The 57,671-nt window shown below is 60.8% G+C and carries 46 protein-coding genes and 1 tRNA gene (2 of these 47 cut by a window edge); 37 read left to right on the top strand and 10 right to left on the bottom strand.

The window, feature by feature from the left end; genetic code table 11:
* The 4 genes from DXC18_RS02330 to carB all read left to right on the top strand — a co-directional run.
* Positions 1–760: the 3' portion of an ABC transporter ATP-binding protein gene (locus tag DXC18_RS02330; protein WP_117716203.1), read on the top strand. The gene continues 1,013 nt to the left of window position 1, outside the view; 760 of the gene's 1,773 nt are visible here — the last part of the coding sequence; its start codon lies beyond the left edge, outside the window; it ends in the stop codon at positions 758–760.
* A 19-nt stretch (positions 761–779) separates the two neighbouring features.
* Positions 780–1,745, top strand: a complete 966-nt coding sequence (locus DXC18_RS02325; RefSeq protein ID WP_117716202.1) for a hypothetical protein — start codon at positions 780–782, stop codon at positions 1,743–1,745.
* Positions 1,746–1,968: 223 nt separating this feature from the next.
* On the top strand, positions 1,969–3,408 hold the full coding sequence (carA, locus tag DXC18_RS02315; RefSeq protein WP_117716201.1) for a glutamine-hydrolyzing carbamoyl-phosphate synthase small subunit: 1,440 nt from the start codon (positions 1,969–1,971) through the stop codon (positions 3,406–3,408).
* Between the two features lies 1 nt (position 3,409).
* Positions 3,410–6,724 (top strand): carbamoyl-phosphate synthase large subunit, encoded by a 3,315-nt coding sequence (carB, locus tag DXC18_RS02310; RefSeq protein WP_117716200.1) that lies wholly within the window; start codon positions 3,410–3,412, stop codon positions 6,722–6,724.
* Positions 6,725–6,940: 216 nt separating this feature from the next.
* On the opposite strand, the gene DXC18_RS02305 is transcribed toward carB, so the two are convergent.
* Entirely contained in the window at positions 6,941–7,723 is a 783-nt protein-coding gene (locus DXC18_RS02305) for a GntR family transcriptional regulator (protein ID WP_158551948.1), read from the bottom strand.
* A gap of 308 nt (positions 7,724–8,031) precedes the next feature.
* Here DXC18_RS02305 and DXC18_RS02300 point away from each other — a divergent pair, with 308 nt between their 5' ends.
* The 9 genes from DXC18_RS02300 (at position 8,032) to DXC18_RS02260 (ending at position 14,132) form a co-directional block, all read left to right on the top strand.
* Positions 8,032–8,466: a PTS sugar transporter subunit IIA gene (locus DXC18_RS02300; RefSeq protein WP_089572603.1), complete on the top strand. Its 435-nt coding sequence runs from the start codon at positions 8,032–8,034 to the stop codon at positions 8,464–8,466.
* Between the two features lie 83 nt (positions 8,467–8,549).
* Positions 8,550–9,038: a PTS sugar transporter subunit IIB gene (locus DXC18_RS02295; RefSeq protein ID WP_117716198.1), complete on the top strand. Its 489-nt coding sequence runs from the start codon at positions 8,550–8,552 to the stop codon at positions 9,036–9,038.
* 72 nt (positions 9,039–9,110) lie between these two features.
* Positions 9,111–9,968, top strand: a complete 858-nt coding sequence (locus DXC18_RS02290) for a PTS sugar transporter subunit IIC (RefSeq protein WP_089572605.1) — start codon at positions 9,111–9,113, stop codon at positions 9,966–9,968.
* On the top strand, positions 9,968–10,795 hold the full coding sequence (locus tag DXC18_RS02285) for a PTS system mannose/fructose/sorbose family transporter subunit IID (RefSeq protein WP_117716197.1): 828 nt from the start codon (positions 9,968–9,970) through the stop codon (positions 10,793–10,795). The genes DXC18_RS02290 and DXC18_RS02285 overlap by 1 nt, the downstream gene beginning before the upstream one ends.
* Positions 10,796–10,990: 195 nt before the next feature.
* Complete coding sequence (locus DXC18_RS02280; RefSeq protein ID WP_117646153.1) at positions 10,991–11,317, top strand: hypothetical protein; 327 nt, start codon at positions 10,991–10,993, stop codon at positions 11,315–11,317.
* Between the two features lie 104 nt (positions 11,318–11,421).
* Positions 11,422–11,862, top strand: a complete 441-nt coding sequence (locus tag DXC18_RS02275; protein ID WP_158550938.1) for a MarR family winged helix-turn-helix transcriptional regulator — start codon at positions 11,422–11,424, stop codon at positions 11,860–11,862.
* Positions 11,863–12,174: 312 nt separating this feature from the next.
* Positions 12,175–12,639, top strand: coding sequence for a 5-(carboxyamino)imidazole ribonucleotide mutase (gene purE / locus DXC18_RS02270; protein ID WP_006235810.1), 465 nt, complete (start codon positions 12,175–12,177; stop codon positions 12,637–12,639).
* A 36-nt stretch (positions 12,640–12,675) separates the two neighbouring features.
* A complete protein-coding gene (locus DXC18_RS02265; protein WP_117716196.1) occupies positions 12,676–13,674 on the top strand; it encodes a class B sortase in 999 nt (332 codons plus the stop codon).
* 41 nt (positions 13,675–13,715) lie between these two features.
* The gene (locus DXC18_RS02260; protein ID WP_233508977.1) at positions 13,716–14,132 is read left to right on the top strand and encodes a molybdenum cofactor biosynthesis protein MoaE; all 417 of its coding nucleotides are present in this window, start codon (positions 13,716–13,718) and stop codon (positions 14,130–14,132) included.
* Between the two features lie 90 nt (positions 14,133–14,222).
* Here the strand turns inward: DXC18_RS02260 and DXC18_RS02255 are convergent, their stop codons facing one another.
* A complete protein-coding gene (locus tag DXC18_RS02255; protein ID WP_117716194.1) occupies positions 14,223–15,452 on the bottom strand; it encodes a putative ABC transporter permease in 1,230 nt (409 codons plus the stop codon).
* Positions 15,453–15,726: 274 nt separating this feature from the next.
* Here DXC18_RS02255 and purF point away from each other — a divergent pair, with 274 nt between their 5' ends.
* The 11 genes from purF (at position 15,727) to DXC18_RS02200 (ending at position 25,933) form a co-directional block, all read left to right on the top strand.
* A complete protein-coding gene (purF, locus tag DXC18_RS02250) occupies positions 15,727–17,397 on the top strand; it encodes an amidophosphoribosyltransferase (protein WP_117716193.1) in 1,671 nt (556 codons plus the stop codon).
* A gap of 156 nt (positions 17,398–17,553) precedes the next feature.
* Positions 17,554–18,657: a phosphoribosylformylglycinamidine cyclo-ligase gene (gene purM, locus DXC18_RS02245; protein ID WP_117716192.1), complete on the top strand. Its 1,104-nt coding sequence runs from the start codon at positions 17,554–17,556 to the stop codon at positions 18,655–18,657.
* Positions 18,647–19,348, top strand: a complete 702-nt coding sequence (gene purN / locus DXC18_RS02240; protein ID WP_117716191.1) for a phosphoribosylglycinamide formyltransferase — start codon at positions 18,647–18,649, stop codon at positions 19,346–19,348. The genes purM and purN overlap by 11 nt, the downstream gene beginning before the upstream one ends.
* A gap of 152 nt (positions 19,349–19,500) precedes the next feature.
* Positions 19,501–19,965, top strand: coding sequence for a PTS sugar transporter subunit IIA (locus tag DXC18_RS02235; protein ID WP_117716190.1), 465 nt, complete (start codon positions 19,501–19,503; stop codon positions 19,963–19,965).
* A gap of 187 nt (positions 19,966–20,152) precedes the next feature.
* Entirely contained in the window at positions 20,153–21,373 is a 1,221-nt protein-coding gene (locus tag DXC18_RS02230; protein ID WP_117716189.1) for a peptidylprolyl isomerase, read from the top strand.
* A gap of 54 nt (positions 21,374–21,427) precedes the next feature.
* Complete coding sequence (locus tag DXC18_RS02225; RefSeq protein ID WP_117716188.1) at positions 21,428–21,871, top strand: GatB/YqeY domain-containing protein; 444 nt, start codon at positions 21,428–21,430, stop codon at positions 21,869–21,871.
* A 360-nt stretch (positions 21,872–22,231) separates the two neighbouring features.
* The gene (locus DXC18_RS02220; RefSeq protein WP_022094215.1) at positions 22,232–22,963 is read left to right on the top strand and encodes an amino acid ABC transporter ATP-binding protein; all 732 of its coding nucleotides are present in this window, start codon (positions 22,232–22,234) and stop codon (positions 22,961–22,963) included.
* An 8-nt stretch (positions 22,964–22,971) separates the two neighbouring features.
* A complete protein-coding gene (locus DXC18_RS02215) occupies positions 22,972–23,847 on the top strand; it encodes a transporter substrate-binding domain-containing protein (protein WP_117716187.1) in 876 nt (291 codons plus the stop codon).
* A gap of 25 nt (positions 23,848–23,872) precedes the next feature.
* Positions 23,873–24,619, top strand: a complete 747-nt coding sequence (locus DXC18_RS02210; protein WP_117716186.1) for an amino acid ABC transporter permease — start codon at positions 23,873–23,875, stop codon at positions 24,617–24,619.
* Positions 24,620–24,622: 3 nt separating this feature from the next.
* Positions 24,623–25,261 (top strand): amino acid ABC transporter permease, encoded by a 639-nt coding sequence (locus DXC18_RS02205; protein ID WP_006235796.1) that lies wholly within the window; start codon positions 24,623–24,625, stop codon positions 25,259–25,261.
* A gap of 48 nt (positions 25,262–25,309) precedes the next feature.
* Positions 25,310–25,933 carry an AAA family ATPase gene (locus DXC18_RS02200; RefSeq protein ID WP_117716185.1) on the top strand — a complete coding sequence of 208 codons (624 nt, stop codon included), beginning with the start codon at positions 25,310–25,312 and terminating at the stop codon, positions 25,931–25,933.
* 51 nt (positions 25,934–25,984) lie between these two features.
* On the opposite strand, the gene DXC18_RS02195 is transcribed toward DXC18_RS02200, so the two are convergent.
* Entirely contained in the window at positions 25,985–27,388 is a 1,404-nt protein-coding gene (locus tag DXC18_RS02195; protein WP_158551946.1) for a LuxR C-terminal-related transcriptional regulator, read from the bottom strand.
* Positions 27,389–27,598: 210 nt separating this feature from the next.
* Here DXC18_RS02195 and DXC18_RS10545 point away from each other — a divergent pair, with 210 nt between their 5' ends.
* From DXC18_RS10545 to DXC18_RS02175, 4 genes are all read left to right on the top strand, one after another.
* Positions 27,599–29,227 (top strand): LPXTG cell wall anchor domain-containing protein, encoded by a 1,629-nt coding sequence (locus DXC18_RS10545; RefSeq protein ID WP_199412170.1) that lies wholly within the window; start codon positions 27,599–27,601, stop codon positions 29,225–29,227.
* 205 nt (positions 29,228–29,432) lie between these two features.
* Positions 29,433–31,802: an LPXTG cell wall anchor domain-containing protein gene (locus DXC18_RS02185; protein ID WP_117716183.1), complete on the top strand. Its 2,370-nt coding sequence runs from the start codon at positions 29,433–29,435 to the stop codon at positions 31,800–31,802.
* A gap of 336 nt (positions 31,803–32,138) precedes the next feature.
* Positions 32,139–36,386, top strand: coding sequence for a leucine-rich repeat domain-containing protein (locus DXC18_RS02180; RefSeq protein ID WP_117716182.1), 4,248 nt, complete (start codon positions 32,139–32,141; stop codon positions 36,384–36,386).
* Positions 36,387–36,443: 57 nt separating this feature from the next.
* The gene (locus DXC18_RS02175; RefSeq protein WP_117716233.1) at positions 36,444–38,759 is read left to right on the top strand and encodes an FN3 associated domain-containing protein; all 2,316 of its coding nucleotides are present in this window, start codon (positions 36,444–36,446) and stop codon (positions 38,757–38,759) included.
* Between the two features lie 406 nt (positions 38,760–39,165).
* Here the strand turns inward: DXC18_RS02175 and gltA are convergent, their stop codons facing one another.
* From gltA to glmU, 5 genes are all read right to left on the bottom strand, one after another.
* On the bottom strand, positions 39,166–40,575 hold the full coding sequence (gene gltA / locus DXC18_RS02170) for an NADPH-dependent glutamate synthase (RefSeq protein WP_117583700.1): 1,410 nt from the start codon (positions 40,573–40,575) through the stop codon (positions 39,166–39,168).
* The gene (locus tag DXC18_RS02165; RefSeq protein ID WP_117716181.1) at positions 40,566–41,405 is read right to left on the bottom strand and encodes a sulfide/dihydroorotate dehydrogenase-like FAD/NAD-binding protein; all 840 of its coding nucleotides are present in this window, start codon (positions 41,403–41,405) and stop codon (positions 40,566–40,568) included. Before DXC18_RS02165 ends, gltA begins: the two co-directional genes overlap by 10 nt.
* Positions 41,406–41,772: 367 nt before the next feature.
* A complete protein-coding gene (pth, locus tag DXC18_RS02160) occupies positions 41,773–42,402 on the bottom strand; it encodes an aminoacyl-tRNA hydrolase (protein WP_195246394.1) in 630 nt (209 codons plus the stop codon).
* A 223-nt stretch (positions 42,403–42,625) separates the two neighbouring features.
* On the bottom strand, positions 42,626–43,612 hold the full coding sequence (locus tag DXC18_RS02155; protein ID WP_089573682.1) for a ribose-phosphate pyrophosphokinase: 987 nt from the start codon (positions 43,610–43,612) through the stop codon (positions 42,626–42,628).
* 192 nt (positions 43,613–43,804) lie between these two features.
* Positions 43,805–45,217: a bifunctional UDP-N-acetylglucosamine diphosphorylase/glucosamine-1-phosphate N-acetyltransferase GlmU gene (glmU, locus tag DXC18_RS02150; RefSeq protein ID WP_117583699.1), complete on the bottom strand. Its 1,413-nt coding sequence runs from the start codon at positions 45,215–45,217 to the stop codon at positions 43,805–43,807.
* A 206-nt stretch (positions 45,218–45,423) separates the two neighbouring features.
* Here glmU and DXC18_RS02145 point away from each other — a divergent pair, with 206 nt between their 5' ends.
* Genes DXC18_RS02145 through DXC18_RS02135 form a run of 3 tightly spaced genes read left to right on the top strand, consistent with a single transcriptional unit; the run spans position 45,424 to position 48,663 of the window.
* Positions 45,424–46,302 carry an energy-coupling factor transporter transmembrane component T gene (locus tag DXC18_RS02145; protein ID WP_117629815.1) on the top strand — a complete coding sequence of 293 codons (879 nt, stop codon included), beginning with the start codon at positions 45,424–45,426 and terminating at the stop codon, positions 46,300–46,302.
* Positions 46,302–47,945, top strand: coding sequence for an ABC transporter ATP-binding protein (locus DXC18_RS02140; protein ID WP_117583698.1), 1,644 nt, complete (start codon positions 46,302–46,304; stop codon positions 47,943–47,945). The genes DXC18_RS02145 and DXC18_RS02140 overlap by 1 nt, the downstream gene beginning before the upstream one ends.
* A gap of 4 nt (positions 47,946–47,949) precedes the next feature.
* Positions 47,950–48,663, top strand: coding sequence for a DUF6580 family putative transport protein (locus DXC18_RS02135; RefSeq protein WP_117583697.1), 714 nt, complete (start codon positions 47,950–47,952; stop codon positions 48,661–48,663).
* A gap of 535 nt (positions 48,664–49,198) precedes the next feature.
* On the opposite strand, the gene DXC18_RS02130 is transcribed toward DXC18_RS02135, so the two are convergent.
* The gene (locus DXC18_RS02130) at positions 49,199–50,017 is read right to left on the bottom strand and encodes an exodeoxyribonuclease III (protein ID WP_117629805.1); all 819 of its coding nucleotides are present in this window, start codon (positions 50,015–50,017) and stop codon (positions 49,199–49,201) included.
* Between the two features lie 135 nt (positions 50,018–50,152).
* Here DXC18_RS02130 and DXC18_RS02125 point away from each other — a divergent pair, with 135 nt between their 5' ends.
* The 4 genes from DXC18_RS02125 to DXC18_RS02110 all read left to right on the top strand — a co-directional run bounded on the left by DXC18_RS02125 (position 50,153) and on the right by DXC18_RS02110 (position 54,700).
* Positions 50,153–50,710, top strand: a complete 558-nt coding sequence (locus tag DXC18_RS02125; RefSeq protein WP_233503825.1) for a Sir2 family NAD-dependent protein deacetylase — start codon at positions 50,153–50,155, stop codon at positions 50,708–50,710.
* A 95-nt stretch (positions 50,711–50,805) separates the two neighbouring features.
* Positions 50,806–52,548 (top strand): 2-amino-4-hydroxy-6-hydroxymethyldihydropteridine diphosphokinase, encoded by a 1,743-nt coding sequence (folK, locus tag DXC18_RS02120; protein WP_117629806.1) that lies wholly within the window; start codon positions 50,806–50,808, stop codon positions 52,546–52,548.
* Positions 52,549–53,250: a hypothetical protein gene (locus tag DXC18_RS02115; RefSeq protein ID WP_117583694.1), complete on the top strand. Its 702-nt coding sequence runs from the start codon at positions 52,549–52,551 to the stop codon at positions 53,248–53,250.
* 253 nt (positions 53,251–53,503) lie between these two features.
* Entirely contained in the window at positions 53,504–54,700 is a 1,197-nt protein-coding gene (locus tag DXC18_RS02110; RefSeq protein ID WP_117583693.1) for an ATP-binding protein, read from the top strand.
* Positions 54,701–54,810: 110 nt separating this feature from the next.
* On the opposite strand, the gene DXC18_RS02105 is transcribed toward DXC18_RS02110, so the two are convergent.
* Positions 54,811–55,584 carry a type III pantothenate kinase gene (locus DXC18_RS02105; protein ID WP_158551682.1) on the bottom strand — a complete coding sequence of 258 codons (774 nt, stop codon included), beginning with the start codon at positions 55,582–55,584 and terminating at the stop codon, positions 54,811–54,813.
* A 196-nt stretch (positions 55,585–55,780) separates the two neighbouring features.
* On the opposite strand from DXC18_RS02105, the gene DXC18_RS02100 reads away from it, so the two are divergent.
* Together DXC18_RS02100 and bilR are read left to right on the top strand one after the other, a co-directional pair.
* Positions 55,781–55,857: transfer RNA gene (locus DXC18_RS02100), tRNA-Met, on the top strand.
* 446 nt (positions 55,858–56,303) lie between these two features.
* Positions 56,304–57,671, top strand: partial view of a bilirubin reductase, long form gene (gene bilR, locus DXC18_RS02095; RefSeq protein ID WP_233505698.1) — the 5' portion only. The gene runs 663 nt beyond the window's last position; only the first 1,368 of its 2,031 coding nucleotides appear in the window; the start codon lies at positions 56,304–56,306; its stop codon lies beyond the right edge, outside the window.

The raw sequence follows: 57,671 nt of genomic DNA, 5'->3' as shown, positions 1-57,671 counted from the left end.
CCGCGACGTGTGCTTTAGCTACGAGGATGTTGAATTGGGCGAGCGCGGCGCCGACGGACGCCCTGTTATCGACCATATGGATCTGTCCATTCGGCCCGGTCAGACCATCGCTTTGGTTGGTCCCTCGGGCGGCGGCAAATCGACGACTTGTTCGCTGTTGCCGCGCTTTTACGACGTTGCCGCCGGCTCCATTAGCATCGACGGCCAGGATGTGCGCGACGTGACGCAGCATAGTCTGCGCCGTGCCATCGGCCTGGTGCAGCAAGATGTGTACCTGTTCGATGGAACGATCGGCGAGAACATCGCCTACGGCAAGCCGGGCGCCACGGCAGAAGAGATCGCCGAGGCGGCCCGCCGCGCCAATATCGATACCTTTATCGAATCGCTTCCGCAGGGCTACGACACCGTGGTGGGCGAGCGCGGCAGCCGTCTTTCGGGTGGTCAAAAGCAGCGCGTCGCCATCGCGCGCGTTTTTCTCAAGAATCCCAAGATCCTTATTTTGGATGAGGCGACGAGTGCCCTGGATAACGAGAGCGAGGAAGCGGTGCAGGAGTCGCTCGAAGAGCTGGCACGCGGCCGTACCACGATCATCATCGCCCACCGTCTCTCGACTATTAAGCATGCTGACGAGATTGCGACCGTTGAGCATGGTCGCGTTGTGGAACGTGGCACGCACGAGGAGCTTCTCGCCCGTGGCGGCACCTATGCCCGTTACTATCGAATGCAGTTCGAAGGTGCGCGTGCGCACGAGCTCGACTGATTGATATGACAGGAAGATCATGGCTGATAAGAACCCTTTGACTCCGGAAGAAGTGACGGAGTTATTCTCCGAAATCGATGCATCCGGCGTCTTGGATCCTACGCTCGCCAAAAAGCGCACCGAGCGCATGCGCGAGAAAGAGGCCGCCGTCAAGCGCGGCGACAAGGCGACGCTGGCGCGGCTGCGCAGCGAGGATCGCGCGAGCCAGGCAAAACATATCGACCCGCTGTCCGAGGACGACCCTTCGGGCTCGCAGGTGAGCCATACCATTACGAAGACCGCCATGGCCGTGGTCATTGGTATTTTGGTGCTGATTGTTGGCATGCAGATTGGCTACGGCGTGATGCGACGTCTGAATACCGCGAACCTTTCCGAAAGTGTTTCGGTGGATACCGTTTCGACCGCGCTCAAGGGTGGACTTGAATGGGGCAATGGCTTTACGCAGTTCCCGCTCGATTTTACCGTCGACGAGGCAGATGAGCGCACGGGCACGGTTGAGGTGACGGTGCTGGACACGTCTTCTGCCAATGAACTCGAGCTGCTGTCCAACGGTCAGATTCAGGCGGCGGCGCTCGCAACCAATGCCCTGCTCAACGACAAGATCGACCGCGTGGTGTATAACGTTCACGCCTATATCGACGAGGACAGCAATATCCAGCATGATTCCTTCTTTGGCATGTTTCCTGCTCAGGGGCACCAAAGCGCCATCCTGACGTTCGTTTGGACCAAGAGCTCGTCCAACGCCACGAGTATCGACTGGAAGATGCGCATCGTTAGCATGGACGACACCATTGCCGAGCGCATTCAAAAACAGGTCAACTCGGTTTCGTCGCTTATCGAGGACCCGGCGGTAAGCCAGACCAAGATTGACGAGGAAAAGGCCGAACGTGACCTGGAGCATCGTCTGCATGGCCGCGATATTTTCCGCGGCGGCAAGCCCGATCGCACGCCGTCCGATCTGCTGGAGCAGGACAAGCAAAAGTAGTCCGCAGCCACATAGAACGATGTCATCCCGCGTGAGCCGCAAGCCCACGCGGGATGATTTTTTAATCCCCGTCCTAGAAAAATCATTATGCATAGGAAGTCATAACTATCATTTTGTAAACAATTCTATGTAATTAATGCCATGGGCGATGCTTGCGGTTAGAATACCGCGAGGCCTAACTGCACACCTTTAAGCCGGTCCTGTGAGACCGGGAAGGAGAATTATGGCGAACAACCATATTGCGGGCGCTGCCGCCCGCACCATCGCGCCCAGTGAACTGTGCCAGCGTATGCTGGCTAAAACCAGTAAGGGCGCCTGCGGTCCCTGCATCCTATATCTTGAGGATGGGACCATTTTTTATGGCCGTGCATGTGGTGCCGAGGGTACCGCAACCGGCGAGGTCTGCTTTAACACGTCGCTCGAGGGCTACTTTGAGGTCATGACCGATCCGAGCTATGCCGGCCAAATCGTAACCATGACCTATCCGCAGATCGGCAACTACGGCATTGACGAGACCGACGTCCAGTCGGCCTTCCCCGGTGACACCGCTCGCCCCGCGAGTGCTCCAGCCATGCGCGGCATGATCGTTCGCGACATGTGCGCCACGCCTTCTAACTGGCGCTCGACTGTCAGCGTGCCGGAGTACCTGCGTGCACACGGCATTGTCGCGATCGAGGGCGTCGACACCCGCGCTCTCGTGCGCCACCTGCGCGACAACGGTTCCAAGATGGGCATTATCTCGACGGAAATCTTTGACGTCGACGAGCTTGCCGAGCGTCTGTCCGCCGCGCCTACGCTGGTGGGCGAGAACCTGGTCAAGACCGTGAGCTGCCCTGAGCCCCATGCCTTTGCTGCGAGCGACCTGCCCGCCGAGCATAATTTTGCACTGGCTCCTGCCGCCCCCGCCCGCCACAGCGTGGTCGCGTACGACTGCGGTGTCAAGCGCGGCATCCTGGAGGGCCTGGTCCGTGCCGGCTGCGACCTCACCGTCGTGCCGTGGGATACGCCCGCGCGTCAGGTGCTCGACATGAATCCCGACGGCGTCTTTTTGTCCAACGGCCCCGGCGACCCCGATGCCGTGGTGGAGACCTACGAGCAGGTGCAGCAGCTGATCGGCAAGGTGCCGGTCTTTGGTATTTGCCTCGGTCACCAGATGATCAGCTTGGCATGCGGCGCCCAGATGGAAAAGCTCAAATTCGGTCACCGTGGCGGCAACCAGCCGGTTATGAATCTGGTCAGCCGCCGCGTGGAGATTACCGCGCAAAACCACGGCTTCGGACTGCTGTTCCCCAGCTTGGGCAAGCTTGTCCCCGAGCTTTCGGGCGGCGAGACCGAGCACGCGGTCGACGGCGATCTGCGCATCTGGGTACGCCGCGGTATCGCGCCGGTCGTGATGAACGAGCGCTTTGGCCGCATTCGCCTGACACACGTGAATCTCAACGACGGCACCGCCGAGGGCATCCAGCTGCTCGACGCGCCGTGCTTCTCGGTCCAGTACCACCCCGAGGCCTCGCCCGGCCCCACCGATGCCCACTATCTCTTTACCGCCTTTACGCGACTCATGGACGGCGAGGAGAACTACCTGGACATCGACACCGCGAAGGACCGCCTTGCCGGCTGGAATTTCGCCGAGTCCGAGAACGCTGCGACCGAGGAGAACTAACATGCCGAAACGTACTGACATCAAGCGTATCCTCGTCATCGGTTCGGGCCCCATCGTCATTGGCCAGGCCTGCGAATTTGACTATTCCGGCGCCCAGGCCTGCAAGGTGCTCAAGGAGGATGGCTTTGAGGTCATCCTGGTCAACTCCAACCCGGCGACCATTATGACCGACCCGGGTCTGGCCGACCGCACCTATGTTGAGCCCATCACCGCCGAGTTTATCGAGCGCGTGATCAAGAAAGAGCACCCGGACGCGCTGCTGCCCACGCTGGGCGGCCAGACCGGTCTGAACGCCGCCGTCGAGCTGGCAAAGGACGGTACGCTCGACAAGTACGGCGTCGAGATGATCGGCTGCGACCTGGCCGCTATCGAGCGCGGCGAGGACCGCAAGCTCTTTAACGAGGCCATGGCCGAGATTGGCCTGGAGGTCGCGCGCTCGGGCTATGCCTACAGCGTGGCCGACGCCGAGACTATCGCCGAGCGCGTGGGCTATCCCTGCGTACTGCGCCCGAGCTTTACCCTCGGCGGCGCCGGCGGCGGCATCGCTCACACCCACGAGGAGCTTGTCTCCATCGTGAGCCAGGGCCTGGAGCTCTCGCCTGCCCACGAGGTGCTGGTCGAGGAGTCCATCGAGGGCTGGAAAGAGTATGAGATGGAGGTCATGCGTGACCACGCCGGCAACGGCATCATCGTGTGCTCCATCGAGAATCTCGACCCCATGGGCGTGCACACCGGCGACTCCATCACCGTGGCGCCGGCGCAGACCCTCTCCGACCTGGAGTATCAGCGCATGCGTGTCGCCTCGCTCGCCATCTTGGAGAAGATCGGCGTCGAGACCGGCGGCTCCAACGTGCAGTTTGCCGTGAACCCCCAGACCGGCCGCCTGATCGTCATCGAGATGAACCCGCGCGTGAGCCGTTCGTCCGCGCTGGCCTCCAAGGCCACGGGTTTCCCCATCGCCAAGGCCGCCGCTCGCCTGGCCGTGGGCTACACGCTCGACGAGATCGTCAACGACATCACCAAGGCCACGCCCGCCTGCTTTGAGCCCACGATCGACTACTGCGTGGTCAAGGTGCCGCGCTTTGCCTTTGAGAAGTTCAAGGGCACCGACCCCACGCTCACCACGCGCATGAAGGCCGTGGGCGAGATTATGGCGATCGGCCGCACCTTTGAGGAGGCCTTTGGCAAGGCTATGCGCTCGCTGGAGGATGGACACCAGGGCATTTGCGCTGGCGGCAAGGAGGGTGCCGATAAACTGAGCGACGATGAACTCGCCCAGGCCGTGGGTACCCCGACCGAGCACCGCATCTTCTTTGTGGTCGAGGCCCTGCGCCGCGGCTGGGATGTTGCGCGCATCCACGCCATTTGCGGTATCGATCCGTGGTATCTCAATCGCATCAACGATATGGTGCAGGTCCAGGAGAGCATCCGCGGCCTGCGTGTGGAGGATATCGACGCCGACGCGATGCGCCTGCTCAAGCAGTACGGCACGAGCGACGCCGAGATCGCCGCGCTGACCGGCTCGGACGAGCGCTTTGTTCGCGCTTATCGCAAGGGCCTGGGCGTGGTTCCCAGCATGAAGACGGTCGATACCTGCGCCGCCGAGTTCTCGAGCGCCACGGAGTACCATTACAAGACGTACGAGAACATCTACCGCACGAGCCCGGATGCCAAGAAGTGCGTGGCTCCCGACGAGACCACGCCGGCGGACAAGCCCAAGGCGATGATCCTGGGCGCCGGTCCCAACCGCATTGGCCAGGGTATCGAGTTCGATTACTGTTGCGTGCACGCGAGCTACGCGCTGGCGGCCCGCGGCTTCGAGACCATCATGGTCAACTGCAATCCCGAGACCGTCTCGACCGACTATGACACGTCCGACCGCCTGTACTTTGAGCCGCTCACCTACGAGGACGTCATGGACGTTATCGATGTTGAGCGCCCCGACGGCGTCGTGGTGACGCTCGGCGGCCAGACTCCGCTTAAGCTGGCGCGCATGCTCGAGGAGAGCGGCGTGAACATCATGGGCACCAAGCCCGATGCCATCGACTTTGCCGAGGACCGCGAGCGCTTTGCCGCCCTGCTCGACAAGCTGGGCATTATGTATCCGCCGGCGGGCCAGGCAACCTCGTTTGAGGAGGCCGAGGCCGTGGCCGCGCATATTGGCTACCCGCTGCTGGTGCGTCCGAGCTACGTGCTGGGCGGCCGCGGCATGATGATCGCCTACGATGCCGAGCATCTGCGCGATTACATGGCCGAGGCTGCGCGCATTAGCCCCGACTACCCGGTGTATCTGGATCGCTTCCTGGAGGGTGCGATCGAGTCCGATGTCGACGCCCTGTGCGATGGCGAAGAGGTCTACATCGGCGGCATTCTGGAGCATATCGAGGAGGCCGGTATTCACTCCGGCGACTCTGCGACCTGCATCCCGCCGTTCAGCTTTAGCGAGAGCCTGCAGGCAAAGCTCCGCGAGACCACGCGCCGCATCGCGATGGCGCTGGGCGTACGCGGCCTGGTCAATGTGCAGTATGCCATCAAGGGCGAGACCGTCTACGTGATCGAGGCAAACCCGCGCGCGAGCCGCACCGTGCCGTTTATCTCCAAGGCCACCGGCGTGCCGCTGGCCAAGTGCGCGGCGCGCATCATGGCGGGCGATTCCATCGCCAGCCTGGGCCTGCCGAGCAACGAGCGTCAGCTCGATTGGTTCTGCATGAAGGAAGCCGTTATGCCCTGGGGCCGTTTCCCGGGAGCCGACGTTATCCTGGGACCCGAGATGAAGTCGACGGGCGAGGTCATGGGTATCGCCAAGAGCTATCCCGAGGCATACGCCAAGACGCAGCTGGCGATTGACTACAAGCTGCCCGACCCGAGCGCCGGCAAGGTGTTCATTAGCGTGTGCGACCGCGACAAGCGCCACATCCTTTCGGTCGCGCGTATCCTGCGTTACCTGGGCTTTGATATCTGCTCCACCGAGGGCACGGCGCGCGTGCTGCGCGGCGGCAACGTGACCTGCGAGGTCGTGGAGAAGATTAGCGGCCCGCACGACGGCGAGCGCCCCAACATCGGTGACCTCATCGCCGACGGCAAGATTGCGGTGATCATCAACACGCCGTATGGCCCGGGTTCGCGCGGCGACGGCTATCTGTTGCGTACCGAGGCGGTGCGCCGCGGCGTGACTTGCGTGACCGCGATGTCTGCGGCCAACACGTACGTGAGTGCCATCGAGGCCGTGCGCGAGGACCAGCAGGGTCACGGCAGCGCCAACGACATGGGCATGGACGTCATCGCCCTGCAGGACCTGCCGCAGCACACGGTGTAATGTGACCTGGTCGGTCGGGGCGGCAGCCGGACACTTTCTCTCGGAAACTGGGCTTCGCGAAGTTATCCGAGAGAAAGGACCGCCTCCCGCCCCGGCCTGCGGTGACTTGGCCGCACCGTGTGCTGCGGAAGGGGCTTTGCGCGATGACTAGGGCTGAAAAAGAAAGTGAGTGTGGGCGCCGTCGTTTGTTTGAACGACGGCGCCCACGTTTTGGATTTATTGGGCTGTGGCGGTGAAGGTTGTTTTGTCGGCGGCGATGTGCACGTGCAGCTTTGCCTGACCGTCGCAGCTGATGAGCACGCCTACCTCGAACGGGGTTCCCGTCTTGTCGTAGGTCGAACGCACGATGCGCATCGCCGCCTTACCGGTGTTCTGTCCCAAAAGGCGCGCCTCATGCTTGTCGAGGTTGACCGTCTCGTAGACGGCATCGACGCTTGCGGGCAGGATGCCGGTCTTTTCCGCGATGTAGGCGTAGAGCGAGCCATCCACGTCTTTGCGTGTGAGCTCGGGGCAAAGTGACACGGGGATATAGACGTAGTTGAGCTCCATGGGTTTGTCGTTGGCGAGACGCAGGCGGCGAATCTCCCAGACGGGTGTCCCCTCGGGCACTTTGAGCCCAGAGGCGATGCCGCGGACGGCCGGTATGCTTGAAAAGGCGAGAATCTGCGAGCTCGGAACCCGTCCCGCTTCGCGCATCCGCGCGCTGAAATTCAGGGCCAGGTCGATGCCGGGTGCTGAGGTTTGGGGTTTGATGAACGTGCCCTGCCCACGTTTGCGCACCACGCGCCCCTCGATGACGAGATCTTGGAAGCAACGGCGCACGGTCGCGCGCGATAACTCTAGCCGCTCACAGATTTCGAGCTCGCGTGGCAGCGGCGTCTTGGTGTCGAACGCCTGGCTGGCGATAAACAGGGCGATTCGATGTTTAAGTTGGACATAGAGCGGCGTATCACCGCTGCGGTCGAAGGGTTCGGAGGCGAGAAACGAGATCATATCCATGGGGTACCTCCATGTCGTGGGCGTACGTGACATGGTCTGACACTGCGGAGCAAACCGGAGATGCCAGGCCCGATTCTTGCTGGTATGTATGGTGCATAAGGAACATAAAACATTTATCAGGCAATCTACCTGCTATTTTAAAAATAATTAGAAGAAAAAATAATTTAGGCACAAAAATAGTTGCTACCGTTAACCGATGAATAGTTGCCGTTCGCAACTATTTTCTTGTACCGAACATGCCCCGGCGCAACAATAATCTCAGCAAAAAGCAAAGCCGTGCGACACACGGCAGGTCGAGAGGAGACCGCATGCGGTATCTGGTAATGGTCAGTCACGGAACGCTCGCTCCCGGACTGCACAGTGTCCTCAAGATGCTCGGCAATGACGCCCCGAACATCTTGTCGACGAGTCTCGTGGACGGCATGGGCGCTGACGAGTATGTCGAGAACGTCAAGGCGATGCTCGCTCCTGTTACCGCCGATGACGAGGTTGTCCTGCTTGGTGACATCCTGGGCGGATCGCCGCTCACCAATGCCATGAACACGCTGGCCGAGAAGGGCTTGCTCGCCCACACCATTGCCTTCGGCGGTATGAATCTGCCCATGGCTATGACCGCCATGATGGGGCTTGCCACCATGGACCTGGATTCCCTCAAGCAGATGATGCTGCAGGAGGGCAAGAACGGTATGTCCGAGCTCGTTGTCCCGACCGATGACGCCGACGACGAGGACGACGACATCTAGGCCGCACCAAGGTTTCATCTAGCTGCAAACGTTAGGAAGAAGAGGCCGCGACCGCAGGCCTCATGAAGGAAAGGGGAGAACGTATGATTTCGTTCATCCGTATTGACGACCGTATGATCCATGGACAGACCGTTACCCGTTGGGCCCTCGAGTATCCCTGCGACGGTCTTATCGCCGTCAACGACGCCGCGGCGTCCAACCCCGTGCTCAAGGAGGCCTACAAGAGTGCCTCGGGCAAGAAGACGTTCGTGTGGACCAAGGAGCACTTCAAGGAGGTCTCCGAGAAGGTTCTCAAGTCCAACACCAAGTACTTCCTGATCACCAAGAACCCGCTCGACATGAAGGAACTTCTCGTCGATTTTGGCTTTAAGCCCGGCATGGACCGCATCATCGTCGGTCCCTGCAACGATCGTCCCGGCACCACCAAGCTCGGCAACAACCAGTCGATCACGCAGGAAGAGGCCCAGGCGCTCGAGGATCTCACCAACGCCGGCTACACGGTCGAGTTCGCCCTTATCAAGGAGAAATCCATTGGTGAGTGGCCAAAGTTCCGCGGTCAGTTTGGCTTCTAGTTAGGCGCCAGCCGCATTTTGGTACCTACAGCCCTGGGGGAAAGGGGCTGAGGAATAAAGAAAGGGGAAAGCATGGCAATCAATGCATTCCAAGCCGCGCTGTTCGGCCTGTTCGCCTGCCTGGCATCACTGCCTGGCATGGGTGGCACGACGATCGGCAACTACACTCTGGGTCGTCCTCTGGTCGCCGGCCTCATCGTCGGCATCATCATGGGCGATATGCAGACGGGCATCCTCGTCGGCGCTGCCATCCAGGTTGTCTACATCGCTCTCGTGACCCCCGGCGGAACCGTCTCCGCCGACGTCCGCGCCGTGTCCTATATCGGCATCCCGCTGGCGATCCTCGCCATCAAGAACTCGGGCATCGATCCCGCCTCCGCTGAGGCTGCCGGCATGGCCGCATCCCTCGGTGCCGCCGTCGGCACGCTCGGCACTGTGCTCTTCTATGGCACCGCCACCATTAACCTGGTATGGCAGGGCATGGGCTGGAAGTGGCTCGAGAAGGGCGACCTCCACAAGCTCTACCTGGTCAACAACGTTCTGCCTTGGATCGGTCACATCGTCTGCTCGTTCCTCCCGACGTTCATCATCACCATGGGCGGCACCGCCATGGTCGACCTCATGAAGACCTACATGCCCATGGACGGCATCGCGATGAAGACGCTGTTCACCGTCGGCTCGCTGCTGCCTACCGTCGGTATCGCCATCCTGCTCAAGCAGGTCATCTCCAAGCCGACGGACTTCCTCACGTTCTTCTTCGGCTTCACCCTGTCCGCTGTCATGGGATGCAACCTGATTGCCGCCGCCGGCATCGGCTGCTTCTTCGCCCTGATCAACTATGAGATCGCTTCGCTCAAGATCGACCTCGCAAACGCTCCCAAGGCAGCTATCGCCTCGGGCTCCGATGATGAGGAAGAGGAGGACATCTAATGGCAGAGAAGAAGAAACTCTCTAAGAAAACGCTTGCCAAGTCGTTCCGCAACTGGTCCTATGGCAACCTGACTTGCTTCTCGCAGGAGCACATGCAGACCTTCGGTTACCTGTGCGCCATGCTTCCGATCGTCGAGGAGCTCTACGACACGCCCGAGGAGCAGAAGCAGGCCCTCCAGACCTACTCCGCGTTCTTCAACACCGAGCCGCAGATCGGCACCATGATTGTCGGCGTCACCGCCGGCCTCGAGGAGGCTCGCGCAAACGGCGAGGCCATCGACGACGACGCCATCAACGGCATCCGCGCCGGCCTCATGGGCCCGCTCGCCGGCCTTGGCGACTCGCTGATCGTCGGTACCCTGATCCCGATCCTGCTCGGTATCGCCCTCGGTCTCTCGACCGGCGGCTCTCCGCTCGGTGCCATCTTCTATATTGTCGTGTGGAACCTGCTCATGTTCCTTGGCATGCGCTTTGCCTACAACCAGGGCTATGAGCTCGGCGGCAAGGCGGTCGAGGCCCTCGTCGGCCCCAAGGCCAAGGCTCTGCGTGATTCCATCGTGATGGTCGGTACCATGGTCATCGGTGCAGTCGGTGCTACCTGGGTCTCCATCACCTGCAGCCCCAATCTGGTGCTGCCCGGCGGCGGTAAGTTCCAGGACACGCTCGACGGAATCTATCCGCACCTGCTGCCCATGGTCTTCATCATCTTCTGCTGGTACATGATGACCAAGAAGAAGGTCAACCCCATCGTTATGATGCTGATCCTCGTTGTGATCGCATTTGTGGGCGTTCTCATTGGCTTCTTCGACCCGGCACTGAGCTACTAGTCATCATCCCCTGGCCCCCTGTAAGGCCGTGCGGCCTCAACCGCACGGCCTTCTGATTTTGCGCCGCCCTTCAAGGGCAATATGGCCAGCGACCTCCATCGCCTACACGACACCCGCTATATTGCTCTTGAAAGATGACGTATTCGACAAACGATGCACTTGCGCATGATGCACACTTTGCACGAGGAGGACCATATGCACGAGAAACATGGACACGACCTTTCGCGCGACGACTTGATTCGCGAGGCAAAGATGCAGACCGATGCTATTCAGCGGCTCAATGTTTGGCTGCGCCTGGGCTATTCGCTCGTGGCGATTGGCTTTTTGATGGGGATGTGGGGTATGCAGGGCGGCCCCGGCTGGGGTGTCCCCGTGGGCATCGTGTGCCTGGTGGTGGGCACTCCGCTTTCGATCGTGCTTAAGGTCGGCACGACCAACGCCAAAAAGAATGTCGAGCGCATGCTCGAGGCCGCTGGTGTCGACGTTGAGGAGCTTATGCGACGCAAGAAGGACGAGCAATAGACTTCCGCGTTTGGGTATCATAAATAATTGTTGCGAATGTTAACTAATGCACGGCAAATGACGGTTTTATGGCCCTTCTAGAGTTGCAAAGGACAATATCCCCAGTGGATTACGATGACGTCGCTCGAAAACTGATTGTGTACTCACGTTCCCTTGCCAAGGGATCCTTGAGTGCTGCCGGCGGCGCCAGTGTGGGCGAGGCACCGGTTTTACAGTATCTATCGGGTATTGACGGTGATGTCATTCCATCCGAGATTGCCAAGAAGCTGAAATTCTCCCGTGCGCGCATGTCGCATATCTTGGATTCACTCGAGAGTAAGGGTTACGTTCAGCGCAGGACTGATCCAAACGATCGTCGGCGTGTGCTGGTGAGCATTACCGAGGAAGGCCGTGATTTCGCGGCGAAAAAAAATGCCGAGAGTGTGGCATCGCTCTCGAAACAACTCTCAGCGCTCGGCGAACACGATGCCCAGGAGCTCGTGCGCATCCTGAATAAAGCTTACAGCCTTACCTATGATGCCGACGACTACCTGGACAATCTATAAGGATAAAGACAGACATTTAGGTGCATCATAAAATGTATCCGGGGCAATTGTGCCCATCAGCCACCGTCAACATCTCATTCCAAACCAAATCAGCCAACGTACGTCATAGCAATCCCCGGTAGGTCCCCGGGTGCCCCGCGGCGGGCCGGGTTTATTATCGGAGCGACTTTGCGAAGCAAGGGGAGCGAAGATAAAAACCCGGCCCGCCGCGGGGCACCCGGGGACCGCAGGGACGGGAGCAGCTATACTACTCTCAGTAGTTAAGGGTCGCGGATTCGCCGCGTCACCGCTCTCAACAGGAGGTCTTTGTTTATGGCAGATCAGAAGCCGGTTGTCGGGATCATCATGGGCTCCAAGTCCGATCTGGGCGTTATGGAAGGTTGCACCGCCGAGCTCGAGGCGCTAGGCGTGCCCTATGAGCTCGTGATTGCAAGCGCGCACCGTACGCCGGCGAAGGTCCATGAGTGGGCCTCGACTGCTGCTGACCGCGGCATCAAGGTGATTATCGCTGCTGCCGGCAAGGCTGCTCACCTGGGCGGTGTCGTGGCGGCCTTTACGCCGCTGCCGGTCATCGGCGTGCCTATGAAGACGAGCGATCTGGGTGGTATGGACTCGCTGCTGTCGATGGTGCAGATGCCTTCGGGCGTGCCCGTTGCCTGTGTGGCCATCAACGGTGCCAAGAACGCTGCCATTTACGCCACGCAGATTCTGGGCGCCTGCGACCCCGAGTACCGCAAGGTTATCGAGAAGATGAAGCAGGAGATGGCTGACGCCTAAGCGCTCTGCCGGTCCATTTGCAGCATAAGGAGAGCCATGTCCGACTATCAGGGAAAGCGTTTTTCGGCTTCTCGGATTCCCGATCCAGCCAAGTCGGGAGCAGCCCGCGCGCCGCAGCAGGGTCGGACATCCTCTCCTCAGCAGCCGCGCACTCCGCGCCCCGTGACGCCGGCGAAGCATCGCCGTCAGGATACACCTGCTGCATATCGCCCTTCGTCATACAGTACGGCCAAGAAGTCACCTCGCTCTTCGGCGCATACCGCGCCATCGAGCTATACCGAGCCGCCGCGCAAAAAGCGCCGCTCCGTCATTCCCATTCTGCTCATCATCATTGGCATCGGCCTGATCGTTGCCGCTGCCGCCATCTTTATTAATGCCCAGATTGGCTACAAGCAGGCGAGCGAGTCGTATCAAAAAATCGAAAAGCAATACGTGAGCGACAAGGACGCCAGTGGCGTGCCAATTATCGACTTCAATGCGCTTGCCCAGACAAATCCCGAGGTTGTGGGTTGGATTTATGCGCCCGGCACCAACATCAACTACCCCGTGGTGCAGACCAACAACAACTCCAAGTACCTCAACACGCTGTTCGACGGTACGGCCAATGCGTCGGGCGCCATCTTCTTGGATAGCGACGACACCGCGCCGGGCATGGTGGATCAGCAGACCACGATTTACGGTCATCACATGAACGACGGTTCGATGTTCAACGTGATTTCGGGTACGACCGATCAGGCGACGTTCGACAGCATGGAATACGTGTACTACATCACGCGCGATGCGACGTATAAGTTGCGCCCGCTGGCGACCAAGGTGGTCGAGGACACGTATGCCAAGGCGCGCACGCCCAACTTTGAGGGCGATGACGGACTGAAGAATTACCTGTCCGAGATGCTCGACGGTGCCTCTGCCGTGGCGAGCGATGCCACCGACCGTGCCGCTTCGGCAACCAAGGTCGTAACGCTTGTGACCTGTCGTTCACTGTCATTTAGCAATACGCGCGCAGTCATGGTGCTCACGCCGGTCGAGGAATAGATTGTTGAGAGTAGCCCATTTGGGACGGTAAGGGAGAAATGATGTTTGAAAGTGGCAAATCGATGCCTTCGGTTGATGCTTGGCTGCGCGAAGCCAAGGCCGATGTTTCGGCGGCTGATTGTGGGATGTACCTGACACACAACGGCGTGGTGCGCGCGACGCCCAAGGCCGAGGTGCGCGGAGTCGAGACCGATGGCGTGGCGCCGGGCCACAAGGTGGGCGGCATGGTGTTTGGCTTCGATGCCGAAAAGGTGCAGGCCGCTATCGAGGCGACGCGCGCGATGCCGGGTATCGGCTATGTGCGCGTGTGGCTGGCGAGCGGCGAGCTCGCCGTAGGCGACGACATCATGCTCGTGCTCATTGGCGGGGACATTCGCCCGCATGTTGTCGATGCGCTGCAGGCGCTCGTCGGTACCATCAAAAATGAGTGCGTGAGCGAGGTCGAGCGCGAGGCGTAGGGGCTTGCGTCGATAGAAGGGTCGTTTATAAAAATGCCCGCCGGTACGTGTGATACCGGCGGGCATTTTGCGTTTTGGGCGCGGTGGGCGCTACACGCGCGTCGCATCCTTGGGGCTCATGGTCATGCTCTGGAAGCGGTTCTCCATATAGTCGTTATCGAAATACTTGCCGTAGAACTGCGCGACGGGAATATCCGGCTCCGTGCCGTTGACGCGCTGGTACCAGTAGTCGAGCGACTGCAGCGTCATGACGCCGTCGACCAGCATAATGACGGTAAAGATGACGGTAGCCGAGTAGCGACTCTTCCACGGAATCATGTTGATGAGCTTGAGTAGCCTCGGCAGCAGCAGCTTGATCCAGATAAGGCCACCCAGACCCCACAGGCAGGCAAAGCCCGTGCAGGTGCGACCGCCCGTAAGAACGGCGAGTGGGTCGGGCATGCCGAACAGCTTCATGTGCGAGTAGCTCCACGAGACCACGCCAAATGAGGTCTGCATAAACCAGCCCACGAACACCTCAAAGCTCGCGCCGAGCACAGCGCTTACCAGGAAAATGATGATGGGGTTCTTTTTATAGAAGCGGTTGAGCACCATGGTCATGAGTACGGCGCCAAAGCCATAGATGGGGCTGAAAGGACCAAACAGCATGCCGGCGCGGTCCTGGTAGACGCCTGGGTCGTCGACCGTCATGTGCCAGATGTCCTCGGCGATCAGGCCGAGCACGCAGCAGACGAGGAATACCCAGAACAGGTTGAAGTAGTTGAGCTTGATGTAGCCCTCGCCGGTTTCATCGCGGCCGAGCATGCCCTCGGCGGCGGCGTCGCGGTCGAGCATCTCCTGCAGGCGGCGCTGCAGTTCGCGCTCCTGGCGAAGCGTGGGATCGACGGTGGCTGAAAGCGCGATGAGGATACCGAGCTGAATAGCGGGACGAAGCAAGAAGAGCCCGATACCTTGGAGCATCACGTCGACCAAAAGCTCGACGACGGTGAATGCAATAAGGATGTAGGACAGGCGGGCGGCGTTGCGGCGCTGGTTTTTGATAAGGTCCAGGCCAAAGATGATCAGGATGACGGCACTTGCCGCAGAGAGCATGATGCCGGCGACGATGAGTCCAACCGAGACCAGCATATTGTCGCCGAGCTTTTCGGCGGCGTTGCCGTTGATGAGCGCGGTGATGACCTGCCACATAAAGGCGGCGACCGACGGGAGTGTGCCCACGCCGGACAGGATGCACAGGACGGCGTACACCTTAATGATGAGGGGAATCTTCTTGACCTCCGTGGCGCTGGGGACGCTAGGGTCGAGTTCGTTTCGATCCATACAGAACCTTTCTCGCTTTGTCCTAGGTTACAAGGATACGCTGCCGACCAGCCAAAAGACAGGACGAACGTCCCAATTGCAACAATGTAACCCTCAACGGTGGGCGAGGCGCTGCGCTGGCGTCCATGTCGCGTAGCCAAATAAATGTTTGGTTACAAAACGGATAATTAGCTCGGTGGGCTTTTAAAAAGCGCTGCTCATGCGCGGGGGAGCGCGTCGCGCCGTGCGTATAATAAGCGGGTAACGCCAAAATACGAGGCTCTGAGGGGATGCCATGTCTCAAGAAACCATCCGCGCGGCCGAGCGTGCCGCGGGACAGGTGAAGACCATGTCGACGTATGATCCGGACTCCGACCAGCTGCATGAGGAGTGCGGCGTTTTTGGTGTGTGGGCGCCCGATCGCTACGTGGCTCGACTGACGTACTTTGGCCTGCGTGCACTGCAGCACCGCGGCCAGGAATCGGCGGGAATCGCCGTGGGCGATGGCGGCACGGTTATGGTTCGCAAGGACCTGGGCCTGCTCGACCGCGTGTTCTCCAACGCCGACCTGTCAACGCTCTCCGGCCAGCTGGCTGTGGGCCACGTGCGCTATGGCACTGCCGGCGCCAAAAGCTGGGAAGCCTCGCAGCCGCATCTTTCCACTATCAACAGCGTCATCATCGCACTTGCGCACAACGGTACCCTCGTCAACACCGACGAGCTGCGTCGTCAGCTCATCGAGCTGGGTGTGCCGTTCCTCTCCAACTCGGATTCCGAGGTCGCGACCAAGCTCATCGGCTACTTTACCCAACGCACGGGCCATCTGCGCGAGGGCATTCGCAAGACCATGGAGCTCGTGCGCGGCGGCTACGCCATGACACTCATTAACGAGCAAGCGCTCTACGCCTTCCGCGACCCGCACGGCATTCGTCCGCTGGTGCTGGGCAAGCTCGTGGACGAGGGCCTGGACCAGGCCGACGCCGCTTCTGTTTCGCAGCTGCCCTCGCAAGACGGAGCCTCGACGGTCGACTCCGCCGTCCATGTCACGCGCGCCGGCGGCTGGGTCGTTGCCTCCGAGACGTGCGCGCTCGATATCGTGGGCGCCGAGTACGTCCGCGACGTCCGCCCCGGCGAGATTTTGCGCATCAGCGCCGAAGGCCTGGTATCCGAGCAGGGCGTGCCTGCAGCTGAAGAGCCGGCCAACTGCATCTTTGAGCAGGTCTACTTTGCCCGCCCCGACTCCATCATGAACGGCAAGAGCGTTTACGCCTGCCGTTACGACATGGGTCGTCAGCTGGCACACGAGGAGCCCGTCGAGGCAGACCTGGTCATCGGCGTGCCCGACTCCGGTCTGCCGCCTGCGGAGGGCTATTCGCACGAGAGCGGCATTCCCTTTGGCGAGGGCCTCATCAAGAACCGCTACGTGGGCCGCACGTTTATTGAACCCACGCAGGAACTGCGCGCCATGGGCGTGCGCATGAAGCTCAACCCGCTGCGTGACAACATCGAGGGCAAGCGCCTGGTCGTCATCGACGACTCCATCGTGCGCGGCACCACCATGGTGCAGCTCGTCAAGATGCTGCGCAACGCCGGCGCCAAGGAGATTCACATCCGCATCAACTCGCCCGAGGTCATCTGGCCGTGCTTCTACGGCATCGATACCGACGTGCAGTCGCAGCTCATCAGCGCCAACAAGACGGTCGAGGAGATCTGTGAGTATATCGGCGCCGATTCGCTGGCCTTCCTTTCGGTCGAGGGCCTGCTGAAGGTCATGCCCAAGGGCGGCTACTGCGATGCGTGCTTTACCGGCCGTTATCCCGTGGCGATTCCCGAGAGCTTTGGCCGCGACAAGTTTATGGAGGGCTTTAAGCCCCGCAACCTGGATAAGCCGCTGTATTTTGACGACGACGCCGTGGTCGAGAAATACGACGACCGCAGCTGGGAAGAGAAGCACGGCGAGGCCTAAAACCTGCCATTTAGGGACAGGTTTATTTTGGTAGGTTTTACCTGCTGTTTTGTTGATTGAGCGGCGCGCGTTGTCAGGATGCGCGCCGAATTGAGGGCAACTATGAGCACCGGTTGGCGTCTGTGCGTCAAACGGTAGTGGGAGAGGAAGGCTCAGATGAGCGACAGCAAGCATGTGACGTATGAGGATGCCGGCGTCGATACCGCCGAGGGCGGCCGCGCCGTCGACGCTATTAAGCAAATGGTTAAGGACACCAATCGCCCCGAGGTCATCGGCGGTATCGGTGGCTTTGGTGGCCTGTTCTCGGCTGCCGCGCTCAAGGATATGGAAGACCCGATTCTGATCAGCGGTACCGACGGCGTGGGCACCAAGCTCGTGCTCGCCCAGATCATGGACCGTCACGAGACGGTGGGCCAGGACTTGGTCGCCATGTGCGTCAACGACATTTTGGCTTCGGGTGCCGAGCCGCTGTTCTTCCTGGACTATGTTGCCATCGGCCACATCGAGGCCGAGCACATGGCAAAGATCATCAAGGGCGTGGCCAATGGCTGCAAGCTCGCGGGCTGCGCGCTTGTGGGCGGCGAGATGGCCGAGCACCCCGGTGTCATGGCTCCGGCCGACTACGATCTCGCCGGCTTTACCGTGGGCGTCGTCGACCGTCCCAAGATGCTCGATCCCGCGAACGTCCGCCCCGGCGACGTGATTCTGGGCCTGCCCTCCACCGGCGTGCACTCCAACGGCTACTCGCTCGTGCGCAAGGTCATCGGCGTCGACGGCATCAAGCCGGGCACGCCCGAGGCCGCCGCTAAGGCCGAGGAGTTAAGCCGCCCGCTCGAGGAGCTCGCCGGCGCATCGCTGGCCGACGCTCTGCTGGCCCCCACGCGCATCTACGTCAAGCCGATTCTTGAGCTGCTGCGCGGCGGCGCTCCGGTGCACGCCATCGCCCACATCACCGGCGGCGGCATCACCGAGAACCTCAACCGCGCGCTTGCCGACGACGTCGACGCCGTGGTCACCCGTAACGGTGCCGAGATGGGCTGGGATGTTCCGCCCGTCATCACTTATGTGTCGCGCCAGGCTGAGCTCGCGCCCAACGAGGCATGCAAGACCTTCAACATGGGCGTCGGCCTGTGTCTGATCGTCGCCCCCGAGGACGAGGCCGCGGTGACCGAGGCCCTGGTCGCGCTGGGCGAGAAGCCGTTCCGCGTGGGCGAGTGCGTCGAGGGCTCCGGTAAGGTCGTGTACTCCGATGAGCGCTAACGAGCAGATGACCGCCGCCGAGGGCCTGGGCTTTGTGCCCTATACCCGTCCGACCGGAACCGATACGGCTGAGCCGCTCAAGATAGGTGTGCTCATCAGCGGTTCGGGTACCAACCTGCAGGCGCTAATCGACCTGATCGCCGCGGACAAGCTCAATGCCTCGATTGAGCTTGTGGTGTCGAGCCGTCCTTCGGCCAAGGGTCTGCAGCGTGCCGAGCGTGCAGGTATCCAGACACTCACGCTGTCCAAGGATATCTATGCCGACCCCATCGCGGCTGACGAGATCATCGCGCATGAGCTGCTCGAGCGCGGCTGCGAGTACGTGGTGATGGCCGGTTACATGCGCATGGTGCACACGCCGCTGCTGGCGGCGTTCCCCAATCGCGTGGTCAACCTACACCCGGCGCTGCTGCCGAGCTTTACCGGTGCCCATGCGATTGACGATGCCTTTGCGCGCGGCGTCAAGGTGACCGGCGTGACCGTGCACTTTGCCAACGAGATCTACGACAACGGCCCTATCATCGCCCAGCGTGCGCTGGCTGTCGAGGAAGGCTGGGATGTCGACATGCTCGAGGAGCACATCCATGCGATCGAGCATGTGCTGTATCCCGAGGTCGTGCAGATGCTCGCCGACGGTCGCGTCCACGTGCTGGAGAGCGGCAAGGTCGCAATTGATGCGCCGCGCGGCTAGTGGCGCACAGTACAATTTAGCCGAGTAGTCAGGGTGGTCATTGGCGCCAAGGCGCAAGTGGCCATCCTTTGTTTTAGGTAATCACCTGCGACGCTCTTCAATGACTAGTCGTTAAAGAACGTCGCAGGTGACAAGGTGAGAGAGGTGGGCCCATGGCGGATAACGAAGCATTGTTTACGCCTGAGCTGGTGTTTTTTGATTGGGAGTGCGCGACGCCGGATGAGGTGTTTGCGCGGCTCGAGGACGAGCTTGCACCTCGCGGCTACATTGCGCCCGGTTGGCTCGATGCCGTCCGCACGCGCGAGGACGCCTATCCCACGGGTCTTGCCATGCCGGCGGCCAACATCGCCATCCCGCACACCGATCCCGGATTTGTGGCTAAGCCCTATATCGCGGTGGTAAAGCCCGCGGCGCCCGTGGTGTTCAGCGCAATGGCGGGCATGGGTGCCCCCGTGCCGGCGCAGATCATCATCAATCTGGGCATCGCCGAGCCGGGCGGCCAGGTCGAGGCCCTGCAATCGCTTATGAATATCTTTATGGATGCCGACGCCGCAGCCGATGTGCTCGGCCAGACCATATGCCAGGGCATGGTCGACGCCATCCGTCGCCACTTTTAGGGCCGGCACTTGGGGATTGTTCCTAACTGCCGGCAGAAAAGGAATGTCCCTAACTGCCGACAGCCAGAACAGCCCCCTTTGCACCAAAATGGTGCAGATTAACCTGTCCCCCATGCACCAGGTGTGTCGCGGGGGCTGCGTTGTGACACAATGGCGTTTGTTCGATTCGTGATGCGAAAGGCCAACTATGGCAAACAAGAAAAAGAACTCCGAGCCCGCACCGACGCCCGAGCAGCAGGCCCGCGCCGCGTCGAGCTCTCGTAAGAAGCAGCGCAAGACGTACGTGTCTAAGACCGTCAAGATCGTTCTGGTGGTCATCGGCGTGCTGGCGATGCTGCTTTCCGTCTCGGCCATGGCATGCTCCGGTCTCATGTCGCAGGCAGAGGATACCTCGGGCTACAAGCTTACCGGCGGTGTGGCTGCCACTATCAACGGCACCAACCTCACCGAGGACACCGTGACAAAGCAGATCATGAGCATGCGCACGTCTTACGGCTACACCAAGGACAAGGACTGGGCGCAGTATCTGGTCGACAACGACCTCACGCCCAAGAAGTACCGCAAGCAACTCATCGACTCCTACACGCAGCAGATTCTGCTTCAACAGGCACAGAAGGAGAACGGCGTGACGGTGTCGGACGAGGAGGTCGAGAAGGCTTGGAAGGACGCGTGCAAGAGCGCGGGCGGTGCCAAGGCCTTTAAGAAGACCCTCAAGACCTACGGCTACACCGAAGACACCTATAAGAGCTCGCTCAAGGAGAGCCTGGCGCAGCAAAAGCTCAAAGATGCTGTGGCGCCCACCAGCAAGCCCAAGGACAGCGAGATCGTCGATTACATCAACGAGAACCTGTCGAAGTACAACGATGCCCGCCGCTCGTCGAACATCCTGATCAAGGTTGATTCCGATGCGTCCGATGAGGACAAGGCTGCCGCCAAGGCTAAGGCGCAGGAGTGCCTGAACAAGATCAACTCCGGCGAGCTGAGCTTTGAAGACGCCGTGAAGCAGTATTCCGACGACACCGGCTCCAAGGAGAAGAAGGGTGACGTGGGCTGGGACAAGCTCACCACCTTTGTCGACAGCTACCAGACGGCGCTCGAGGGGCTCAACAAGGGCGATGTGAGCGACGTGGTCGAGTCGACGTACGGCTATCACATCATCAAGTGCACCGACTACTTCCATGTCGATAATCAGGTTGATGACATCAACCAGGTGCCCAAGGCCATCAAAAAGTACGTCTCCAACGTGGTGAAGACGCAGGCGGCCAGCACCGCGTACAGCGAGTGGCTGGAGCAGTACAAAAAGGACGCCGACATCACCGTCAACCCCATGCCCAAGGACGTACCCTATAACGTGAGCCTGAAGGGCGTCACCAAGAGTTCGACCGACAATTCGTCGACGACTGAGTAATCATGGGGCGGTGCTCGCGCGAGTGCCGCCCACGCTATTAGAGAGGATTTGCAGATGACCAATGAAGAGCTGCAGAAGGAAATGATCGCGGCCATGAAGGCCAAGGACAAGGTTCGCCTGTCCATCATTCGCCAGGTCAAGGCCGAGGTGAAGAACATCGAGGTCAATGAGCGCCGCGATGTGACCGAGGAAGACGTCAACAGCATGATCAAGCGTCTGATTAAGCAGACGAGCGAGACGCTGGAGATGTCCATTAAGGCCGGTACCGACCAGGAGCGCACCGACAACCTGACCGAGCAGGTCAAGATTCTGGAGAGCCTGCTGCCCGTGCAGGTTTCGGGCGAGGAGCTCGAGGCTCTGATCGAGCAGGTCATCGCTGAGCTGGGCGCCACGTCCAAGAAGCAGATGGGCCAGGTCATGGGAGCACTCGGCAAGGCCACCGGTGGCAATTTCGATAAGCCTGCCGCGGCAAAGATCGTCGGCGCCAAACTTGCGTAATTTGTTACGCGGTTTTACCAAACCGCGTAACGGCTCGACGCTGCAAACCCGTACACGCGGCAATCAGACGTTCAATTTCAAGGGCGCGACCATAAGGTCTGCGCCCTTTCATTTCACGTCACCTTGCTCGCGTGTACGGGTTTTCGCTGACTTATGCTCAACAAGGGCGGTTGTATTATTTTCGGCGCTCATTGGGGACAGACTTAAATGAGTACCCAATGAGCGGGTACTCATTTAAGTCTGTCCCCAATGAGTGGGTGGAAGGTTGCGGGTTCTTTACGGGAATGTAGTGTGGGCTGCGGAAACGTGGTTCTTTCCGTACAATAGTTCAACTCGTGTAAACGCAGGGAAGGGACATTCATGGCAGACATGATCGAGATCAAGCATCTCAACAAGTACTTTGGCGACCTGCATGTGCTCAAAGATATCAATCTCACCGTCAAGCGCGGCGAGAAGCTCGTAATGATCGGGCCTTCCGGTTCGGGTAAGTCGACGCTCATCCGTTGCGTCGATTATCTGGAGGAGCCCACATCGGGCGAGGTCGTCATCGACGGTACGCCGCTCACCAAAAAGAATCACCTGGAGATGGCTCGCAAGTATAGTTCCATGGTGTTCCAGCAGTTCAACCTGTATCCCAACATGACGGTGCTCGGCAACCTGACGCTCGCGCCCATCAAGCTACAAAAGAAGAGCAAGGAGGAGGCGACCGAGATCGCCATCGCCGCGCTCAAGCGCGTTGGCATGGCGCATAAGGCCGGCGAGTATCCGCAGAACCTTTCGGGTGGTCAGCAGCAGCGCATCGCCATCGCCCGTGCCCTGTGCACCAAGCAGCCCATCATCCTGTTTGATGAGCCGACCTCGGCGCTCGACCCCGAGATGGTCCAGGAAGTCCTGGACGTTATGATTGAGCTCGCGCAGGAGGATATCACCATGATCTGCGTGACGCACGAGATGGGCTTTGCGCGCCAGGTGGCCGACCGCGTCATCTTTATGGAGGACGGCCGCATCCTGGAGGAGGGCACGCCCGAGCACTTCTTCGATAACCCCGAGAACCCGCGCTGCCGCGAGTTCCTGTCCAAGATTCTGCACTAGGCGCGGTGATGGACATGACGGATATGACGAGGGCGGCCGTGTCGCGCCGTCACTTTTTGCAGCTGGCTGGCGCCGGCATGCTTGCGCTGACGGGGACCGCGCTTACCGGTTGCGGCAACTCTACCAGCGGCGAGGGCTCCGACAAGGGGTCCAAGCTTGCGGCCATCAAGTCGCGTGGCCATCTGAATGCCGGTGTTAAGAAGGACGTTCCCGGCTATGGCTATTACGACACCGCCAAGGGTCGCTTTGAGGGCATGGAAGTTGATTTGTGCTACCAGATCGCCGCTGCCGTCTTTGGCGTGAGCTATAAGGAGGCCCGCGCCCAGGAGCTTGTCGAGTTTACCGACGTAACGCCCAAGACACGCGGCCCGCTGATCGATAACGGCCAACTCGACGTGGTCGCGGCGACCTACACCATCACCGACGAGCGCAAAAAGAGCTGGGATTTCTCGACGCCGTACCGCACCGACTACGTTGGACTCATGGTCAAGAAGCGTTCGGGCTTTACCTCGATTGAGGATCTGGACGGCAGGGTCATCGGCGTGAGCCAGGGTGCTACCACGCAGGGCCTGATCGAGCAGATGATCAAGGACAATGGCTTTAGCTGCAAGCCTGAGTTTAGGGCCTTTAGCGGCTACCCCATCATCAAGAGTTCGCTCGACGCCGGCAATATCGACGTCTTTGCCATGGACCGCTCCACGCTGGCCGGTTACATGAACGAGACCGTTGAGCTGCTGCAGCCCGAGGTCAAGTTTGGCGAGCAGGGCTATGGCGTGGCGACCAAGAAGGGCTGCGACCTTTCGACCGTGGTCGATCAGGTGATTTGCGATCGCCTGGCCGATGGCTGGCTCGACCAAGAGGTCAAGACCTGGGGTCTTGTATAGGCGCATCGTCCAAGGAAGGAATCAAATGCTCGAAGGATTATTTGACGCCGACCGTTGGTCGACGACATTTCAAAACATGGGGCCCTTCTGGGAGGGCTTTGGCGTGACGCTGCAGGTGGTCGTTGCCGGTCTGCTGCTGTCGCTGGTGCTGGGCACGCTGCTGGGCGTGTTCTCTACCACTCGCTCGCGCTTGCTGCGCGCCATCAGCCGCGTGTACGTGGAGTTTTACCAGAACACCCCGTTGCCCGTGCAGGTGCTCTTTATGTACATGGCCGGCCCGCAGTTTTTGCAGGCCATAACCGGTGCCGACCAGCCGGTGCGCATCGCGCCGTTCGTGCTGGGCTTCTTGGGTGTGGGTCTGTATCACGCGGCCTACATTTCGGAGGTCATCCGCACTGGTATCGAGGCGGTTCCGCGCGGTCAGATGGAGGCGGCCCAGAGCCAGGGCTTCACACGTGCGCAGGCATACTGGTACATCGTGCTGCCCCAGACGTTCAAGATCATTCTGCCGCCGCTGTGCAACCAGGCGCTCAATCTGGTCAAGAACACGTCGGTGCTGGCGCTCGTGGCCGGCGGCGACCTTATGTACCGTTCCGACAACTTTGTGAGTCTGTACGGTTACCTGCAGGGATACATCGTCTGCTGCCTTATGTACTTCATCATCTGCTTTCCGCTCGCCATGCTGGTGCAGTGGCTCGAGCGCAGCTCCAAGGAGCGTCCGCGCGGCGTGAGCCTGGCCGAGCTGGGGCTCGACAACGTAGAGGAGGCCTAGCGCATGGAAATCTTCAACGCGACCAACCTGCTCTACATTTGGGGCGGCTTTGTTAAGACCATCGAGATCTCGGCGCTGTCGATCTTTTTCTCGCTCATCTTTGGCACGGTGCTGGCGCTCGTTAAAAGCTATGCGCCCCGCCCGTTCCGTATTTTGGTGAGCGCCTATATCGAGCTGTTCCGTTGTACGCCAAACCTGCTGTGGATCCTGTTTATCTACTTTACGGTGCAGGGTTTGGACATTGTGATTTCGACCATCGCCTTTACGCTGTTTACCAGCGCCGTTATGGCCGAGATTGTGCGCGGCGGTCTCAACTCGATTCCGCGCGGCCAGTTTGAGGCAGCGCAGAGCCAGGGCTTCGGCTTTTTTGCCACCATGCGCTACATCATTCTGCCGCAGACGTTTAAGACGATCATTCCGGCGCTGTTTAGCCAATGCACGACGGTCATCAAGGACAGCTCGTATCTTTCGGGCATTAACGTGGCCGAGCTCATGTACACGGCAAATGTCGTGATGGCCCACGCGATCGACCTGTCGCAGGTGCTTATGCTCTACGGTCTGGTGTTTGCGATGTACTTTGTGCTCAACTTTGGTATCTCGCTGCTGGTGAGAGCGTATCAGAGGCGAATGGTGGCAGCGTAGAACGTGGCAAAGGGACAGCCCCTTTGTCACATAGAGAAAGGAATCGCGATGAGCGATCTGGAGAACAAGAAGAATCCTGTGGTCATTACCATCGCGCGCGACTTTGGCGCCGAGGGCCACGAGATTGGTCGCATGCTTGCCGACGAGTTGGGGATTCCGCTGTATGACAACGAGCTGCTGGTACGTGCGTCGCTGCGCGCGGGCGAGTCGCTCGACAAGATGGCTGCCTACGACGAGCGCCTGGCCGTGGAGAACGTGGCGTTTCTGCCCGACCGCTACGATGCGCGTTCGTACTCGGATAAGTTGTTCCAAAAGATGAGCCAGGTGATTTTGGATCTGGGCGAGACCGAGAGCTGCATTATCGAAGGCCGCCTGTCCGATTATCTGCTGCGCAACAACCCCAATCACATTGCCGTGCTGGTGACCGCACCCTTTGAGGACCGCGTCGAGATCGTGCGCAAGAAGCGCGGCCTTAACAAAAAGAAGGGCGCCAAGCTGGTCAAGCAGCAGCAGAAGGCGCGCGAGGCGTTCTATAAGCGCTATAGCGCCGGAAAGTGGAAGATGACGAGCGGCAAGGATATCGTCGTCAACCGCGCCAAGTTGGGCCGCGAGGGCTGTAAAGACGTCATCGCCGCTGCCTACCGCTACAAGCTGGCGCAACTCGAAGCCTAACCGATCAAAACCACCACAAAGGGGACAGGCACCTTTGTGGTGGTTTTTGTTTTAGGCCGAGGGGAAGGCCTTGGTGAGACCGGCGCGCGTCTGCGTGTCGGTCTTTTGGTAGATGGAGCTCAGGTGGCGCTGGACCATGCGCATCGAGATACCGAGCTCATCGGCGACCTGCTTGAGCGGGCGTTCGTCCTGGGTTACGGCCATGAGCACGTCGACCTCGCGCGAGGTGAGAGCGTGATCGGTGATGAAGACTTGACGCTGCTCCTCGATACTCGGTGCTGCCAGCGCCTCCTCGGCAAGCTGTTGATGTTCGCGCTCCTGCTCGGTTTGGGGCAGGCGGAATAGGCCCGCGGCAACGAATGCCACGCAGGCGGCGACGAGAAGCACGACCGCGCCAATCATGATGAGGGCGACGTTGCCAGAGGTCACAAGCGCAAGCGAGACGCCCGACGTGGTGAACGCGCACACGTTATTGGCCGCACGGCCCATGCCGGCCCAGAAGGCGGGCACGTGCATGCGCGGTGCCAGCTGAGTAAACGTGGCGGTAAAGAACGTGACGAAAAAGCCCGAGCTCAGGTAAAAGACAATGAGGCCCAGGTTGGGATCGGCGCCGGCCTCCACGGCCAGGATGGAAATGGTCGAGAGCACGGCGATGCCGAGCATGACAAGTCCCATGTATCGGCGCTCGGCAAGATCAAAGATGATGCCGGCGGCAAGGCCGCTCGCCGCCAAAAAGAGGCGCGGCCATGTTTGCACGGCAATGGTGCCGTGGGCGTTGGAGAGCGTGACCACGTTGTCGAGGGTGGAGAACAAGCAGGCGAGAATCATGACGAGCGCGATGCTCCAACACGCCTGCTTGGCAAGGGCGTGCGATGGCTCAACAAAGGGATTGATGGCGGGGCTGGAGCTCTCGGCAGCTTTTTGGGGAACGACGCTGAGGGCAGAGATGGCGATCGTTGCCGCGCCAAGAATGATGAGCTCGACGATGCCACCGCAATCAATCAGGTTGGTGACGAACTGCATCAGGATGCCCGCGGCATAGGCTGCTCCTGCGTCGGTGGCGAGTTTGGGGTCATCCTGGAATGCCAACGAAAAGGCATGGTGTGCCGCGCCGCCCAGTAGGCCGAGTCCGAGGAATGCGAGGCATCCCAGAATCTCGAGCGCAAGCGGACTCGTGGGGGACTGAATCTGAGTCAACCCCAAGATGGCGATGGGGACGGCGGCACTGACAACTGCCTGAGGCTGGCCTTTGCGCTGCGCGTGCCCAAGCAGCGGAGCGTATCCGATAAGGCCGATCACGCTGGCGCCTAGGATAAAGCCCTGTGCGAGCACAACACGTTCGGCACCGGAGAGCAGCCCGACATTGATATCGAAGCGAAACTCGGCGGCAAGGAAGGCGAAGGTGAAGAGCGCGAGTGCCAAAAGCGCGTTGATTTTAGACTTGCTCAGATTCAAGGATGGTCCTTTGGGTGGACGGAACAATCGTGCCCTCGATTGTAGACCAGGTCGGTAGGGGGTAAGCCTTTCGGGGGGCGCGCTTGGCAATCGCATGCTCGTTGCCTTTTGCGCTGGCAGATGCGCCACTTGAGAATTCGTGCCCTGGGATCCGGCTATCTTGCCGTAACATGGTGTTACAGAAGCACCCCTTACGACAAGGAGGCTCACATGCGAAAGCAAATCCATGACAACCCAATCGACCACGGCCACTCGTGCGCGCTCTCCCACGGAACATGGCGTCGCGTGGGCGCCAAGCTTGCCTGCGCGGGGGCCTGCGCGCTCATGGCCGGCCAGCTGCTGCTGCCGAGCGTGGCGCTCGCCGCCGAGTGGGTCAGCGTCGGCGGCACGCAGTACAACAAGGCCGCCGGCGACGAGGCAGGAACCTGGTCCTGGGATGGCGCTAACGACATGAAGCTCAACGGCTACGACGGCGGCTCCATCGGCGCCAAGGGCAACCTCAATATCGGCGTGACGGGCACCAACACCGTCACGGCCGATGCCGGTCAGAGCGCTATTGCTGTCAAGAACGGCAACCTTGCCATTACCGGCGACGGCACCCTTAATGCGACGGCCCAGACCGATGTGATTGCGGCGGAAGGCGACGGCAATGCGGGTGGCGATGTGACCATCAGCGGCGCCAACGTCAATGTGACGGCTTCGGGCGCAGTGAACAGTGCGACGGGCATTCGCGCGACGGCCGGCAGCGTGACGATCGATAAGGGCGCCGATGTCAAAATCGAGGCAAAATCGGCGGAAGGATCTTGGCGTCCAACGGTGGGCACCTACGGTATCTTTGCCGATAACCTTCCCAGTAGACACGCTGCTCAGGAAGGCGAGCAGGAAGAACCGGATTATGTCTCTGTGCACGGGGGCGACGTCACGATCGATGCCGCCAACCTGTCGATCAAGACAGCCGATGCCTGGCAGGTTTCCGTGTGCATCAATACGGTCGGTATCAAAAAGAATACCCTCATGAAAATCGTCAACGGAGCCGATGTCGTGCTTTCCGCCGGCAGTGCGGCTTCGCTCTCGGCGGGCATCAGCGCGCGTTCGCAAAGCGGTGCGGTGTGGATGCTTGTCGAGGAGTCGAATCTTACGTCTCGAAGCCTGTCTGCTGCAAACGGCATCGATGCCGTCCGCAATCAAAGTTTTGGAATCATGGCAGAGGCAAACACCGGGTCGGAAACGCCTCGTATCAAGATTCGCAAATCGAAGATTGAGGCTTCGGGCGCGACTGCGGGAATCTATGCGATCAACTGTAACGACGCGACTGCGACGCTGTTCCGTGCCGCGAGGATTGATTTGAGCGTGAACAATTTACACGGGCGCGCGATGATTACGACTCCGACGGATGGTGCCGTGCGCGATGTGAAAAAGGTTGTTGATACGGGGAAATGGCCGAGCTCCCAGAACGGGCAGGTCGTCGGTGTTGCCGGTTCGTCTGCTATTACGGATATCGTCGGTTCTGCCGAGGTCGCCCATGATGTAGTGATTGATTTTGGAGACGGGCAGGAGCCGGAGCCGACACCGGAGCCCGAGCCGACACCGGAGCCCGATCCCGATCCTATGCCCAATCCCGAGCAGAAGCCTGACCCCAAGCCCGTAGATAAGGACGCAAAGACCACCACGGCGGTTACCAAGACCGTTACGACCAAGACTGCCGCCGGCGCCAAAAACGCTTCCGGTGTTCTGGCTGCCACAGGCGACAACGCCGCGACGGCGGCGGCCGCCCTCGGCATCGCCGGTGCGTCCGTCATCGGCGCCGGTTTCGTTGCGTCCAAGCGCCGCAACCGCTAGCGTAATCTTTCATAGCCATTTTCAGCCGCCGCGCAGGCATAAATGCTCTTGCGGCGGCTCTTTGTATTTCCGCAGGTAGAGGCCTAGGTTCGCATCTACGAACCTAGGCGTGCGGAGTCATTTGGCACATCTTGGTGGTACAGGACCATCACAAAGGGGACAGGCACCTTTGTGGTGGTATGTCCCTACGACCAAGGAGGCCGTTATGAACGGAAGCCACTTTGACAAGCAAGCTCAACGTGAGTCCACCTGCTCGCTGGTTCACGGTACCTGGCGTTGTGTGGGTGCCAAAATAGCTTGCGCCGGCGCGTGCGCGCTTATGGTTGGCCAGCTGCTGCTGCCGAGCGTGGCGCTGGCGACGGAATGCGCCGATCCCGCCGCTGGGACGGATGAGGTTGCCGCGGCTCCGGTGACGCCGACGGTTGCGGAGGATACGGCTGCAACGACCGCACCAGCTGCTTCGACCGCGCCTGCAACCGATGCTGCTCCGGCGGCGCAAGCCACCGCTGAGCCTCAGCAGGCGGCCCCGACTGGCGCCACCGATGAATCCAACGATGCGGCACCCGCTGAACAAAATACTCCCAGCGACAACGCCGCCACGCCGGCGAATGACGCCATCATGCCCTGCGGTGTGACCGATGTTGTTGGCGGCAGCGGCGTTAGGGTCAATATTACGGTGCGGAACAATTACACCGACATCAAGAAAGAAGAAACGATTGAGTATGTGAAGGGGATTGCCCTTGTAGATGGAGACCAGTCTGCTCTCGATGGTAGCGCTTTGACTTTTATCGGCCTGGGGGACTTGATCGTCCATGCGGCGTATGACAGTGCGAGCAATAAAACAACGCTTACCCTGGATATCAGCAAGATTCAGAGACAGAAGGAGGAGAAGAAGTACTTTACGGAGTACAAGGAGAATAAGTCCAAGATGACGACCACCTATGATGGATCCAAGCTTACGTATACGGGTACAGAGCCCGGGAATATCATCATCGGTGATCCGGACGACGCCTTTAAAGGAGACACCGAGGCGACCGGGAAACCCACTATTAACGAGATCCGGGATGACTACTACACCCGCACCCATGTCTACGAGAGGGCGTGCCTTGTGATCTCGGCAGCGGAATCAGAATCGGAATCCATCTCCTTTGCCCATGTTCAGAATACGAACTTCAATTGGCAGCTGGATACTGGTCCGCAGGCGACGGCAGGTGTCCCTAACTACGATGCAGATAAATACGAAATCGCTTATGAATGCTGGCAGGAATTTGAAAACAACGAACCCGTTGCTGCCTGGTATTCCGATAACGGCTCACATGGTTCCCTGCCGACTATTACAAAGTTTAAAAGCGGGAAAGAGTACGTGTATTCTCTTATGCTGAAGCCAAAAGACGGATATTCCTTCAGCGATGAAACCGTTGTTACCGTAAACGGGGAAACCGTAAAGTCGAGTCTAAGCGGAGAATTCCTGTATGTCCCTGCTATTAAAACAATTACGATGCCTGCTTCGTCGGAAAACGAAGCTCTTGAGAATCTAAACGTCAACGATGTGAAAACCGACTACGCGCCCGGCGAGGCGCCGCGTGCGACCGCGACGATTCCTGCCGCCGATGCCGATAAGTATGAGATCGCCTATGAGTGCTGGGAGGAGATGGATGGCAGCGACCCTGCGGAGCTCAAGCCCGTTGCCTTCTGGTATTCCGACCCTTCCAAGTATCCGACGGGCGCGAGGAAGATCGAGCACTTTGAAGAGGGCAAGTTCTACATGTATTCCGTTGAGCTGAGGCTCAAGGACGACAATACCGTGGCCGATGACTGCATGATGTACGTCAACGGCCATTGGACGCACCACATCAAGACCGTCAACGGCGTCTTCGCGCCAAACGCTGACAATATGCTGTGCGAGCAGCCGATCGACGAATGGCGTGCCATCGACGTTATCGAGATCGACGGTGCCACGACCACCTTCAAGGCGGGCGATAAGCCGGTCTTTACGGCGAGTGTTCCGATGGGTTCCAACTCCCTTCCTCAGTGTGAGTTCTGGACGGGTAGCGACGGCAGCGAAGTGAACTCCCAGAAGTTCTGGGATCAGAACATTACAAACCACATCGATGCTTTTAAGCCTGGCGTGACCTATCGCTACGGCATCTACCTCAAGTCCGCGCGCGGCTTCTACTTCACGCCCGACACCAAGCTGGTGATCAACGGCGTGGAATGCGGCTACCAGGTCGCGGATAGCGTATCCGATGAGGACAGCGGCTGGATCTACACCCTGTGGCTCAACACTGATCTGACCTTTACGCCTGAAGCCACGCCGACTCCCGATCCGCAGCCTACGCCGGAACCCAAGCCGACGCCGCAGCCTGAGGTGAAGCCCGAGACCAAGCCCGCGACAAAGCCGGTCGCGACAGCTACCACGACCAAGACGGTTGAGAAGGCCACGCCGACCAAGAAGGGCGACGCCGTCCTGGCTGCCACGGGAGATACCACCGCAATGACGGTCACCGCCCTGGGCATCGCTGGCGCAACCGTTGCCGCCGCAGGCATCGCTGCGACCAAGCGTCGCAAGCGCTAGAGCTGGGTGACGGCTCTCGTTCTCGGCCTCAGCAAAATCTCAATCTGTAACACCAAACTGCCCAAAACGGATCTAGATGTTACAGATTGAGATGAACCGAATGGCCGCCAATCTAATGTCTCGATCTGTAACACCAAGCGGGGAATTTGACCTCTAACTGTTGCAGATCGAGACAAACTGGCCGGCCAAGTCCAGAACCGCCACAAAGGCGCCTGTCCATTTTGTGGTGGTTTGCGCAGGTAGAACGGTAGGTTCGTATATATGAACCTACCGTTCGCTTTGTTTTTGGACGACGATTACGCTGGATAACTTTTGGTTTGCAGGAAAGGAACGACCATGAGGTGGACCACTGTTCGAGCGCTTTGCCGCTGCCTGACCGTTGCCGCTGTGACCCTCACCATGGTGACGGGTTCGTTGCCCGCGGGCGCGTTTGCCGAGACCCTCACCACCGACGGCACTTTTGTGCAGACGGATAACGGCCAAGCAGCCAACGCTGCTCCCGCCGATTCGGCTGACGCCCAAATGTCAGACTCTGCTTCCGCCGACCCCGCGCCCGATGCCGGCGCTGCCGACCCCACAGTGCTCGATACCGGTGACGCCCCTGCGCCCCCGGACTCCGAGATTGCATCGGCGGCGGGCCTGACGGGCGCCGGACAGACCGAGAGCACACCTGCGGGTACGCTTGCCACCGATCTTGTCGAGGGCAAGGAGCTCGCCGAGCAGCAAAAGCAAGAGGAGGCTTCCGGCACCGAGGCGACCTGGAACGAGGAACTTGAACTCTGGGCAACCTCGAAGGGCGCCACGGGCGTAAAGGACGAATACGACGATGGCTACGTGGCCGGCGAGCAGACCCCCGCGCAGTACTACTTCTCGATTGATAGCCTCACCAACGAAATTTCTATCGAGTATGGCGACGCGGGCATTACCACGTTGGAGGTGCCCTCGACCATCGACGACAAAAATGTCGTAAGCCTTACGGGTATGGGAAGCGCTGCGCTCACATCGATTACCTTCGCCCCTAATTCGCATGTCCGCTCGGTTGGAGGCTTGGGCGGCAGCAGCATCAAAGAGATCGCACTGCCCGATTCGGTCGAGGAGCTCAAGAGCTATGCATTCTACAAAAGCAAGACGCTCCAAACGGTAACCTGGCCCAACAACGCGGCCTTTACCACGATTCCCGAGCAGGCCTTTAAGGAATGTGAACAACTTGACGACAAGGTGGTGGCAACGCTGCCGCCTTCGGTCAAAACTATCGACTATCTTGCATTCGCCTATTGCGGCGTGCCACAGTTCTATGTCTCGGACACAACAGTGCTCACCTTTACGCAGATCAATGTGCCGGGCACGGTGGAGCGGATTGAGCGCAATGCCTTTGACGGGTGCTCCTTTGTGTCGTCGGTGACGATCGGCGACGGCGTTAAATATATCGGAGCGCACGCGTTCGCCTCTCTTGATCCTGCGATTGCCGGCAAAGAGATTGTGCTACCCAAAAGCGTGGAAATGATAGAGTGGGGAGCTTTTGAGAACACGAGATACGGAAACGAGACGAACCATAATGCCGTTGCCCTGCGCGTGATGAACCCCGATCTTCGGTTTGGTGAGGCGGGCTATCCGGGCGACTATAATGAGCGCGTGACAATCGATGGCGTAACGTATGCGATTCCCTTTAGTGAAGGCCAGACCATCTATGCCTATGCGACCGATTCGGCTGGCAACCCCTCGATGGTCAAAAAGCTTGCCGATGCCGTGGCCGATCGCAAGGACTCCGTCGATTCCTCGAAGCCTGCTTACACGTTTGAGTGGATGGGCGAGGCGGCCCAGGTGACGAGCAAACTTCCCCAGAGCGCGACGGCTACACTCGTGCAGGCGGGGCAGTCCACGCCGCTGGCGGTTGGCGATGACGGCAGCTTTACAGCGGACGCTCTCTCCAAGACAGCAGCCACCCTGCGCATTTCGCTCAGCGGTTACTATGACATGGTGCTGGCGCGCCCGGGCGACCAGATGACGGGCACATGGAATATCGGAGAGATTAAGGCGGAGGACTTTACCAAGATTCCGGCCTCGCGCGCGATTGAGCTCAACGTGGGCTATCTTGAACCGATTGTGGGCCAGGATAAGACCGAACGCATTGAGCTCGATAGTCTCGATAAGATCGATCTGACGGTGAAGAGCGGCGGCAAGACGCTTAAGCCTGCCAAGGGTGACAAAGAAAACGACTTCCGTATCCAGGGCACAGCACTTGTGGTGTCGCAGGCCATTGCCGACGCGGACCAGGATCTGGAGATAACGCTCGAGCCCAAAGACAGCCTCAGGCTGGGTGGGGCGACGGCGACGGTGAAGCCTTCGGCCGGCAAGGTCGATATCGACTTGAAGCCCTGGGGTACGGCGACAGTCACGACCAAGGGCGACTACCAGGGCGCCAACCGCGTGCTGGTGTTCCGTACGTCCGACGGCAAGCTAGTTGCCGACGGTGTCACCTGTCTGATGGGTTACGAAGACGATGGCACCACGCCTATCATGAAGGCCGAGACGCCGCGCCTTAAGGCCGGTTCTTACACCATCGTTGCCTTTAACAAGACGAGCTACGACATCCAAGCGACGAGCTATTCCACGTTTAGCCGCCTAGGGCTGACCGTGGGTAAGCATATCGCGCAAAAGCAGGTGAAGATTGAGGACGGCAAACAGCTCGACGTGACGCTCGACGTCCCCACGTTTGACGTGGAGACGTATCGTGCCGAGCGTGGGCTGACGGCGGGCTCGGTTATCGCTGATTCGTCCGCGGTCGTTGGCGTGGAGACCGAGCTGCGCATTCATTACGAGCTCAAGGACAGCCAGGCTGCCAAGATTGAGATTCCGCTGGCCAAGGATGCCGTCGAGGATGTGTCCGCTGGCTCTCGCGACCCCGGCGATAGCTCCCATACATGGTGGACTGACGCGACGTGGAAGGGCGATAACCTCGTTCTCAATATGAAGAAGGGCATGGGCGCCGATGTGTTTGTGCGCTTTAAGCCTAAGGCCGCAGGCATCTATGCCATCTCGCCGCTTATTACGCTGGGCGAGGTGACATTGCCGCTGGGAAGCACCACACTCGAGGTTAGCGGATCGCGCATCGAGGTCGACAACACCGACGTTCACAGCCTGCTGGGCAATGTGGCCTACGTTTATGCGGCGCCGGGCAAGAGCGTGCAGCTCACCGTGGGGACGGGCTCGTCGGCTGCAAAGTACACCGGCAAGACCAATAAACTCGGCCGTGCCAAGATTGAATACGAGCTGCCGCAGGATACGCTTGCCGCCGAGCGCGTGACGCTCGAGGCGCGCGTGGGCTCGACCGATGTTGCCGCCGCTGCTGCCGAGGTAACGGCTCGCAATTATGTGCGCTATGTTCCGGGTGCTTCGGTCTGGAACTTTGATGTGACGTATCGTGGCGGTACGCAAAACCTGGTCAAGGACGGCAAGGACACCGGCAAGAGCCTGTGGACCTTCCATCATCTGCCACAAAAGAAGAACGCCTACTGGACCTTTGACATCACGCTTGAGGTGGGAAACGAAGAGGCCGCCGACACGCTCGACCTGTACGTGGACTGCGTGGATGGCAAGACGGTGACGATTCCTCTGACTCAAAAGTCGCGCGAGGGCACCCGTGTGCGCTATGTGGCGGAGTATGTGGACGAGGGTTACCTTAAGCTGCTCGACGAGTTTAACAAGGCGAATGACTCGACCTATGTGAACTGCGGAAACTTTGAGCAGATCTTTATGCCGCAGACCTACCGCATCTCCAATGCTCAGCTTATGACCATGCTGAGTTTTGACGCCAACGCTTCGGCCAAAAAGCATTCCGCCGCGGCCGAGGAGCGCCAGCAGGAGTTCTCGAATGCCGTGCAGCAGTGGCACGAGTATATGATGGATAACTCTTTTAACGATGTCGACGAGGCCTTTAACGATGCGATTGACCAGATGGTCGCCGATGCGCTTGCCGAGGAAGAGAAGGGCGGTAAAGAGGACGAAGCCCAAGGTGGAGCTGCCCGCAAGGCTCGTCGCGCCCCCGCCGCCAGCGACGGCGAGGGTGATGATGCTGGCAACGACGAGGCCGCGCAGTTTGCCGCCGAGCTTAAGGTTGCGGTTGGCGGCTCGTCGGCGCTGCTGACCAAGCAGGGCGACAGCTATGGCGTCAACGTGGACAAGATGATCTTTGAGGACGCGTACGGCACCGGTGAGGATTGGTACCAGGAACTCGCGTCGGCTCAGGGTGCAAGCGCTGCGGATGCGGCGGCCATCAAGGAACTTGTCGACCATGCGTCGCGAGCGGAGTTTATTGCCCAGCAGGCCGAGGATCTGGTGGGCCAGTCGATGGGTATCGGCCAGCTCAACCAATACGGAAGCTGGAATGACGCAACCGCTGCGGCGCTCAACAAGTGTGCGGGCATTAAGGCCAGCGAGTACAACGGCCAGTCGACGAGCGGGTTTAACGATTTGGGCCAGGCGCTCGGCAGCTCGCTGAGCTACAAGGCGGCTGACGACGATACCGTCAAGGGCTTTAAGGTCGCCGCGCCCGATGGCGACGAGACCGCTTACATTGAGTCGTAGTTTATCGAGAACTCCAATAACAACAAGAACCAGGCGCTGCTGTTTAACTCAATCGCCATGCAATGCGACATTTTGGACAATCTGTACGATAACTGGAACGTAGTCCACAGCCTCAATAACTCTACGATTCGCGGTTGGCTTATGGCTTGGAAGCGCAACGGTGACGTCAGCGCCCACATGAAGCTCATCCGCACGATCCGTTCGCTCAAAAGCTACAAGATCGAGTGTGAGATGTTCGGCCAGGTCTTTAAGACCGATGCGTGGAAGGCGGCCGGCCAGGCGTTTCCCGCGGCGACCCAGGGCATCGGCATCTTTACCGGCATTTACGGCGTGAACGATGCCAGCAAGAACTGGGAGAACGTGAACGTCCGTATGCAGAAGGTGAAGGGCGAGCGCGAGGGCTATGAGCTTCAGCATACGCGCTTGCTTGCCAAGCCCGAGAAGACCGAGGACGACTGGAAGTGCATTTACGCGCTGCGCGACGCCATGGAGAAGGCGCGTGCGTTTGAGGATCTGCTGTATCGCCAGCTCTGCCACGATAGCACCGATGTGGCGGTGGGCTCCATTATGACAATCGCCGGCGTGCTGACGGCCGGTTCGGCGGGTACCGTGGTGGGCGCTGCCTATGACGCGGCTTCGACGAGTGTGGGCTCGGAGCGCGCGATTAAGCTGACCAATGCCGAGTGCGCCTACGATGTCGCCTGTGAGCAGGTGGAGCGCGCGTGCCAGAATCGTATTACGGTCAACTGGGGTGAGCTGACCGATGCCGAGGTCTACAAGGCCAACAAGGACGGCTTGATCTCGGACGAGAAGATGCAGTCGATCTTCGAGGCGCGTTATCGCAATGTGGCTGCCAAGGCTGCACCCGACCCTGCGGGCGTGGTGTACGAGGGCCTGTTGTCCAATACGGTCGAGGGCGCAACGGTTGAGCTGTGGAGCGCCGACGATGCCGCCGGTACCAATGCAGTGCGTTGGGATGCCGAGGAGTATGAGCAGGACAATCCGCTTGCAACGGGTGCGGACGGTGCATACAACTGGAATACGCCGACCGGATGGTATCAGGTGCGCGTGACCAAGGACGGGTATGAGGAGGCGCGTTCGGCTTGGCTGCGCGTGCCGCCGATTCAGACCGAGGTGAACATTGGCTTGGTGTCGACGGCGGCGCCCGAGGTGGCTTCGGCCCATGCCTATACCGATTGCGTCGAGGTTGAGTTTACGCAGTATATGGATGCGAGCGACGATGCCCTGGTCGCATTGTGCGCGCAGGGCTTGGGCGACGTGACGTATACGTGGCTCGACAAGCAGGACGATCCCAATGGCAAGCCGTTGTCGCGCGTGCTGCGCATTCGCTATGCCGATGCGCGTGAGGCGGGCTCGACGGTGTCGTTTGAGCTCGACGGTGCTCGCAACTACGCCGGCAAGGCCATGGCGCGCTGGGCAAGTGGCGAGCTTGTCGTGGGCGTTCGTGCCGACAAGCTCAAGCTCAACGTGGAACAAGCTGTGACCATGCTTGAGGGCGGCGACTTTGAGCTGGTGGCACACGTGACCGATAAGGCGGGCAAGCCGTTTGCGGGCGCCAAGGTTAGTGTTGGGCTGGAGTCCTCGGCTATCTGCTCTGTCGATGCCACCCAAGCCGTGACGGGCGAGGACGGCGCGGCGACGTTTGTGCTGCATGGTGCTCTGCCCGGTTTGACGACGTTGACGGCGGCGGTGGACGGCACGGCGCTGTCCAAGCAGGTCGACGTGCGCGTGTCTGCCGAGGCAGTGCGACCGGCGCGACCGGTGGCGACGATTGGTGCGACGACGTTTGGTGCATGGTCGCCCAAGGAGAACTACATTACGGTGCCCAAGGGCACGAAGCTGGAGCTTTCAGCCGAGGACGGCACGACGATTTGGTACACCACCAACGACACCTGCCCCTGCCGTGACGAAGGCCGCGTAAAGTACACCGAGCCTATTGCGCTCGATAGCAATATGTATGTGCGCATTGCGGCGCAGCGTCCCGGCATGTCGTATAGCGAGTATTCGGAGCGCTTGAACATTACGATTACGGTGACCGATGAGGCGACGCCCGATCCCGAGCCGGAGCCCGAACCCAAGCCGGAACCCAAGCCGACGCTTGGCGGCGGTGAGCAGGGTGGCGGTGCGGATGGCTCTGGCGGTACCGGGGCTCCTGCGGGTGGTTCGACTTCGACGACGACCACAGTGACGACGGACAAGTCCAAGGGTAAGGGCAAGAACGGTAAGAAGTCCGGCGGCACGGAGCTCGCCAGCACGGGTGACTCCGCCGCGATGACGGTCGCCGCTCTGGGCATCGCCGGCGCAACCGTAGCCGTGGCCGGCATTGCTGCAACCAAGCGTCGCAAGCGCTAGGTTTTGGTGGCAGCACCTATCCTCGGCTTCGTCAAAATCTAAATCTGTAACACCAGGCCAGTAAAAATGGCTCTAGGTGTTACAGATTTAGATGAACGGTCCGGCCGTCAGCCTAATGTCTCGATTTGTAACACCAAGCGGGATATTTGGCCTCTAACTGTTACAGATCGAGATGAACGGGCGGACGTTCGCACAATATCTTGATCTGCAACAACTACGAGGCTCAACAGGGTCTGGCTGTTACAGATTGAGACAAACGTCGGAATTGGTTCGCCGGCCAAGTCCCCAACCACCACAAAGGTGCCTGTCCCCATCGTGGTGGTTTGGGCGGTCGGCATAGAAAAAGTCCCCGCCGGGCGTGTGCTCGACGGGGACTTTGCCGTTTGATGGCTAGCGCTGTGGGTGATTACTCGCCCAGCAGGCTCTTGGTGATGGAAGCAGCGGCCTTCTTGCCGGCGCCCATCGCCAGAATGACCGTAGCGGCACCGGTGACGATGTCGCCGCCAGCCCAGATGCGGGGATCGGTGGTCTGGCCGGTCTCCTCGTCGGCAACGATGTAGCCCCACTTGTTGAGCTCCATCTTGCCGCCGATCTTCTTTGCGAAGGGGTTGGCGTTGGTGCCGATGGCCGAGATCGCGACGTCGCAGGGAATCTCCTCGATGGCACCCTCGATGGGCACCGGGCGACGACGGCCGGACTCGTCAGGCTCGCCGAGCTCCATCTTCTGGACCTTGACGGCGCACACGGAGCCATCCTCGCCAGCGACAAACTCGAGCGGGGAAACGAGCGGCAGAACCTCGACGCCCTCGGCCTTGGCGTGGTGCAGCTCGGCGCGACGGCAGGGCATCTCGTCCTCGGTACGACGGTAGGCGATGATGGCGTGCTCGGCGCCCAGACGCTTGGCGGTACGGACGGCGTCCATAGCCACGTTGCCGCCACCAAAGACGACGACGTTCTTGCCGTGCTTGGTGGGGGTGTCGTACTCGGGGAACTTGTTGGCCTTCATCAGGTTCACGCGGGTGAGGTACTCGTTCGCGAAGAAGACGTTGGGCAGGTTCTCGCCGGGGACGTTGAGGAACTTGGGCAGGCCAGCGCCGGTTGCCACGTAGATGGCGTCGAAGCCCTGATCGAACAGCTCCTCGGCCGTGGCCATGTTGCCCACGACGGAGTTGTACTCAAACTTGACGCCCATGTCCTCCAGGCCGTCAATCTCGCGCTTGACGACTGCCTTGGGCAGACGGAACTCGGGGATGCCGTAGACCAGCACGCCGCCGCCGGTGAAGAAGGCCTCGAAGACGGTGACGTCAAAGCCGTTGCGGGCGAGCTCGCCGGCGCAGGTGATGCCGGACGGGCCGGAGCCGACGACGGCGACCTTCTTGCCGTTCTTGGGAGCCATCTTGGGGGTGGAGGCGAGCTCGGGGCGGTCACCCAGGAAGCGCTCGAGCTGGCCGATGGCCACGGGCTCGGACTTCTTACCACGGATGCACTTGCCCTCGCACTGGTTCTCCTGCGGGCAGACGCGGCCGCAGATGGCGGGAAGCATGGAGTCCTCGCGGATGGTATCGAGAGCGCCGCCGAAGTCCTTCGCGCGGATCTGCTCGATAAAGCGGGGGATGTTGATGTTGACGGGGCAGCCCTCGACACAGAACGGCTTCTTGCAGTTGAGGCAGCGCTCAGCCTCGGCCAGCGCCATCTCCTCGGTGAAGCCCTTGTCGACGGGGCGGAAGTCGCAGGCGCGCTCGGCAGCCGGCTCCTCGTTATCGGGGGTGCGGGGCGACTTCATATCGGCAACGAAACGACCGTTAACTAGTGGCATGCGCAGCTCTTTTCCTCATAGGCCTTGAGGGACTCGCCCTCTTCGGAACGGTAAGCGGCCTGGCGGGCACGAAGGTCATCCCAGTCGACCAGGGTGGCATCGAAGTCGGGGCCGTCGACGCAAGCAAACTTGGTCACGCCGCCCACCTCGACGCGGCAGCAGCCGCACATACCGGTGCCGTCAACCATGATGGGGTTGAGCGACGCGGTGATGGGGGTGTTGTACTTCTGGGCGGTGAGGGTCGAGAACTTCATCATCGGAACGGGGCCGACGCAGAAGACCTGGCTCACGGCCTTGTCCTGCAGCAGGCGCTCCAGCGGAGCGGTGACAACGCCCTGCTCGCCGTAGGAGCCGTCATCGGTGGTGATGTGGATGTGGTCCTCGTCGAGGAGCTCGCGGAACTGGTCCTCCATGAGCAGGAGGTCCTTGGTGCGGGCGCCCATGATGGCGTGCACCTCGTGGCCGGTCTCGACCAGGTGCTTGGCGACCGGGAAGGCAATTGCCAGGCCGACGCCGCCGCCAATGACGGCGCAGGGGCCCTCGGCCATCTCGGTGGGAACGCCCAGCGGGCCCACGACGTCGCGCAGCGACTCGCCGGCCTCATAGGTGGAAAGCATCTCGGTGGTCTTGCCGATCACCATGAAGATGAACTCGACCCAGCCCTCGTCACCGTTCCAGCCAGCCAGGGTAAACGGGACGCGCTCGCCCGTCTCGTTGGCGCGAACCATGAGGAACTGTCCAGCGTGCGCATGTTTGGCGATTGCGGGCGCCTCGATGCGGAACTTGAACACCTTCTCCGAGAACTGCGTCTTCTCCAGGATCTTATACATAGAACCCCTCTCTTGTTAGGGCCGCCGAACCGTGCCTCCACGGAAATGGACGGTAGCCCGAGTAAAACCGTACGCGCACAGGCGTTGTGCAGACATACGGTGCAAATTATACCCTCATGGACATGCTGTTTACGTGTGTCTTCGGCGGTTGGGAAAAGGGTTTATCCCGACCTACCAAAAAGGGACAGGTTTATTTTGGTCGGTTTTATCAGGCAAAACGACAAAGGGGGCCGGCCTCGCGCTTCGTTGAGGCCGGCCCCCTTTGGAGCGTTATGCATGTATGGTGGCAGCGTGTTTATTGCGATGCGGCCACCGCGGCGTTTCCGCAGATAAACCTGCCAAAATTAACATCCCTAAATGGTAGGTTTTAGTGTTTGCCGTTGGCGGAAGCGGCGCCGTTTACGTGATCGCGGGCGTAGATTACGCCGTGGACGATGGCCAAACCGGCGGCATCTGCGGCGCGGGCGCAGGTGTCCTGGAAGTCCTCGGCCTCGCGGGCGCGCAGCTGCTTGAGCACATAGTCTGCCACGGCCATCTTGCCGGGAGGGTTGCCGATGCCGGTGCGGATACGGCTAAAGTCGCGGCTGCCCATCTTGTCGATGATGGAGCGCAGGCCGTTGTGGCCGGCGTGGCCACCGCCCACCTTGACGCGCACGTCACCGGCGGGAATGTCAAGCTCGTCGTGGATGACGAGCAGCTCCTCGGCCTTGATCTTGTACTCGCGGCAGAGCTTGGAGATGGGTCCGCCCGAGGTATTCATATACGACTGCGGCTTGACCAGCACGATCTGGCGCTTGCCACCCTCTTCCTCGGGATCGTTGATGTTGATGAGTGCGACCTCGGCGCCGGCCTGGTTTTTCCAGTACGTGACGCCGGCCTGACGGGCCAGCTCGTCAATCGCCTTAAAGCCGGCGTTGTGGCGGGTCTCGGCATATTCCTCGCCCGGGTTGCCAAGCCCGGCAACCATGCGAATCTTAAGCGGCTGTGCAGCTGCCATGTTTGTCCTCCGTTACGTAAATAGTTCAATCAACGACAAAGGCTACCACGCCCGCCGAAGGCGAGACTTCGTTTCAGCGAAATCCCACCAGACAAAAGCGTGGCCGCGGCAGAGCGAGCCGTCGGAACAGAAGAAACCCCCGCGCGACCTTTGCGAAGCAAGGGGGAGCGCGGGGGTTTCTTCTGTTCCGACGGCGATGCGCCGGGTTGCAAGGACGATGCGACTACAGCGCGAAGTCGCCGCCGACGAGCGTGGAGACGGGCTCCTCGTGGTAAACGGCGGAGATGGCCTGAGCGAACTCCTCGGCGACCGAGATAGTCTTGATCTTGCCGCCGACCTCGACGGGGATGGCGTCGGTGACGACGCACTCGACGATGGGGGCATCGTTCAGGCGCTCGATGGCCGGACCGGAGAAGATGCCGTGGGTGGCGCAGACGTAGATGTCACCGGCGCCCATAGCCTTGAGCTCCTTGACGTTGGCGCACAGGGTGCCAGCGGTGTCGATCATGTCGTCGTTGATGATGCAGGTCTTGCCCTTGATGTCACCGATGATGCCCATGACCTCGGCGGCGTTGTGGCGCGGACGGCCCTTGTGGGCGATGGCCAGGTCGCAGCCGAGCATGTCGGACAGCTTCTTGGCGGCCTTGGCGCGACCCACGTCGGGGGAGACGACAACCAGGTTGTCGGTGTCGAAGTGCATGTCGTTGTAGTACTGGCCAAACAGCGGCAGTGCGGACAGGTGGTTAACCGGGATATCGAAGAAGCCCTGGATCTGGCCCTGGTGCAGGTCGAGGGTGATAATGCGGTTGACGCCGGCGCGCTCGAGCAGGTTGGCGACGAGGCGGGCGGTGATGGGCTCGCGCGGGCCGGCCTTGCGGTCCTGGCGGGCATAGCCGTAGTGGGTGATGACGGCGGTGATGGAGCGGGCGGATGCGCGCTTGGCAGCGTCGGTGGCGATGAGCAGCTCCATGAGCATGTCGTTGACGTTGCCGCCGGCCACGGACTGAATCAGGAAGACGTCGGCGCCGCGGACGGTCTCGTCGTAGCGGGCGTAAATCTCACCATTGGCGAACTGCTTTAGCGTAAGGCCCGAAAGCTCGACCCCAAGGTACTCAGCAATCTTCTGAGCGAGGGGACGGTTGGAGGAACCGGAATACACGCGGATGGACTTGCGCATATTCTCCGACTTCTCGGGATCATTAATCGGCATTACCCTTCTCCTTTATACATCGAATGCCATATAGATGCCTTGTTGCATTGTAACCGCGCGGCGGGGTTTATCGGGTCCTGATAACGTCTTTACCGCCAACGGACACGAACCGACCACTCATCCGGTTGCGCAGGTCACGATAGAAAAAGGAGCCGCCCCCATGGAGCAGCTCCTTTTGTGCTTGGTAAAACGTTATACCTCGTCGTCCTCGTGCAGGCGGCGGCGGTAATCGGCGGCCCAGCCCTCAATATTTACCTGACGGGCGCGGCCCAGACCGAGCGCGTCTGCCGGGACCGGCTCGGTGATGACGGAGCCAGCGGCCACGAGCGCGCCGTCGCCGATCTGGGCGGGCGCGACCATCATGGTGTCGGAGCCAATGAAGGCGTCCTTGCCGATGACGGTCTTGTGCTTGTGCACGCCATCGTAGTTGCAGGTGATGGAGCCCGCGCCCACGTTGACGCCGGAGCCCATGGTGGTGTCGCCGATGTAGGACAGGTGCGGCACCTTTGAGCCCTCGCCGATCGTGGACTTCTTGATCTCCACGTGCGTGCCGGCCTTGGATCCGTCGAGCATGTGGGTGCCCGGGCGCAGGTAGGCGCGCGGGCCGCAGTCGACGCCGTTCTCGATGACGGCCTCGATGGCGATGGTCTCGTCGATGACGCAGCCGCTGCCGACGGTGGTGTCGGTGAGGCGGCTGTTGGGGCCGAGCTGGCACTCCTCGCCCACGGTGACGTGGCCGATCAGGTGCGTCTGCGGCCACACGACGGTATCGCGGCCGATAACGGCATCGGGGCCGATCCAAGCCTGCGTGGGGTCGATGAAGGTAACGCCCTCGGCCATCCAGTGCTCGTTGATGCGGTCGCGCGCGATGGCGGTGAGCTGTGCGAGCTGGATGCGGCTGTTGACGCCCAGGCCGTCGCGGTAGTCGTCGCAGTGGAAGATGGAGGCTGCCTGGCCGTGACCCTTGAGGATTTCGAGCATGTCGGGCAGATAGTACTCGGACTGCGCGTTGTCGTTGCCGATCTCGTTGATGTGGGCGGCGAGCTGCGCGCCGTCGAAGGCGTAGCAGCCGGCGTTGCACTCCAGCAGCGTGGCGGCCTGCTCGGGCGTGCAGTCCTTCTGCTCGATGATGCGCTCGATCTGACCATCGGCACCCAGCTTGATGCGGCCGTAGCCAAAAGGATCGGGCGGGGTCATGGTCATGACGGTGCAGGCGAGCTCGCCGGTGGCGACGGTCTGTGCGAACTTGGCGACGGTGTCGGCGGTGATGAGCGGCAGGTCGCCGTTGAGCACGACGACGGGGCCTTGCGTGATGCCGCAGGCCTCGAGCGCGACCTTGACGGCATGGCCGGTGCCCAGGCGCTCGGTCTGCTCGACGCACTCGACCTTGGTGGCGCTGTTGGCGTAGGCGCCATCGATGAGGGCGCGCATCTCGTCGGCGTGGCTGCCGATGACGACCACGACGCGGCTGCAGCCGGCCTTGATGGTGGCGTCGACGATCCACTGAACCATGGGCTTGCCCAGGATCTTGTGCGAAACCTTGCAGTGGTTCGACTTCATGCGGGTGCCCTCGCCGGCGGCGAGGATAATTGCGGTTGCGTCCATGTGATCTCCTGTTACGTTATTAGAGACGTGTGTTTGGAAACGATACACGGCGCAATATGATACCGCAGGCATATGATGAGCGCGTAACGATTGGTTTGCGGCAGCTGATGCTTGGGCCGGCGGTGCGGCGTTTGCGCTGGTTGTGTATGGCGGAGGCGCTGCGGCGTTGTCGTTTGAGCGAGGGGACGGGGGTGCCCGTGGATATCATGCGAGAGGAATCGGGCAACGAGCCCGTCGCGGCATTCTCGATGTCGCATCCGGCGGTGCCGGCACTCTACATGGTGCTGACGTTGGGGCTCACCATGTTCTCGATGCAACCGGTGCTGATCGCGCTGTCGCTCGCGGGCGGGTTGGCGTATGGATTTGCGACGCGCGGGGCTGCCCGCACGTTGGGCGCGCTTCGCTGGCAGCTGCCGGTGATTTTGATCATTGCACTGGTCAACCCGCTGTTTAGCGCATCGGGCTCGACCGAGCTTTTCCATATTGGCATGCGCGCGGTGTATCTGGAGAGCATGATGTACGGCCTGTGCGTGGGTGGGCTGTTTGTGGCGAGCGTGCTGTGGTTTGAGGCCGCGGCGTCGATGCTTGGCTACGACAAGGTGCTTGCGCTTTTGGGCAACGCCGCGCCGGTGATCGCGCTCATGATCTCGATGTGCATGCGGCTTATCCCACAGTTTTTGCGCCGCGGCCGCACGGTGCTGGCGGTGCAGGACGCGATTGATGTACCGGGACGCGCGCCGGCTGACCCCGTGCGCTCGTGCCTGCGGGCATCGAGCGTGCTGATGGGCTGGGGCATGGAAGATTCGCTTGAGCGCGCGGACGCGATGCGCTCTCGCGGGTGGGGTGCTGCGTCGCGCCGTACGACGTATGCGCGGTATCGGCTGAGGCGCGGCGATGTTGCCGCGCTGGTTGGACTTGCAGTGTTTGGTGCCGCCGCGGTGGCGGTGGCATGGACCGCGACGACGCAGTATTCGTTTTACCCGCAGCTTTCGGTGCCCGCGCCGTGGCTGGGCTATGTCGTGTACGCTGCCTGGATGGTGCTGCCCTGCGTGCTGCATGCGATCGATGAGAAGAGGTTTGGCTGATGGCTCGGTTGGATAGGGGCCCGGTGTCGGGCGCGGCGTGCGGCCCGGATATTCCGGCGATTGAGGTGCAGGGCCTTAGTTTTGCCTATCCCGGGGCCGAGGCACCGGTGCTCGAGGGGCTTGATTGGCGTGTTCCCCAAGGTGCATTTGCGCTGCTTGTTGGCGGTACCGGATCGGGTAAGTCGACGCTGCTGTCGCTGCTCAAGCCCGAGATCGCTCCGGCGGGCGAGCGCACTGGCGAACTGAGCGTGCTGGGCGAGAACGTTGCCGACATGGACGTGCAGGCATCGGCGGAGCGCGTGGGCTACGTGTTTCAGGATCCCGAGAACCAGATCGTGTGCGAAACCGTGTGGCACGAGATGGCGTTTGGCCTGGAAAACTTGGGGCTAGCACGTGATGAGATGCGCCGTCGCGTAGCTGAGACCAGCTATTTCTTTGGGCTGGAAGATTGGCTTCACCGCGATACTGACACGCTTTCGGGTGGTCGCAAACAGTTGCTGTCGTTGGCGGCCGTTCTGGCGCTGCGCCCGCGCGTGCTGCTGCTCGACGAGCCCACGTCTCAGCTCGATTCCGTTGCCGAGAAGAATTTCCTGCACGCGCTGTTTCGCGTGAATCGCGAGCTGGGCTGCACGGTTGTTGTGGCGACGCATCAGCCGCGCCCAATGCTCGAATACGCGACGTGTGCGTACCGGATTGAGGACGGTCGCGTGCGCGAGGTGGCAGATATGGCTTCTTTGGGACGCCGAGAATCGCTGTTTTCCGATGACATGTTGGGGTGGGGTGCCGTCCGATGTGCAAAAAACGGAGTATTCAGCAGGCGTGAGGACAATTTGGGCTCTCTGGAGCCGCCCGGGGACGTATCGAGCGCGAAAAAAAGTTCGGAATTGGACAAATCGTCCGAATTTGTGGCGCAAACGTCGCTCGAGAACGGCTCGGAAGCCTTCCCGCGCACGGATGGGAGCAGAATACTCCAAAAAATGCACGGCGGGTCGGCTACCACCCTGGCAGGGAGCTGGTTTCGCTACGATCGCGCGGGCGGTTGGGTGCTGCGCGGGCTCGACGTGGCGTTTTCGGCCGGTGCGGTGCATGCGATCGTGGGCGGCAACGGATGCGGTAAGTCGACGATGCTCTCGGTGCTGGCGAAGACCGCCAAGCTGCAGCGCGGCCGCATGGTGCGCGGAGCGGCCTCGGCGGCGCTGCTGCCTCAGAACCCCAAAGCATTGCTGGTTGCCGAGACGGTTCACGATGAGCTGATGGAATGGGCCTTGACCTGCGGATATGACGAGAACTTGGCGCGGGAGCGTGCGGCGCAACTGGGATTGGACGGCCTGGAGACGCGTCACCCCTACGACCTCTCGGGCGGACAGCGCCAGCTGCTCGCGCTGGCAAAGCTGCTGCTGATTGGCCCCGAGCTGCTGCTGCTTGACGAGCCCACGAAGGGCTTGGACCTGGAGAGCCGCCGCATCATCGCCCGCGCCCTGCGTGACCATGCGAAGGCTGGCGGCACCGTCATCATGGCTACGCACGATTTGGACTTTGCCGAGCAGGTCGCCGACGACGTCGCCATGATGTTTGACGGCGAGATTGCCTGCGTGGAGCCCCCGGCCGACTTCTTTGCCGACAACGTGTTTTATAGGGCGTGATGGGATGGCGGATTATCGCATCGTGCGCCTACTCGCAAAACAGGAGATACCGCTGCTGCTGGCGGTGCCAGCCGTGATGGCTGCGGCGTTGCTGGCGGGCGTCGAGCAGGCGGCGCTCGCCATGCTTGTCGTGGTGGCGCTGGTGCTTGCGCTGTTCTTTGCAGGCTACGAGGCGTCGCGACCGGGCCTGCGCCAGATTATGCCAACGCTGGTTCTGGCGGCGTTGGCCGCGGCGGGGCGCATCTTGTTTGGCCCCATTCCCGACTTTAAACCCGTGAGTGCCATCGCCATTATCGCGGGGGCGACGCTTGGCCGCCGCAATGGTTTTATGGTTGGCGCGCTGGCGGCGCTGACCAGCAATTTCTCTTTTGGACAGGGCATGTGGACGCCGTGGCAGATGTATGCTTGGGGGCTCGTGGGATACGTTGGCGGTGCGCTGGCGCATGCCGGCGCTTTTGATCGCGCCGATGGCACCGTGCGTATGCCGGCGCTGCTGACCTACGGCTTTGCTTCGGGTTTGCTGTACGGCGTTGTGATCAACGCCTACGACATTATCGGTTTTGTTCAACCGCTCACGTGGGCGGGTGCCATGGCGCGTCTTGCCACCGCCGTACCGTTCGATATCACGCACGGCCTTGCGACCTGCGTGTTTTTGGTCGCCCTGTACAAGCCTTGGTGTCGCCGCATCAACCGAGTCGTCGTGAAGTACGGACTGTAGGGCTGGTTGCGCCGTGGCGGGAATCAATACTGCCGAAGTGCCATTTTAAAACTATGCCGGTTTACGGGGCCAGATTGGCACAAGCAGACCATGCCGGCTATTTTTGAAATAGAGCAAGCCGTTTACCTGCGGTTTTATTATTTCGGAATTGCGTATGGTTGGGGGTTCGCGATTTAGCCCCGTAAACTGGCATAGTTTTGGAATGGCCGGCTGATATGACGGGCGTCGTGACCCTCAAGAGCCAAATTGATCCGTTTTCTTCCGTCTCCAGACGTCCCCGGGGAATCAGCTGAACTCGCCCGCCACGAAATCAGCCTATCTACTACGTTTGACCCGACACCCCCAAACACAACCGCGTTTTATGAAAAACCGCAGGCTTTCTACCTGCGGTTTTCTTTTTGCGTTGTTCGCTGTGGTTGAGGGTGGTGGCTTAAACGTAGCAGATGGGCGTGTTTCGTGGCGGATGGGTCACGTGGATACCACCACGAGGCCCAAAATGATTCGTTTTCCTCCGTCCCCAGGGGATCAGCTGGGGCTAGAGCTCTAGCGTGAGGGTGACGGGGCAGTGGTCGCTGCCGAAGATGTCGCCGCGGATGCCGGTGTCGCGTACGTTGTCGGCGATTGCGTCGCTTACCAGGAAGTAGTCGATGCGCCAGCCGGCGTTGTTCTTGCGGGCATTAAAGCGATAGCTCCACCAGCTGTAGACGCCCTCGACGTCGGGGTTTGCCGCGCGCCAGGTATCGGTAAAGCCGGCGTTGAGCAGCTCGGTAAACTTGCCGCGCTCCTCGTCCGAAAAGCCGGCGTTGCCGCGGTTGGACTTGGGGTTCTTAAGGTCGATCTCCTCGTGCGCCACGTTAAAGTCGCCGCAGGTCACGACGGGTTTGCCGGTCTCGCGCTCGAGCGCGTTCAAAAAGCCGCGGTAAGCATCGTCCCAGGCCATGCGCACGTCGATGCGGGCGAGTTCGTTTTGCGCGTTGGGAGTGTAGACATCCACAAACCAGAACTTGTCGAACTCCAGCGCGCAGACGCGGCCCTCGGTTGCGGCTTGGGCGACGAGTACGGCCGCCTCGTTCTCGCCGGCGTAGGGTAGCAGTGCGTCGGCGTGCAGCACGCGCAGCGGTTCCTGGCGGCTAAAGACCGCAGTGCCCGAATAGCCTTTACGCTCGGCGTAGCTCCAGGTTTGGTGATAGCCGGGCAGGTCAATATCGACCTGGCCTTCTTGCAACTTGGTCTCTTGCAGCGCCAGGATATCGACGTCGAGTTCTTGCGCGATCTGGATAAAGCTCGGGTCCTTTTTGAGCACGGCGCGCAGGCCGTTGACGTTCCACGAGGCGAAAGTGTAAGTCTGAGGCATGGTGTCCTTTCGACGGGGTTGGCAGGCTTAAGATTAGCGCAACAGGGGCGGGGTGGGCTCCGCGCATGCTGACTTAAAGGTCGCATGCTGGGACATCGCCCGACGCCGCCCGATCAACAAGGACGGAGGGCTCATATGACGCAGGCAATATCGGACCCCAGGCAGGCGTCCGCCGCGCTGGCGGATCTGTTTGACACCCACAAGCGCGTGGTCTTCTTTGGCGGCGCTGGTGTTTCCACGGCAAGTGGCATCCCCGATTTCCGCAGCGTGGACGGCCTGTATCACCAGCAGTTTGCCTACCCGCCCGAGACTATGCTCTCGCATAGCTTTTATGAGACACATCCGGCCGAGTTCTTCGACTTTTACCGCACCAAGATGATCGCGCTTAACGCTAAGCCCAACCGCTGTCACACCAAGCTGGCCGAGCTGGAGCGCGCCGGCAAGCTTGATGCCGTGGTGACGCAAAACATCGACGGCTTGCATCAGATGGCGGGCTCGCAGCGCGTGTTCGAGCTGCACGGATCGGTCCATCGCAACATTTGCCAGTCGTGCGGCGCGGTCTATAGCGCCGAGTGGATTTGCTCGCGCGAGCACGAGGACGCCGCGGGCGTGCCCGTGTGCCCCGCGTGCGGTGGTCGCATCAAGCCCGATGTGGTGCTTTCTTGCGACATCGCGGCCGCGTTTGCGTTCTAGCCCGTGTGCGCGGATACAATAGAAAGACTGAGTGCAAAGCGACCCCGCCGCCAGCTCCCCAAGCTCGGCGGCGTGGGCATTTTAGGAGGATGTTCATGGCGAACGACAGCAAGACATGGCGGTGCGGAAAGTATGAGCTCAGCTTTGACCGTCCGCGCATCATGGGCGTCCTCAACGTGACGCCCGATTCGTTTAGCGATGGCGGGGAGCACTTCGACCCGGATGCCGCCATCGAGTACGGCCTGGCGATGCTCGACGCCGGCGCCGACATCATCGACGTAGGCGGCGAGTCCACGCGCCCCGGCTTTACCCCGGTTAATCCCGACGAGGAGGCTCGCCGCGTGCTGCCCGTGGTGCGCGCGCTGGCCAAAGAGGGCGCCATCGTCTCGATCGACACGCGTCACGTGGCGGTTGCCAAGGCGGCCGTGCGCTGCGGCGCCTCGATCGTCAACGACGTGACCGGCTTCACCGATCTCAAGATGGTCGAGTTTGTTAAGACGAGCACCTGCGGCGTCATCGTGATGCATGCCGGCGAGGTCGCCGCGCCCACCCGCACGCACGCAACGGTGCAGCTCGATACCTCGGCAGCGGCGTTTGTTGCCGAGAAGGCGCGCGAGGCGGCTGCCGAGGCCGCGCGTGAGGCCGAGAAGCCGGCTCGCCGCCGTCGCGGCAAGTTGCTGGGCGAGCCTAAGCCGGAGGCCAAGCTTCCGGGCGGCGTGGTGCAGCCCTCGTTGCCGTTTGGCGAACCGGAGGCCACGTCCGAGCCTTCAAGCGAGCAGGAGACGCCGGCCGCCGAGCAGGCTGCTGCCGCCGAGACCGTCGCGCCCGCGCCCGAGGCCACGCCCGCAGCCACCGAGGCCGCATCGGAGTCCAATGACCGCCTGGCCGCCATGATGCGCCGCAGCGCCCGCCGCGAGGAAGCCTACGTGCCCACCTCGCAGCTCCGCCGCTTCACCCTGCCCGATTCGGCGCCCATCATGCGCCGCGTCATGGGCTTTCTGTCTGACCAAGCCCGCACGCTCATCCATGCCGGCGTGTCGCGCGACCGCATCTGCATCGATCCTGGCCCGGGCTTTGGTAAGTCGGCTAACGAGGACATCGTCATCCAGCGCGAGACTGCCAAGATGGCGTCACTGGGCTATCCGCTCATGTGCGCCGTGTCGCGCAAGCGCTTTGTGGGCGCCGTCTCGGGCGTGACCGAGGCCGCCGAGCGCGATGCCGCTACGTTTGGCGTGTGCCTGGGCGCCATCCAGGCCGGTGCCAACATCGTGCGCGTGCACGACGCCGCGGGTTTTGCGCAGTTCTTGAACGGCTACTGGGCGGTTGCCAAGCCGCAGCCGCGCCGCGCGTTTGTGGCCGTGGGATCCAACTTGGGACATCGTTGCGACAACATCCGCGCCGCGCGCGACATGATCGCCGAGATTCCACTTACCTGCGTGTCCAACTCCTCCAAGATCTACGAGAGCGAGCCGGCCTACGAGACGCGCCAGGACGCGTTTGCCAACGCCGTCATCGAGATCAAGACCGAGTTGGCGCCGCTGGTGCTGCTCGACGAGCTCATGAAGATCGAGGCCGAGCTGGGCCGCGACCGTTCTAAGAAGGCCAAGGTCAACGGCCCGCGCACCATCGACTTGGACCTGCTGTGGATGGACGGCGAGACCCACGGCGGCAAAAAGCTGCGCCTGCCGCATCCGCTGATCGGCGAGCGTGACTTTGTGCTGGTGCCGCTCGAGGATCTGATGCACGACCCGGCGCGGTTCTTCCGCTACAACGGCGTCGAGGTCAAGGAGCCCGAGGATCGCGTGGGCCATATCGTGGGCGAATTGGGGCGTATGTAGATGATCGAGATGAATGCTGTTGCCGCTGGCACCGAGCTCGACGCGGCGCGCGACGCGGGCCGCGAGGGTGCGTCCGCGGGCCGGTGCGCGTGGAGCGCGGGCGATGCATCGCTGACGTTTTCGCTGGTCGTGCGCCCCGATGTGAACATGCACGCCTTCCACGGTCTGCCGTTTGTGGCCGCAATGGGCATGATGGACGCGCTCGCGGGCACGGCCGCAACGCCGGGCCTGGGGCTTGCCGGCAAGGTGGGCATCCAGTGGCCGAGTGGCATCGTGTGCGGCGCGCCTGCGTTTGAGACGTCGCTCGCGCGCGTCGCCGTCAACGGCGGTGCCGGTGCCGCGGGCATGTTTGCCGCGGTGACGGTTGATATTGAGCGTGCGGCGCTGGGTGAGCTTGGCGTGGATATGGCAGATGAGGCGCTGATCGAGGCATTGGCCGCCGCTGTGCTGACCCGCGTGGACGCTTGGGCGGTTGTTGCCAACACGCCGCAGGGCGCCGCCGGCCCGCTGGCCCCGGTGCTGGGCGAGTACTTCGACATGGTGCCGCTGCTGGGTCGCCAGGTTGCGGCGGTGTCGCCCAACGGCTTGCCGCTTGCGGTCGGCGTGTTTGCGGGCCTGGACATCTGGGGCCGCGCGACCATCAAGACCGACGCCGGCGAGCAGGAGTTTCCGCCCGAGGCCGTACGAATTCGCGGGCTGTAACGAGAGGCGCCAGCGCTCAAAGATAACGATGACAACAAGACCCTCCTCGGCCTGTGCCGGGGAGGGTTTCGCCTATCTGGGGAATGGGTTGCCAGCGCCCTATTCCTCAAAACTGAAAAATTTTCGGTTTTGAGGAATAGGACCAAAGCAGATTGTTATTTGGCAAGGTATATTCGATGTAAGCGCTATTCCTCAAAACTGAAAATTTTTCGATTTTGAGGAATAGCAAACATCGGGTGTAGGGAGGATGCCAATGAAGCTCATCAATAGGACGTCGTATATGGATACGCTGACGAGTCTTATCGGTGTGCCCGACATCAAGGTCATCACGGGCATCCGGCGCAGCGGAAAATCCAAGCTGCTCGAGTCCCTCCGCGATTACGTGGAGACCAACCTGCCTGATTCAAATGTCATTCATATCAACTACAACCTCGATGAGTTCGAGGACCTGCTCGAATATCACGCTTTGCTTGCTTATGTAAAAGAGCGTCGGGTGTCCGGCACGCAAAACTTTCTGCTTATCGATGAGGTTCAGATGTGTAGCGGCTTTGAGCGCGCAATCAACAGCCTTCACGCATCCGAGCGGTATGACATCTTTATTACGGGGTCAAATGCATTTTTGTTATCGAGCGACCTATCGACGCTCTTTACGGGGCGCACGTTCGAAATCGAGGTGTTCCCGTTCTCGTTTGAGGAGTATCGCTCTTACGACGGTAAGGGCGAGGTCGACCATGATTTTGATGAATACGCACATGCCGGCGGCATGTCCGGTTCGTATCCTTACCGAACGCAGGAGCAACGCTATCAATATCTCTCCAACGTTTTTAAAACGTTGATCGTGAGGGATATCGTGCAGCGGCATAACGTCAGAAACGAATCGGCGCTGCTGCGTATTGCTGACTACATGATGGACAACGTCTCCAACATTACGTCGGCTCGCAATATAACGGATAGCCTGAATGCAGATGGGCTAAAGATCACGAACAAGACGGTGGGCACATATATGGGGTATCTGTGCGACGCATTTGCCTTCTATAAGGTTCGACGGTATGACATTCGCGGCAAGAAATACCTCAAGAGCGGCGAGAAGTACTATCTGGCGGACCATGCGTTTAAATATGCGCTGCTTGGTACGCGCGATATGGATTGGGGACGCGTATACGAGAACATGGTGGCAATCGAGCTGCTGCGGCGCGGATACGAAGTGTACGTCGGCGTGCTTTATAAAAAGGAAATTGACTTTGTAGCTATCAGGCGAAGCGAGAAGCTCTATATCCAGGTGAGCGATGACATTAGCTCGGACAAGACGTTTGAGCGGGAAATCTCGCCGCTCTTGAGCATTGCCGACGCGTATCCCAAGATGATTCTCGCCCGCACGCATCACGAGACTACGGATCGCGATGGGGTGCAGATAGTGGACCTGGCGAGGTGGCTTTGCGGCGAGGCGTAGCAGAAAGCCCTATTCCTCAAAACTGAAAATTTTCGATTTTGAGGAATAGGGCTGCCGCGTTGCCTGGTCCGCTGCTCGCGCTTGTGTCGCGCTCGGCTAAGGCCCCTGTCTTACCCCAGCTCCCGCATGCGGCGGTAGATTTCGCAGATACCCTTGATGGTGAGCTGTCCGTCGACCACGTCGAAGGCATCGGTCGAATCGGCGACGATGCTGGCGAGACCGCCCGTGGCGATAACGGTGGCATCCTCGCGGCCCAGCTCGCGCTTCATGCGCGCGACCAGGCCCTCAGCCATGGCGGCGGCGCCCGTTACGGCGCCGACCTTGATGCACTCCTCGGTATCGCGGCCGATGGCGTGCTCGGGCGCCTCGAGCGGCACGCTGGCGAGCTTGGCGGCACGGGCGGCAAGCGCGTCCATGGAGATGCGAATGCCCGGCGCGATCGCTCCGCCAATGTAATAACCGTCCTCATCGATGACGTCGATATTGGTCGCGGTGCCAAAGTCCACCACGATCGCCGGCGCGCCATAGAAGGTCTCGGCAGCGACGGCGTTGGCGATGCGGTCGGCACCAACGGCCTGGGGGCGCGCCGCCCGCAGCTTGGTTACGGCGGCCGTCTGCGGCCCGATGACGATGGCGTCCGCGGCAATGCGGTCGGCCACGGCGTGCCACTCGCGCGAGAGCTGCGGCACCACGCCCGCAAAGGCGATCGCGTCGACCGCATCGAGCGAAAGGCCGTACATCTTAAAGAAACCCATCAGGCGCACATGGATCTCGTCGGCGGTATAGGAGCGGTCGGTGGGCATGCGCCACGACTGCACCAGCTCGTCTCCGTCAAACAGGCCCATGGCCGTCTGCGTGTTTCCCATATCGATAGCGAGCAGCATGTCTACTCCCGGTGTCGGCATAAAAGGACGCGCACCATTGTATACGTGCCGTCGACGGCGCTCGGCTGCGATTCGTTTACGGTGATAGGGGCTGAGGGGTTTAAATATGAAGGAATTATGCTCTACGAGATTTTCCTTGCCGTTTACCGAACTCCCGCGTAATATTCTTTCTTGCGCACATGAGGCGCCCAGACATTGCGGGGTGGAGCAGTCTGGTAGCTCGCCGGGCTCATAACCCGGAGGTCGTAGGTTCAAATCCTGCCCCCGCGACCAAGAACTTGCAGCTCGTCGGCCTAGCCGGCGAGCTTTTTTGTTATTTCGGGACCGTGTTTTCGGTCCAATTCTCGGCCTCTCAAACAAAATCTCGATCTGTAACATCTAGACCCGATTTGGGCGGCTAGGTGTTACAGATTGAGATGTTTCGGCAGGACGGTCTTCGTTTGTCTAAATCTGTAACACGAGGGACGGTTTTTACTGAGTAACTGTTACAGATCTAGATCTTTCGGCAGGCTAGATTGGTTCGTCTCAATCTGTAACAGTTGCTCGGCAAAATAGGGCCTAACTGTTACAGATTGAGACAAACCGACGGGCCGTCCGCTCCATCCACCTGCCGCCACCTGATATTCGCCGATTTTCGTTGTGCCGCTGTACCTCCATGCCATATCCTCTAGACAACTACGCGGCAACATCGCCGCCGCGCCTACAAGAGAGGAATGTCCATGACCGCACCTGCCACTAAGCTGCTCCAGCCCATTACGGTTGGCCCCCTTGAGCTCAAGAACCGCATTATGTTCCCGCCGCTCACCACCGGCTACGAGGAGCGCGACGGTTCCATTGGCGAGCGCAGCCTGGCTTTTTACGAGCGCCTGGCCCGTGGCGGCGTGAGCTACATCGTCATCGGCGACGTCGCTCCCGTTATGACCGCGAGCCCCACGCCCAAGCTGGCGACCGATGCCCAGATCCCCACGTTTAAGGCGCTGGCCGACGCCGTCCACAAGCACGGTGCCAAGGTCGCGCTGCAGCTGTTCCATCCCGAGTACGACGTGCCCGGTGTCGGCCGCATGGTCATGGGTTCCATGGCCGCTGCGAAAGCTGCGCAGGAGGCCAAGGCCGCCGGCGACGAGGAGGCCTTTGCCGCCAAGATGGCCGAGTCCAACGAGATTCGCAAGCAGGCCTACGCCAAGCTGCACCACGACATGCAGCACTTTGTGAACGAGGCCACCGTGGAGCAACTCACCCAGATCAAGGAGGCCATCGCTGCCTCGGCCGCTCGCGCACAGCAGGCCGGGATCGACGCCATCGAGGTCCACGGCGACCGCCTGGTGGGTTCGCTGTGCTCGGCCATCCTCAACAAGCGCACCGACGAGTACGGCGGCTCGTTCGAGAACCGCGTTCGCTACGCGCTGGAGGTCGTCGCCGCCATTAAGGAAGCCGCACCGGAGCTGATGGTGGAGTACAAGCTCCCCGTGATCATGGAGAACCCCGACGGCACGCCGCGCGGCAAGGGCGGCCTGCAGCCCGATGAGGCCTGCGAGTTTGCCAAGCTGCTCGAGGGCGCGGGCATCGACATGATCCAGGTCGCGCAGGCCAACCACACCGGCAACATGGGAGACACCATTCCGCCCATGGGCGCCATGCCCTACAACTGGACGCTGCCGGTGGCCGAGCGCGTCAAGGCCCTGGTCTCCGTGCCGGTGGCAACCGTCGGCCGCGTTGTCTCGGTCGAGGCCGGTGAGAAGATTCTGGAAGACGGCGCGGCCGACATCATCGCCTACGGCCGCTCGCTCATGTGCGACCCCGACATTGCGCTGAAGGCCGCCACGGGTGAGCCCATCCGCGAGTGCCTCAACTGCAACAAGGGCTGCGTCGACGCGATTCAAAACCGCAAATACATCTCGTGCGTGCTCAATGCCGAGAACGGCGACGAGGCGACCATCGCCATTAAGCCGGGCGAGGGCGACAAGAAGATCGCCGTGGTGGGCGGCGGTATTGCCGGCCTGGAGGCCGCGCGCGTGGCGGCCAAGCGCGGCTACGACGTGACCGTCTATGAGGCGAGCGATCATCTGGGCGGCCAGATTGTGCTGGCG

The sequence above is a fragment of the Collinsella sp. OM08-14AT genome (assembly GCF_003438115.1).
In the GTDB taxonomy this organism is placed as follows: Bacteria; Actinomycetota; Coriobacteriia; order Coriobacteriales; family Coriobacteriaceae; genus Collinsella.
This window is presented reverse-complemented; position numbering and strand designations above follow the sequence as displayed.

Bases quoted from the DNA above. Each gene is read 5' to 3' on its own strand.
- DXC18_RS02295 (WP_117716198.1), top strand. From the start codon at position 8,550: ATGATTTCGTTCATCCGTATTGACGACCGTATGATCCATGGACAGACC.
- folK (WP_117629806.1), top strand. From the start codon at position 50,806: ATGGCGAACGACAGCAAGACATGGCGGTGCGGAAAGTATGAGCTCAGC.
- carB (WP_117716200.1), top strand. From the start codon at position 3,410: ATGCCGAAACGTACTGACATCAAGCGTATCCTCGTCATCGGTTCGGGC.
- DXC18_RS02210 (WP_117716186.1), top strand. From the start codon at position 23,873: ATGCTCGAAGGATTATTTGACGCCGACCGTTGGTCGACGACATTTCAA.
- gltA (WP_117583700.1), bottom strand. From the start codon at position 40,575: ATGCCACTAGTTAACGGTCGTTTCGTTGCCGATATGAAGTCGCCCCGC.
- DXC18_RS02180 (WP_117716182.1), top strand. From the start codon at position 32,139: ATGAGGTGGACCACTGTTCGAGCGCTTTGCCGCTGCCTGACCGTTGCC.
- DXC18_RS02220 (WP_022094215.1), top strand. From the start codon at position 22,232: ATGGCAGACATGATCGAGATCAAGCATCTCAACAAGTACTTTGGCGAC.
- DXC18_RS02290 (WP_089572605.1), top strand. From the start codon at position 9,111: ATGGCAATCAATGCATTCCAAGCCGCGCTGTTCGGCCTGTTCGCCTGC.
- DXC18_RS02165 (WP_117716181.1), bottom strand. From the start codon at position 41,405: ATGTATAAGATCCTGGAGAAGACGCAGTTCTCGGAGAAGGTGTTCAAG.
- DXC18_RS02265 (WP_117716196.1), top strand. From the start codon at position 12,676: ATGTCCGACTATCAGGGAAAGCGTTTTTCGGCTTCTCGGATTCCCGAT.
- DXC18_RS10545 (WP_199412170.1), top strand. From the start codon at position 27,599: ATGCGAAAGCAAATCCATGACAACCCAATCGACCACGGCCACTCGTGC.
- purM (WP_117716192.1), top strand. From the start codon at position 17,554: ATGAGCGACAGCAAGCATGTGACGTATGAGGATGCCGGCGTCGATACC.
- DXC18_RS02200 (WP_117716185.1), top strand. From the start codon at position 25,310: ATGAGCGATCTGGAGAACAAGAAGAATCCTGTGGTCATTACCATCGCG.
- DXC18_RS02305 (WP_158551948.1), bottom strand. From the start codon at position 7,723: ATGGATATGATCTCGTTTCTCGCCTCCGAACCCTTCGACCGCAGCGGT.
- DXC18_RS02280 (WP_117646153.1), top strand. From the start codon at position 10,991: ATGCACGAGAAACATGGACACGACCTTTCGCGCGACGACTTGATTCGC.
- DXC18_RS02185 (WP_117716183.1), top strand. From the start codon at position 29,433: ATGAACGGAAGCCACTTTGACAAGCAAGCTCAACGTGAGTCCACCTGC.
- DXC18_RS02215 (WP_117716187.1), top strand. From the start codon at position 22,972: ATGGACATGACGGATATGACGAGGGCGGCCGTGTCGCGCCGTCACTTT.
- DXC18_RS02145 (WP_117629815.1), top strand. From the start codon at position 45,424: ATGCGAGAGGAATCGGGCAACGAGCCCGTCGCGGCATTCTCGATGTCG.
- DXC18_RS02205 (WP_006235796.1), top strand. From the start codon at position 24,623: ATGGAAATCTTCAACGCGACCAACCTGCTCTACATTTGGGGCGGCTTT.
- DXC18_RS02325 (WP_117716202.1), top strand. From the start codon at position 780: ATGGCTGATAAGAACCCTTTGACTCCGGAAGAAGTGACGGAGTTATTC.
- glmU (WP_117583699.1), bottom strand. From the start codon at position 45,217: ATGGACGCAACCGCAATTATCCTCGCCGCCGGCGAGGGCACCCGCATG.
- DXC18_RS02300 (WP_089572603.1), top strand. From the start codon at position 8,032: ATGCGGTATCTGGTAATGGTCAGTCACGGAACGCTCGCTCCCGGACTG.
- DXC18_RS02230 (WP_117716189.1), top strand. From the start codon at position 20,153: ATGGCAAACAAGAAAAAGAACTCCGAGCCCGCACCGACGCCCGAGCAG.
- DXC18_RS02115 (WP_117583694.1), top strand. From the start codon at position 52,549: ATGATCGAGATGAATGCTGTTGCCGCTGGCACCGAGCTCGACGCGGCG.
- DXC18_RS02130 (WP_117629805.1), bottom strand. From the start codon at position 50,017: ATGCCTCAGACTTACACTTTCGCCTCGTGGAACGTCAACGGCCTGCGC.
- DXC18_RS02110 (WP_117583693.1), top strand. From the start codon at position 53,504: ATGAAGCTCATCAATAGGACGTCGTATATGGATACGCTGACGAGTCTT.
- pth (WP_195246394.1), bottom strand. From the start codon at position 42,402: ATGGCAGCTGCACAGCCGCTTAAGATTCGCATGGTTGCCGGGCTTGGC.
- carA (WP_117716201.1), top strand. From the start codon at position 1,969: ATGGCGAACAACCATATTGCGGGCGCTGCCGCCCGCACCATCGCGCCC.
- DXC18_RS02225 (WP_117716188.1), top strand. From the start codon at position 21,428: ATGACCAATGAAGAGCTGCAGAAGGAAATGATCGCGGCCATGAAGGCC.
- DXC18_RS02235 (WP_117716190.1), top strand. From the start codon at position 19,501: ATGGCGGATAACGAAGCATTGTTTACGCCTGAGCTGGTGTTTTTTGAT.
- DXC18_RS02105 (WP_158551682.1), bottom strand. From the start codon at position 55,584: ATGCTGCTCGCTATCGATATGGGAAACACGCAGACGGCCATGGGCCTG.
- DXC18_RS02255 (WP_117716194.1), bottom strand. From the start codon at position 15,452: ATGGATCGAAACGAACTCGACCCTAGCGTCCCCAGCGCCACGGAGGTC.
- purE (WP_006235810.1), top strand. From the start codon at position 12,175: ATGGCAGATCAGAAGCCGGTTGTCGGGATCATCATGGGCTCCAAGTCC.
- DXC18_RS02175 (WP_117716233.1), top strand. From the start codon at position 36,444: ATGCAATGCGACATTTTGGACAATCTGTACGATAACTGGAACGTAGTC.
- DXC18_RS02135 (WP_117583697.1), top strand. From the start codon at position 47,950: ATGGCGGATTATCGCATCGTGCGCCTACTCGCAAAACAGGAGATACCG.
- DXC18_RS02140 (WP_117583698.1), top strand. From the start codon at position 46,302: ATGGCTCGGTTGGATAGGGGCCCGGTGTCGGGCGCGGCGTGCGGCCCG.
- DXC18_RS02285 (WP_117716197.1), top strand. From the start codon at position 9,968: ATGGCAGAGAAGAAGAAACTCTCTAAGAAAACGCTTGCCAAGTCGTTC.
- DXC18_RS02155 (WP_089573682.1), bottom strand. From the start codon at position 43,612: ATGCCGATTAATGATCCCGAGAAGTCGGAGAATATGCGCAAGTCCATC.
- DXC18_RS02125 (WP_233503825.1), top strand. From the start codon at position 50,153: ATGACGCAGGCAATATCGGACCCCAGGCAGGCGTCCGCCGCGCTGGCG.
- purF (WP_117716193.1), top strand. From the start codon at position 15,727: ATGTCTCAAGAAACCATCCGCGCGGCCGAGCGTGCCGCGGGACAGGTG.
- purN (WP_117716191.1), top strand. From the start codon at position 18,647: ATGAGCGCTAACGAGCAGATGACCGCCGCCGAGGGCCTGGGCTTTGTG.
- DXC18_RS02260 (WP_233508977.1), top strand. From the start codon at position 13,716: ATGTTTGAAAGTGGCAAATCGATGCCTTCGGTTGATGCTTGGCTGCGC.